The organism is Streptomyces sp. NPDC057616 (assembly GCF_042800575.1).
In the GTDB taxonomy this organism is placed as follows: domain Bacteria; phylum Actinomycetota; class Actinomycetes; order Streptomycetales; family Streptomycetaceae; genus Streptomyces.
This window is the reverse complement of the sequence record NZ_JBHVGU010000007.1, coordinates 54,819-108,779: the sequence shown is the minus strand read 5'-3', so window position 1 is coordinate 108,779 and position 53,961 is coordinate 54,819. Positions and strand designations below refer to the sequence as shown.

The 53,961-nt window shown below is 72.4% G+C and carries 58 protein-coding genes and 1 pseudogene (2 of these 59 running past the window's edge); 41 read left to right on the top strand and 18 right to left on the bottom strand.

The features are described from left to right. On the bottom strand, positions 1 to 1,261 hold the 5' portion of the coding sequence (locus ACFU97_RS10740; RefSeq protein WP_384253732.1) for a glyceraldehyde-3-phosphate dehydrogenase. Its footprint begins 185 nt before the window's first position; the window shows 1,261 of its 1,446 coding nt (coding positions 1–1,261); the start codon lies at positions 1,259 to 1,261; its stop codon lies beyond the left edge, outside the window. Positions 1,262 to 1,439: 178 nt separating this feature from the next. Here ACFU97_RS10740 and gndA point away from each other — a divergent pair, with 178 nt between their 5' ends. The 11 genes from gndA to ACFU97_RS10685 all read left to right on the top strand — a co-directional run bounded on the left by gndA (position 1,440) and on the right by ACFU97_RS10685 (position 11,491). After that, positions 1,440 to 2,879, top strand: a complete 1,440-nt coding sequence (gndA, locus tag ACFU97_RS10735) for an NADP-dependent phosphogluconate dehydrogenase (protein WP_384253729.1) — start codon at positions 1,440 to 1,442, stop codon at positions 2,877 to 2,879. A 95-nt stretch (positions 2,880 to 2,974) separates the two neighbouring features. Further along, a complete protein-coding gene (locus ACFU97_RS10730; RefSeq protein ID WP_384253727.1) occupies positions 2,975 to 3,457 on the top strand; it encodes a hypothetical protein in 483 nt (160 codons plus the stop codon). 230 nt (positions 3,458 to 3,687) lie between these two features. After that, on the top strand, positions 3,688 to 5,187 hold the full coding sequence (locus tag ACFU97_RS10725; protein WP_384253724.1) for a purine-cytosine permease family protein: 1,500 nt from the start codon (positions 3,688 to 3,690) through the stop codon (positions 5,185 to 5,187). Between the two features lie 8 nt (positions 5,188 to 5,195). Then, a complete protein-coding gene (locus ACFU97_RS10720) occupies positions 5,196 to 5,744 on the top strand; it encodes a cysteine hydrolase family protein (protein ID WP_384254141.1) in 549 nt (182 codons plus the stop codon). Beyond that, positions 5,741 to 6,460 carry a Type 1 glutamine amidotransferase-like domain-containing protein gene (locus ACFU97_RS10715; RefSeq protein WP_384253722.1) on the top strand — a complete coding sequence of 240 codons (720 nt, stop codon included), beginning with the start codon at positions 5,741 to 5,743 and terminating at the stop codon, positions 6,458 to 6,460. The genes ACFU97_RS10720 and ACFU97_RS10715 overlap by 4 nt, the downstream gene beginning before the upstream one ends. Positions 6,461 to 6,558: 98 nt before the next feature. Beyond that, a complete protein-coding gene (locus tag ACFU97_RS10710) occupies positions 6,559 to 7,800 on the top strand; it encodes an acyl-CoA dehydrogenase family protein (protein ID WP_384253719.1) in 1,242 nt (413 codons plus the stop codon). Positions 7,801 to 8,004: 204 nt separating this feature from the next. Further along, on the top strand, positions 8,005 to 8,406 hold the full coding sequence (locus tag ACFU97_RS10705; RefSeq protein WP_384253716.1) for an SseB family protein: 402 nt from the start codon (positions 8,005 to 8,007) through the stop codon (positions 8,404 to 8,406). Positions 8,407 to 8,686: 280 nt separating this feature from the next. Continuing rightward, positions 8,687 to 9,121 (top strand): VOC family protein, encoded by a 435-nt coding sequence (locus tag ACFU97_RS10700; RefSeq protein WP_384253713.1) that lies wholly within the window; start codon positions 8,687 to 8,689, stop codon positions 9,119 to 9,121. A 123-nt stretch (positions 9,122 to 9,244) separates the two neighbouring features. Further along, positions 9,245 to 9,706, top strand: coding sequence for an SRPBCC family protein (locus ACFU97_RS10695; protein ID WP_384253710.1), 462 nt, complete (start codon positions 9,245 to 9,247; stop codon positions 9,704 to 9,706). Between the two features lie 187 nt (positions 9,707 to 9,893). After that, positions 9,894 to 10,307: a nitroreductase family deazaflavin-dependent oxidoreductase gene (locus tag ACFU97_RS10690; RefSeq protein ID WP_384253707.1), complete on the top strand. Its 414-nt coding sequence runs from the start codon at positions 9,894 to 9,896 to the stop codon at positions 10,305 to 10,307. Between the two features lie 71 nt (positions 10,308 to 10,378). Next, entirely contained in the window at positions 10,379 to 11,491 is a 1,113-nt protein-coding gene (locus ACFU97_RS10685; RefSeq protein ID WP_384253704.1) for a hypothetical protein, read from the top strand. Between the two features lie 11 nt (positions 11,492 to 11,502). On the opposite strand, the gene ACFU97_RS10680 is transcribed toward ACFU97_RS10685, so the two are convergent. Then, on the bottom strand, positions 11,503 to 12,420 hold the full coding sequence (locus tag ACFU97_RS10680; protein WP_384253702.1) for an oxidoreductase: 918 nt from the start codon (positions 12,418 to 12,420) through the stop codon (positions 11,503 to 11,505). A gap of 100 nt (positions 12,421 to 12,520) precedes the next feature. Here ACFU97_RS10680 and ACFU97_RS10675 point away from each other — a divergent pair, with 100 nt between their 5' ends. After that, positions 12,521 to 13,117, top strand: a complete 597-nt coding sequence (locus tag ACFU97_RS10675) for a TetR/AcrR family transcriptional regulator (protein ID WP_384253700.1) — start codon at positions 12,521 to 12,523, stop codon at positions 13,115 to 13,117. Between the two features lie 213 nt (positions 13,118 to 13,330). After that, complete coding sequence (locus tag ACFU97_RS10670; RefSeq protein WP_384253697.1) at positions 13,331 to 14,095, top strand: alpha/beta hydrolase; 765 nt, start codon at positions 13,331 to 13,333, stop codon at positions 14,093 to 14,095. Positions 14,096 to 14,148: 53 nt separating this feature from the next. Here the strand turns inward: ACFU97_RS10670 and ACFU97_RS10665 are convergent, their stop codons facing one another. From ACFU97_RS10665 to ACFU97_RS10650, 4 genes are all read right to left on the bottom strand, one after another. Further along, complete coding sequence (locus tag ACFU97_RS10665) at positions 14,149 to 14,562, bottom strand: MarR family winged helix-turn-helix transcriptional regulator (RefSeq protein ID WP_384253695.1); 414 nt, start codon at positions 14,560 to 14,562, stop codon at positions 14,149 to 14,151. 76 nt (positions 14,563 to 14,638) lie between these two features. Continuing rightward, positions 14,639 to 14,989 carry a VOC family protein gene (locus tag ACFU97_RS10660; RefSeq protein ID WP_384253692.1) on the bottom strand — a complete coding sequence of 117 codons (351 nt, stop codon included), beginning with the start codon at positions 14,987 to 14,989 and terminating at the stop codon, positions 14,639 to 14,641. Between the two features lie 106 nt (positions 14,990 to 15,095). Next, the gene (locus ACFU97_RS10655; RefSeq protein WP_384253690.1) at positions 15,096 to 15,839 is read right to left on the bottom strand and encodes a class I SAM-dependent methyltransferase; all 744 of its coding nucleotides are present in this window, start codon (positions 15,837 to 15,839) and stop codon (positions 15,096 to 15,098) included. A 473-nt stretch (positions 15,840 to 16,312) separates the two neighbouring features. Next, positions 16,313 to 17,206, bottom strand: a complete 894-nt coding sequence (locus ACFU97_RS10650; protein ID WP_384253687.1) for a ribonuclease BN — start codon at positions 17,204 to 17,206, stop codon at positions 16,313 to 16,315. Between the two features lie 155 nt (positions 17,207 to 17,361). On the opposite strand from ACFU97_RS10650, the gene ACFU97_RS10645 reads away from it, so the two are divergent. The 10 genes from ACFU97_RS10645 to ACFU97_RS10600 all read left to right on the top strand — a co-directional run bounded on the left by ACFU97_RS10645 (position 17,362) and on the right by ACFU97_RS10600 (position 26,527). Beyond that, the gene (locus tag ACFU97_RS10645) at positions 17,362 to 18,324 is read left to right on the top strand and encodes an SMP-30/gluconolactonase/LRE family protein (RefSeq protein WP_384254138.1); all 963 of its coding nucleotides are present in this window, start codon (positions 17,362 to 17,364) and stop codon (positions 18,322 to 18,324) included. Positions 18,325 to 18,494: 170 nt separating this feature from the next. Further along, on the top strand, positions 18,495 to 18,956 hold the full coding sequence (crcB, locus tag ACFU97_RS10640) for a fluoride efflux transporter CrcB (protein WP_384253685.1): 462 nt from the start codon (positions 18,495 to 18,497) through the stop codon (positions 18,954 to 18,956). Continuing rightward, positions 18,953 to 19,333 (top strand): DUF190 domain-containing protein, encoded by a 381-nt coding sequence (locus ACFU97_RS10635; protein ID WP_384253683.1) that lies wholly within the window; start codon positions 18,953 to 18,955, stop codon positions 19,331 to 19,333. The genes crcB (ACFU97_RS10640) and ACFU97_RS10635 overlap by 4 nt, the downstream gene beginning before the upstream one ends. After that, a complete protein-coding gene (gene crcB, locus ACFU97_RS10630) occupies positions 19,330 to 19,704 on the top strand; it encodes a fluoride efflux transporter CrcB (protein WP_384253680.1) in 375 nt (124 codons plus the stop codon). The genes ACFU97_RS10635 and crcB (ACFU97_RS10630) overlap by 4 nt, the downstream gene beginning before the upstream one ends. Positions 19,705 to 19,778: 74 nt before the next feature. Next, positions 19,779 to 20,615 carry an undecaprenyl-diphosphate phosphatase gene (locus tag ACFU97_RS10625; RefSeq protein WP_384253678.1) on the top strand — a complete coding sequence of 279 codons (837 nt, stop codon included), beginning with the start codon at positions 19,779 to 19,781 and terminating at the stop codon, positions 20,613 to 20,615. A 180-nt stretch (positions 20,616 to 20,795) separates the two neighbouring features. Next, complete coding sequence (locus ACFU97_RS10620) at positions 20,796 to 21,473, top strand: FadR/GntR family transcriptional regulator (protein ID WP_384254135.1); 678 nt, start codon at positions 20,796 to 20,798, stop codon at positions 21,471 to 21,473. After that, on the top strand, positions 21,470 to 22,927 hold the full coding sequence (locus tag ACFU97_RS10615) for an amino acid permease (protein WP_384253675.1): 1,458 nt from the start codon (positions 21,470 to 21,472) through the stop codon (positions 22,925 to 22,927). Before ACFU97_RS10620 ends, ACFU97_RS10615 begins: the two co-directional genes overlap by 4 nt. 31 nt (positions 22,928 to 22,958) lie before the next feature. Further along, positions 22,959 to 23,975: an asparaginase gene (locus tag ACFU97_RS10610; protein WP_384253673.1), complete on the top strand. Its 1,017-nt coding sequence runs from the start codon at positions 22,959 to 22,961 to the stop codon at positions 23,973 to 23,975. 132 nt (positions 23,976 to 24,107) lie between these two features. Continuing rightward, positions 24,108 to 25,520, top strand: a complete 1,413-nt coding sequence (gene aspA, locus ACFU97_RS10605) for an aspartate ammonia-lyase (protein WP_384253671.1) — start codon at positions 24,108 to 24,110, stop codon at positions 25,518 to 25,520. Between the two features lie 68 nt (positions 25,521 to 25,588). After that, entirely contained in the window at positions 25,589 to 26,527 is a 939-nt protein-coding gene (locus tag ACFU97_RS10600; protein ID WP_384253668.1) for a glutaminase, read from the top strand. Here ACFU97_RS10600 and ACFU97_RS10595 read toward each other — a convergent pair. Further along, positions 26,496 to 27,311, bottom strand: a complete 816-nt coding sequence (locus ACFU97_RS10595) for an alpha/beta fold hydrolase (protein ID WP_384254132.1) — start codon at positions 27,309 to 27,311, stop codon at positions 26,496 to 26,498. The genes ACFU97_RS10600 and ACFU97_RS10595 overlap by 32 nt on opposite strands. Before the next feature lie 193 nt (positions 27,312 to 27,504). Here ACFU97_RS10595 and mptB point away from each other — a divergent pair, with 193 nt between their 5' ends. Beyond that, the gene (gene mptB / locus ACFU97_RS10590; protein ID WP_384253666.1) at positions 27,505 to 28,899 is read left to right on the top strand and encodes a polyprenol phosphomannose-dependent alpha 1,6 mannosyltransferase MptB; all 1,395 of its coding nucleotides are present in this window, start codon (positions 27,505 to 27,507) and stop codon (positions 28,897 to 28,899) included. Further along, on the top strand, positions 28,896 to 30,251 hold the full coding sequence (locus ACFU97_RS10585; protein WP_384253664.1) for a glycosyltransferase 87 family protein: 1,356 nt from the start codon (positions 28,896 to 28,898) through the stop codon (positions 30,249 to 30,251). Before mptB ends, ACFU97_RS10585 begins: the two co-directional genes overlap by 4 nt. A gap of 50 nt (positions 30,252 to 30,301) precedes the next feature. Here ACFU97_RS10585 and ACFU97_RS10580 read toward each other — a convergent pair. Both ACFU97_RS10580 and ACFU97_RS10575 read right to left on the bottom strand, forming a co-directional pair. Further along, positions 30,302 to 31,117 (bottom strand): annotated as a pseudogene (locus ACFU97_RS10580) (D-alanyl-D-alanine carboxypeptidase family protein); the annotation flags it as partial. A 67-nt stretch (positions 31,118 to 31,184) separates the two neighbouring features. Then, the gene (locus ACFU97_RS10575) at positions 31,185 to 31,574 is read right to left on the bottom strand and encodes a helix-turn-helix transcriptional regulator (protein ID WP_384253662.1); all 390 of its coding nucleotides are present in this window, start codon (positions 31,572 to 31,574) and stop codon (positions 31,185 to 31,187) included. On the opposite strand from ACFU97_RS10575, the gene ACFU97_RS10570 reads away from it, so the two are divergent. The 3 genes from ACFU97_RS10570 (at position 31,563) to ACFU97_RS10560 (ending at position 34,495) form a co-directional block, all read left to right on the top strand. After that, positions 31,563 to 32,273: a DUF427 domain-containing protein gene (locus ACFU97_RS10570; protein WP_384253659.1), complete on the top strand. Its 711-nt coding sequence runs from the start codon at positions 31,563 to 31,565 to the stop codon at positions 32,271 to 32,273. The two genes, ACFU97_RS10575 and ACFU97_RS10570, sit on opposite strands and share 12 nt — an antisense overlap. Before the next feature lie 67 nt (positions 32,274 to 32,340). Further along, positions 32,341 to 34,101, top strand: a complete 1,761-nt coding sequence (locus tag ACFU97_RS10565) for an MOSC domain-containing protein (RefSeq protein WP_384253657.1) — start codon at positions 32,341 to 32,343, stop codon at positions 34,099 to 34,101. A gap of 10 nt (positions 34,102 to 34,111) precedes the next feature. Further along, the gene (locus ACFU97_RS10560) at positions 34,112 to 34,495 is read left to right on the top strand and encodes a VOC family protein (RefSeq protein WP_384253655.1); all 384 of its coding nucleotides are present in this window, start codon (positions 34,112 to 34,114) and stop codon (positions 34,493 to 34,495) included. A 17-nt stretch (positions 34,496 to 34,512) separates the two neighbouring features. Here the strand turns inward: ACFU97_RS10560 and ACFU97_RS10555 are convergent, their stop codons facing one another. Genes ACFU97_RS10555 through ACFU97_RS10545 form a run of 3 tightly spaced genes read right to left on the bottom strand, consistent with a single transcriptional unit; the run spans position 34,513 to position 38,250 of the window. Beyond that, on the bottom strand, positions 34,513 to 35,373 hold the full coding sequence (locus tag ACFU97_RS10555) for a DUF427 domain-containing protein (RefSeq protein WP_384253652.1): 861 nt from the start codon (positions 35,371 to 35,373) through the stop codon (positions 34,513 to 34,515). 29 nt (positions 35,374 to 35,402) lie between these two features. Next, on the bottom strand, positions 35,403 to 36,275 hold the full coding sequence (locus ACFU97_RS10550; RefSeq protein WP_384253650.1) for an alpha/beta fold hydrolase: 873 nt from the start codon (positions 36,273 to 36,275) through the stop codon (positions 35,403 to 35,405). A 58-nt stretch (positions 36,276 to 36,333) separates the two neighbouring features. Continuing rightward, positions 36,334 to 38,250, bottom strand: a complete 1,917-nt coding sequence (locus ACFU97_RS10545; RefSeq protein WP_384253648.1) for a Na+/H+ antiporter NhaA — start codon at positions 38,248 to 38,250, stop codon at positions 36,334 to 36,336. A gap of 99 nt (positions 38,251 to 38,349) precedes the next feature. Here ACFU97_RS10545 and ACFU97_RS10540 point away from each other — a divergent pair, with 99 nt between their 5' ends. Continuing rightward, a complete protein-coding gene (locus ACFU97_RS10540; RefSeq protein WP_384253646.1) occupies positions 38,350 to 38,826 on the top strand; it encodes a CGNR zinc finger domain-containing protein in 477 nt (158 codons plus the stop codon). A gap of 55 nt (positions 38,827 to 38,881) precedes the next feature. On the opposite strand, the gene ACFU97_RS10535 is transcribed toward ACFU97_RS10540, so the two are convergent. Further along, complete coding sequence (locus tag ACFU97_RS10535) at positions 38,882 to 39,736, bottom strand: LysR family transcriptional regulator (protein WP_384253644.1); 855 nt, start codon at positions 39,734 to 39,736, stop codon at positions 38,882 to 38,884. 100 nt (positions 39,737 to 39,836) lie between these two features. On the opposite strand from ACFU97_RS10535, the gene ACFU97_RS10530 reads away from it, so the two are divergent. Continuing rightward, a complete protein-coding gene (locus ACFU97_RS10530) occupies positions 39,837 to 40,739 on the top strand; it encodes a DMT family transporter (RefSeq protein ID WP_384253641.1) in 903 nt (300 codons plus the stop codon). 18 nt (positions 40,740 to 40,757) lie between these two features. Here the strand turns inward: ACFU97_RS10530 and ACFU97_RS10525 are convergent, their stop codons facing one another. The 3 genes from ACFU97_RS10525 to ACFU97_RS10515 form a co-directional block, all read right to left on the bottom strand. Further along, positions 40,758 to 41,192 (bottom strand): PaaI family thioesterase, encoded by a 435-nt coding sequence (locus ACFU97_RS10525; RefSeq protein ID WP_384253639.1) that lies wholly within the window; start codon positions 41,190 to 41,192, stop codon positions 40,758 to 40,760. 103 nt (positions 41,193 to 41,295) lie between these two features. Then, positions 41,296 to 42,438, bottom strand: a complete 1,143-nt coding sequence (gene rho, locus ACFU97_RS10520) for a transcription termination factor Rho (protein ID WP_384253636.1) — start codon at positions 42,436 to 42,438, stop codon at positions 41,296 to 41,298. Between the two features lie 274 nt (positions 42,439 to 42,712). After that, positions 42,713 to 43,540, bottom strand: coding sequence for a class I SAM-dependent methyltransferase (locus ACFU97_RS10515; protein WP_384253633.1), 828 nt, complete (start codon positions 43,538 to 43,540; stop codon positions 42,713 to 42,715). A gap of 99 nt (positions 43,541 to 43,639) precedes the next feature. Between ACFU97_RS10515 and ACFU97_RS10510 the strand changes: the two genes are divergently transcribed. From ACFU97_RS10510 to ACFU97_RS10500, 3 genes are all read left to right on the top strand, one after another. Beyond that, positions 43,640 to 44,560, top strand: coding sequence for a zinc-binding dehydrogenase (locus ACFU97_RS10510; protein ID WP_384253631.1), 921 nt, complete (start codon positions 43,640 to 43,642; stop codon positions 44,558 to 44,560). Between the two features lie 277 nt (positions 44,561 to 44,837). Then, a complete protein-coding gene (locus tag ACFU97_RS10505; protein WP_384253629.1) occupies positions 44,838 to 45,734 on the top strand; it encodes an AfsA-related hotdog domain-containing protein in 897 nt (298 codons plus the stop codon). Positions 45,735 to 45,876: 142 nt separating this feature from the next. Next, positions 45,877 to 46,455, top strand: coding sequence for a DUF4383 domain-containing protein (locus tag ACFU97_RS10500; protein WP_384253626.1), 579 nt, complete (start codon positions 45,877 to 45,879; stop codon positions 46,453 to 46,455). A 117-nt stretch (positions 46,456 to 46,572) separates the two neighbouring features. Here ACFU97_RS10500 and ACFU97_RS10495 read toward each other — a convergent pair whose 3' ends face one another. Both ACFU97_RS10495 and ACFU97_RS10490 read right to left on the bottom strand, forming a co-directional pair. Next, on the bottom strand, positions 46,573 to 47,655 hold the full coding sequence (locus tag ACFU97_RS10495; RefSeq protein ID WP_384254129.1) for a MerR family transcriptional regulator: 1,083 nt from the start codon (positions 47,653 to 47,655) through the stop codon (positions 46,573 to 46,575). A gap of 154 nt (positions 47,656 to 47,809) precedes the next feature. Continuing rightward, positions 47,810 to 48,439: an SRPBCC family protein gene (locus ACFU97_RS10490; protein WP_384253623.1), complete on the bottom strand. Its 630-nt coding sequence runs from the start codon at positions 48,437 to 48,439 to the stop codon at positions 47,810 to 47,812. A gap of 71 nt (positions 48,440 to 48,510) precedes the next feature. Between ACFU97_RS10490 and ACFU97_RS10485 the strand changes: the two genes are divergently transcribed. The 8 genes from ACFU97_RS10485 to ACFU97_RS10450 all read left to right on the top strand — a co-directional run. Further along, the gene (locus tag ACFU97_RS10485) at positions 48,511 to 49,098 is read left to right on the top strand and encodes an RNA polymerase sigma factor (protein ID WP_384253621.1); all 588 of its coding nucleotides are present in this window, start codon (positions 48,511 to 48,513) and stop codon (positions 49,096 to 49,098) included. 31 nt (positions 49,099 to 49,129) lie between these two features. After that, the gene (locus ACFU97_RS10480) at positions 49,130 to 49,630 is read left to right on the top strand and encodes a winged helix-turn-helix transcriptional regulator (protein WP_384253619.1); all 501 of its coding nucleotides are present in this window, start codon (positions 49,130 to 49,132) and stop codon (positions 49,628 to 49,630) included. Positions 49,631 to 49,723: 93 nt separating this feature from the next. After that, on the top strand, positions 49,724 to 50,233 hold the full coding sequence (locus tag ACFU97_RS10475; RefSeq protein ID WP_384253616.1) for an SRPBCC family protein: 510 nt from the start codon (positions 49,724 to 49,726) through the stop codon (positions 50,231 to 50,233). Beyond that, positions 50,233 to 51,291 carry an LLM class flavin-dependent oxidoreductase gene (locus tag ACFU97_RS10470; RefSeq protein WP_384253614.1) on the top strand — a complete coding sequence of 353 codons (1,059 nt, stop codon included), beginning with the start codon at positions 50,233 to 50,235 and terminating at the stop codon, positions 51,289 to 51,291. Before ACFU97_RS10475 ends, ACFU97_RS10470 begins: the two co-directional genes overlap by 1 nt. Positions 51,292 to 51,384: 93 nt before the next feature. Beyond that, positions 51,385 to 52,107 carry a YciI family protein gene (locus tag ACFU97_RS10465; protein ID WP_384253611.1) on the top strand — a complete coding sequence of 241 codons (723 nt, stop codon included), beginning with the start codon at positions 51,385 to 51,387 and terminating at the stop codon, positions 52,105 to 52,107. After that, positions 52,107 to 52,445 (top strand): YciI family protein, encoded by a 339-nt coding sequence (locus ACFU97_RS10460; RefSeq protein ID WP_384253609.1) that lies wholly within the window; start codon positions 52,107 to 52,109, stop codon positions 52,443 to 52,445. The genes ACFU97_RS10465 and ACFU97_RS10460 overlap by 1 nt, the downstream gene beginning before the upstream one ends. Next, a complete protein-coding gene (locus ACFU97_RS10455) occupies positions 52,442 to 53,701 on the top strand; it encodes an RNA polymerase sigma factor (RefSeq protein ID WP_384253607.1) in 1,260 nt (419 codons plus the stop codon). The genes ACFU97_RS10460 and ACFU97_RS10455 overlap by 4 nt, the downstream gene beginning before the upstream one ends. A gap of 178 nt (positions 53,702 to 53,879) precedes the next feature. Beyond that, positions 53,880 to 53,961, top strand: the beginning of a protein-coding gene (locus ACFU97_RS10450; RefSeq protein ID WP_384253605.1) for an MFS transporter. Its footprint extends 1,370 nt past the window's final position; the window shows 82 of its 1,452 coding nt (coding positions 1–82); it begins with the start codon at positions 53,880 to 53,882; its stop codon lies beyond the right edge, outside the window.

Below are 53,961 nucleotides of genomic sequence, written 5' to 3'. Positions count from 1 at the left end.
AGACGGCGTCGGGGGCCGTGGTGAAGTCGATCTGGCGCCTGAGCGGGGAGGTCAGCGAGACGTCGCGCAGGTGGTCGAGGACCTCCTCACGGGACGTCTCGCGCGAGAGCTGCAGATTGAGGATCGCGATCGAGACGTCCGGCACGGGGACGCGGATCGAGCTGCCCGTGATCCGCGCCTTGAGGTCCGGCAGCGCCTTGGCGACGGCGGACGCGGCGCCGGTCTCGGTGATGACCATGTTGAGCGGCGCGGAACGGCCCCGGCGCTCGGCCTTGTGGTAATTGTCCAGCAGGTTCTGGTCGTTGGTGAAGGAGTGCACGGTCTCCACGTGGCCGCGCTCGACACCGAACGCGTCGTCCATCGCCTTCAGCGGCGGCACGATCGCGTTGGTGGTGCAGGAGGCGCAGGACAGGATCTGCTCGTCCGGCTTGATCGTGTCGTGGTTGACGCCGTGCACGATGTTCGGGACGTCGCCCTTGCCCGGCGCGGTCAGCACGACCTTGTCGATGCCGGGGCGCAGGTGCTGCGAAAGCCCCTCGCGGTCACGCCACTTGCCCGTGTTGTCGACCAGGATGGCGTTGTTGATGCCGTACGCGGTGTAGTCGACCTCGGACGGGTCGTTCGCGTAGATCACCTTGATCGCGTTGCCGTTGGCGAAGATGGTGCTGCTCGCCTCGTCGACCGTGATCGTGCCCTGGAACTGGCCGTGGATGGAGTCGCGCCGCAGCAGCGAGGCCCGCTTGACGATGTCCTGCTCGCCGCCGCCCCGCACGACGATGGCGCGCAGCCGCAGGCCGTTGCCGGAGCCGGCCTTCTCGACCAGCAGGCGGGCCACCAGGCGGCCGATGCGGCCGAAGCCGTAGAGGACGACGTCCCGGCCCTCGCCGCGCTCGATCTTGTTCGCGCCCGTGGCACCCGCGACGGCCTCGGCGGTGAACTCCTCCACCGACAGCCCGCGGTCGTCGCTCTTGTACGTCGCCGCGAGCATGCCCAGGTCGATCTGCGAGGGACCGAGGTCGAGCGCGGTGAGCGCCTGCAGGAACGGCAGGGTCTCGGTGACCGAGAGCTCCTCGCCGGCTATCTGGCGGGCGAAGCGGTGGGTCTTGAGGATGCTGACCACCGACTTGTTCACCAGGGAGCGGCTGTGCAGCAGGACGGTGACGTCCCGCTCGCGGTGCAGCTTCCCGATGATCGGGATCATCGACTCCGCGATCTCCTCGCGGGTCTTCCAGTTGGTGAACGAGTCGTCGTTGACAGTCACAGATCCATCTTTCGAGCTAGGCAGCGCTCATATGTTAAACCCTGTTTGATCGATCGTTCGGGCGGGGTTCGTCACACTCCGCTCCGTAGTCATCGAGACGATCCGGCCGCCCGTCCGTACCTGACGGGCATGGGGCCCCGCACAGGGACCGCCGCCGGACGGATCGAGGACGTACACCATGAACGCAACCGCAGCCATCGGCGTGACCGGCCTGGGCGTGATGGGCCGCAACCTGGCGCGCAACTTCGCCCGCAACGGCTACACGGTCGCGGTCCACAACCGCACGGTGGGCCGCACGCGCGCGCTGATGGAGGTGTACGGCGACGAGGGCACGTTCGTCGCCGCGGAGACGGCCGAGGAGTTCGTGGCGGCGCTCGAGCGCCCCCGCCGCCTGATGATCATGGTGCAGGCGGGTCCGGCCACCGACGCGGTCATCGAGGAGTTCGCCGCGCTGCTCGAACCCGGCGACATGATCATCGACGGCGGCAACGCCCACTTCGCCGACACCCGCCGCCGCGAGGCCGCCCTGCGTGAACTGGGCATCCACTTCGTCGGCACCGGTGTCTCCGGCGGCGAGGAGGGCGCGCTCGAAGGACCGTCGATCATGGTCGGCGGTTCGGCGGAGTCGTACGACGTCCTCGGCCCGATGTTCGAGCGGATCAGCGCCAAGGTCGGCGGCGAGCCGTGCGCCGCCCACATCGCCGGCGACGGCGCCGGGCACTTCGTGAAGATGGTCCACAACGGCATCGAGTACGCCGACATGCAGCTCATCGCCGAGGCCTACGATCTGCTGCGCCAGGTCGCCGGCTACACCCCGGCCGAGATCGCGGACGTCTTCCGCCGCTGGAACCGGGGCCGGCTCGGCTCCTACCTGGTCGAGATCACCGCCGAGGTGCTGGCCCACACCGATCCGGACACCGGCGCCCCCTTCGTCGACATCGTCGAGGACGCCGCCGGGCAGAAGGGCACCGGCCGGTGGACCGTGCAGACCGCCCTGGACCTCGCCTCCCCGGTCACCGCCATCGCCCAGGCCACCTTCGCCCGCGCCGCCTCCGGCCAGCGCGACCTGCGCGCCGCCTACGCGGGCCTGCCCGGCGGCACCCGCCCCCTGCTCAGCCGCACCGAGGCCGAACGCTTCACCTCGCAGGTCGAGCACGCCCTGTACGCGTCGAAGGTGATCGCCTACGACCAGGGCTGGAAGATGATCCAGGACGCGGCCGCCGAGTACGGCTGGAAGATCGACCTCGGCACGGTCGCCCGGATCTGGCGCGGCGGCTGCATCATCCGTGCCTCCTTCCTGGACCGCATCCGCGCCGCGTACGACGCCGACCACGACCTGGTGAGCCTGCTCGGCGAGATGGAGTTCGCCATGGAGATCACCGACGCGCAGGTGCCCTGGCGCGAGACGGTCGCCTCCGCCGCCCGCCGCGGCATCCCCGTCCCGGCCTTCTCCGCCGCCCTCGCGCACTACGACACCCTGCGCGCCGGCCGGCTGCCCGCCGCCCTGCTGCAGGGCCAGCGCGACTACTTCGGCGCCCACACCTACCGCCGTACCGACCGCCCCGGCGTCTACCACACCCAGTGGGCCGCGCCGGAGCGCCACGAGACCAGCGCCTGATCGCGGTTCGGCCGGCGCCTGGCGAGTGCCCGATCGGCGCCGTCCGGACGGACGCGGTGGCGTGACCATCTCCGGAACCCCTCGTTGCCGAGAGCATGATCCACATCAAGCGCGGACTCGTCGCGGCCGCCGCCGCACTCGCCGGACTCGCGGGCCTCGTCGCCCCCGCCGCCCACGCCACCGACAACGTCCCCTGCCACAGCCCCGTCAAGCGCGACCTGACCGACCCCGGCTCCGGTCACGCGTGGCCGGGGACGGAGGTGAGGTTCTGCAACCTCACCCGCGGCCACGTGCCGGTCTACGCCACCCGCTCGCCCGGCGCCGCCGTCGTCGGCCACCTCGAACAGGGCGGCGCCGCCAACTGGTTCGTCACCGAGATGAAGGGCCAGACCTTCCGCGACGGCTTTGCCGAGAACTACTGGTGGGCCAGCACCAAGGCGGACAACGGGCGCTGGGGCTGGGTCCCCGAGGTCTACTTCGCGGGCGGCGGCGACAACGAGGACGACGCAGGCCTGCTGATGCCCGGCAACTACACCTGCGCCAACGCCTGCCCGCCGCTGCCGTTCTGGGCGCGTTGAGGGCGCGCTGAGCGAAGTCCGCGCGCGGCGCGCCGTCCGGGGGCGGCGGCGCGCCTGTCCCGGGGCCCTCGCGACTCCTGTGGCTCTTGACGCTCCGACCAGCGCAGACCAGGCTTCAGACCTCGGACTTCAAGCCTCGTGCTTCAAGCCTCTGGTTTGAAGCCTCCGGTTTGAAGCTTCGGACTTCAGGCGCGGCTTCGGCGGAGCACACCCGGACAGGCAGGTCGACGATGGCAGAGTCTTCGGACACCCCCGACAACAGAGCCACGGGGCGTCAGCTCCAGGTCGAGACGCACGGCCTCGACGTCATCGCCGACGCCGAGCGCAAGGGCAGTCCGCGGACGCTGTTCTGGCCGTGGTTCGGCGCCAACGTGTCGGTTCTCGGCCTGAGTTACGGCTCCTTCGCGCTCGGCTTCGGCACCTCCTTCTGGCAGTCGCTGACGGCGGGCGTCATCGGCATCGTCTTCTCGTTCCTGCTCTGCGGCTTCGTCGCGGTGGCCGGCAAGCGCGGCTCGGCGCCGACGATGGTCCTCAGCCGCGCCGCGTACGGCGTGCGCGGCAACCGGCTGCCCTCGGTCATCTCCTGGGTGCTGACCGTCGGCTGGGAGACCGTGCTGTGCGCGCTCGCCACCATGGCCACCGCGACCGTCTTCGGGCGGCTCGGCTGGGGCGGCGGCACCGAGACCAAGGTGGTGGCCCTGATCCTGGTCGGCGCACTGACCGTCGTCGGCGGGGTGATGGGCTTCGACCTGATCATGCGGCTGCAGACCGTGATCACGGTCGTCACCGGCGTGCTCACCGTCGTCTACATCGCGCTGGTCGCCGACCACATCCACTGGGGCACCGTCAGCGCCCTCCCGTCGGGCTCGGCCCAGGAGTTCATCGGCGCCCTGGTCTTCATGATGACCGGCTTCGGCCTCGGCTGGGTGAACGCCGCCGCGGACTACTCCCGTTATCTGCCGCGCGGCTCGTCCAGCCGGGGTGTGATCGGCTGGACCACGTTCGGTGCGTCCCTGGCCCCGCTGCTCCTGCTCGTCTTCGGCCTGCTGCTGGCGGGCTCCTCGACCAAGCTCAGCTCGGCGATCGCCGCCGACCCGATCGGCGCCCTCACCATCATCCTGCCGACGTGGTTCCTGGTCCCGTTCGCCGTGGTCGCCGTCCTCGGGCTGGTCGGCGGCGCGGTCCTCGACATCTACTCCTCCGGCCTCGCCCTGCTGTCGGCGGGGATCAGGATTCCGCGCTACGTCGCCGCCTTCGTCGACGGTGTGCTGATGATCGCCGGGTCGATCTACATCGTCTTCTTCGCGGACGACTTCCTCGGCCAGTTCATGGGCTTCCTGACCACGCTGGGCGTCCCCATCGCGGCCTGGTGCGGCATCATGCTCGCCGACCTGGCGCTGCGCCGCCGCGACTACGACGAGGTCGACCTCTACCGCCCGGCCGGCCGCTACGGCGACGTGCCGGCCACGCCGCTGCTGCTCACCCTCGCCGCCACCGCGCTCGGCTGGGGCCTCGTCACCAACTCCGCCGCGGGCTGGCTGGACTGGCAGGGCTACCTCCTCGACCCGTTCGGCCTGGGCGGCAAGTCCGGCGCCTGGGCCTACGCCAACCTCGGCGTCCTCGCCGCCCTCGCCCTGGGCTTCCTCGGCACGCTGGTCCTGACCCGGACCCGGGTCCGCGCGCAGGAGGCGCAGGCGCCGAGCCCCAGGGACGCGGGGGCGGCCGTATGACCAGCCGTATGACCACGGGCCTGCTCGCGGTCATCGACATGCAGCACGTCTTCGCCGACCCCTCCAGCCCCTGGGCGGCCCCGCGCTTCCCCGAAGCGGCGGCAGGGGTACGGCGCCTGCTGCCGGCCTTCGGCGACCGGGTCGTCTTCACCCGCTTCCTGGCCCCGGCGAAACCGGAGGGTGCCTGGCGCGCGTACTACGACGAGTGGCCGTTCGCCCTCCAGCCACCGGATGCCCAACTCTGGTCCCTGACCCCCGATTTCGCACCGCACGCGCGGCAGGTGGTCGACGCCCCGACCTTCGGCAAATGGATCCCGGAACTCGCCCGCCTCCTGGCTCCCGACAACCGCCTGATCCTGACGGGCGTCAGCACCGACTGCTGCGTCCTCTCCACGGCACTGGCCGCCGCGGACGCGGGAGCGGAGGTCCTGATCCCCGCGGACGCCTGCGCGGGAGCGGACGACGACTCCCACACGAGGGCACTCCAGATCATGGACCTGTACCGCCCGCTGATCCGGGTCACGTCGGTGGCGGAGGTACTGGGGGAGGCGGGGTGAGCGCGGGTCCGCCGCAACGCCGCCTGGCCCTGCTCGGAGGAGGCTTCAGCACCGACACCGACGGCGTTCTGGACAGCTGGGTCCTGAGCAGAGCCAGGTCCGCCCGGCCCCGTGTGTGCTTCCTGCCCACCGCCAGTAGCGATGCCGCGGCGTACGTCGAGCGCTTCTACGACGCGTTCCGGTCACGCCATGACTGCGAGCCCTCCGTACTGCCCTTGTTCCGGCGGGAGTTGGACGACCAGGCGATGCGCGCCCATCTGCTCGCGCAGGACGTGGTGTACGTGGGGGGCGGGAACACGGCGAACATGCTGGCCGTTTGGCGCGTCCACGGCGTCGACAGGCTGCTCGGCGAGGCCTACGCGCAAGGCGGCCTGCTGTGCGGCATCAGCGCGGGCGCGAACTGCTGGGCCGAGGCCTCGCACACCGACTCCTTCGGCCCGTTGACCCACCTCCGCGACGGCCTGGGGGTGCTGGCCGGCTCGGTCTGCCCGCACTACGACAGTGAACCGGGGCGGCGCCCCGCGTACCGCGCGGCCGTGGCCGAAGGCGCACTGCCCGGTGGATGGGCGCTGGACGACGGGGTGGGGGCGCTGTTCGACGACGGGCAGTTGGCGGAGGTGGTCGCGCGGGTGCCGGGCGCCGCCGTGCATCGCGTGGACGCCGACGGGTGCGGCGGAGTGCGGGAGCGGGCCACGCCGGGACGGCCCCCGCGCTGAGACCTTGGCGGTTTCCGGTCGGTACCCGGGGCTGCTTGACGTGTTCAATCACCTGTATCGCGTCACGCATCGGACGGCCCCACCCGTCAGGAGGCACCGTGCTCGCCGCTCCCGAACCCGCCCTCACCGAACGCGAGATCATCGAGCGCGCGGTGGCGCTCAGGCCCGCGCTGCTCGAACGTCAGCCGGAGACCGAGCGGTTGACGCACTACCCCAAGGAAACCCACGACGACTTCCTCCGGGCCGGCTTCTACCGGATCCTCCAGCCGCGCCGCTACGGCGGCTACGAGTTCGGCCTGCCCGTCTTCTACCGCGTGGTCACCGAGATCGCCCGCGGCTGCCCCTCCACCGGCTGGGCGCTCTCGCTCACCGCCGCCCACGTGCTCCAGGTCGCCACGCTCTTCGACGAGCAGGCGCAGGACGAACTCTTCGGTACCGACGGTGACTTCAGGGCCGCGTCCACCGTCGTACCCATCGGGATCGCCCAGCCCGACGGCACCGGCGGCGTCGTCCTCGACGGCACCTGGCCGTACTCGTCGGGCGCCCCCTACTCCACCCACTACGTCGGCCAGACCCTGCGCGCCCCCGCCACGCCGGGCGACCCACCCGGACCGCCCGTCCTGTTCGTCGCACCCCGCTCGGTGTGGGCGGTGCTCGACGACTGGCACGGCGTGCTCGGCCTGCGCGGCAGCGGCTCCAACAGCATCCACATGGAACAGGCCCGTATCCCCGAGCACTTCACCCGCGAGGCGTTCCTGCTCGACCTGCCGGTCGAGGGCGGCAGCGCGGGCTCAGCCCTGCACGGCAACCCCATGTACGCCGGCCGGGCACCGAGCTTCTTCCACGGCGAGCTCGCCGCCATCGTGATCGGCACCGCGTACGCCGCCGCCGACGAGTACGCCCGGATCGTCGCCGCCCGCCCCCTCACCCTCGAACCCCACCGCACCCGCGCCGACCTGCACGACTACCAGCGGCACCTCGGCCAGGCGCTCGGCATGATCGACATGGCCGAGGCCGCGCTGCGGCAGACGGCCGCGGACTGGATGGAGACCTGCCGCCGCAACGTCGCCGGAGAAGGCCCGTTCACCGTCGTCGAGGACAACCGGCTCGCGCTGATGTTCCTGAACGCCGGCCGCATCGCCTGGGACGTCCTCCAGGGCACCCTCTTCCGCACGGCCGGCTCACGCCACGCCCGCGACGGCGAGCGGATGCAGCGCTACTTCCGGGACGCGGCGACGTACTGGACCCATGTCGGCGCGAGCATGGCCGAGCCGCTGACCCGCCGGGTCGGCCGCGACCGCCTGGGCCTGCCCTCGCAGGACATTCCGCTGATCCCTTGAAGACACGTCCGGTGATCCCCTGAGGGGATTTCCGGCAGGTTCTGTCACGTTCTGTCACGGCGTCCGCCCCGGACGTGTGGCCACTGTGAAGCTACGGAGACGGAGGAATGGGCCCGTCCGGATCGGGTACGCGAGCAGAACCGCACCCGGGAGTGATCTTGTCCCGGGGTGGCCTGTACCACCGCCGCTACCAGGGGATCTGTCATGGAGACACCTGCCAACGACCACAACGCCACACCGGCCCGGCAGGCGCTGGACGCGCTGGCCGTGAACACCGAGGACTCGACGGCGCTGGACACGCTCGCCGGCAGCGAGGTGCTCGTCCCCGTCCCCGACGACGCGAACCAGGAGGACGCCGTGGACCCGGGCGCGGTGGCGCTGCCGGTCCTGGAGCAGCCGGGCGGCGACCCGGTGGTGCCCGTGTTCACCTCCGAGGTCGAGATGGCCGGGCTGCTGCCGTACGTCTCCCGCTACCGCCTGGTGCCACTGGGCGCGCTCGCCTCGCAGTGGCCGGCCGACGACCTGTCGCTGACCATAGACGCCGGGTCCGAGCACCCGCTGACGCTCACGTCCGAGGGCGTGCGGACGCTGCTGGCCCGGCCCTGACGACCCCCTGACGGGAGGTGCCGTCAGGAGCCCGGGAGGGGGCGGGTGTCTCTCCCGCTCCCGCCCGCTCCCCGGCTCTCGCGCGTCAGGATCATGAACGGCGCCGACCCCGCTCATCCCGGGCGCCCACGGTCGCCGCGCCCGACGATACGACCGCCGCGGTCCCCGCGTCGCTCCCCGGCGCATGGCGGATCGTGGCATTCCCGCGGAGCGCGCTTGCGCAGTTGCAGGGCCGTCCGTGTCCCCGGCCCGCGCCCTGCCGGCGGCGTACCGTGAGCGCATGGAACAGCGCATCACACTGATCACGCTGGGAGTCTCCGATCTCGCGCGCGCCAGGAGCTTCTACGAGGCGCTGGGCTGGCGGGGCCAGGAGGTCGAGGAGACCGTCTTCTTCCAGGCAGGAGGTCTCGGGCTGGTCCTGTGGGGCCGGGACAAGCTCGCCCGGGACTGCGGCCTGGAGCCCGGGCCGGCCGGCGGCTTCGGCGGGATCGCCCTCGCGCACAACGTCCGCAGCGACGCCGAGGTCGACGCGCTGCTCGTGGCCGTGGAGCGGGCCGGCGGCACCATCACCAAGCCCGCGGCCGTCAACGCCGTCGGTTTCTACTCCAGTGCCTTCACCGATCCGGACGGCTACGCCTGGGAGGTCGCCTGCAACCCCGGCTTCCCGCTCGCCGAGGACGGCTCGGTCACGATCCCCGACTTCGGCGGCGCCTGAGCTCCGCCGTAGGGGAGGGGCGTCCTCACCTGGTCGGACGAGCGCACGGCCGCCGTACGGATGCCGGCGGTCCACCGCGCGGCTACGGTCGGGTTCCCGGCGTTCTGAGGAGGCGTGGTCGAGGTGTCCCGGAATCGCCGGCTCATCCTGAGCCCGCCGTCCACGGTCTGGCGCCTGCTGTCCGACGGCCGCCGCTACGGGGAGTGGGTCTCAGGAACCCAGCAGGTCACCGACGCGGACCCGCGCTGGCCGGACGTGGGCGCCCGGCTGCTGGTCAGGGTCGGCCTCGGCCCCCTCGCCGTCGAGGACACCTGCGTCGTCCGCATCTGCGAGCCGCAACGCCGCCTGGAGCTGGAGGCGAAGGCGCACCCCTTCGGCGCGGCCCGCATCGCCATGAACCTGGTCCCCTGGGGCGAGAACACCCTTTGCGTCCTCGACTGGCATCCCCTGCGCGGCCCGGGCATCCGGATGCACGGGCCTCCCGTCGACCACCTCGTCTCGATCCGCAACGGCATGATGCTGACGAAGCTGGCCCGGATCGCGGTGCGCGAACATCGCGGCGCGGCGGCGGCGCTGCGCCCGTAAGCCGTGGCAACACCATGAATTCGTCCGTTTTCTTGGGCAGTACGTCCGCTCGCGCGGCCCCGCGGGGCTGGTGAACGGCGCCCGCGCGGAGCAGGATTCACAGGGTGCCCGCCCGTGGCGCCGCGGTGGCCGCGGTGCACCCGGACCGGAGCGTTCCGCCGGAAGGCCGGAAGGGAAGTGGTCACCGATGGCAGACCGCACCTACCTCAAGCCGCCCTGGATGCAGCGGCACGTGGGCAACCGGCTCGCGCCGTTGTTCGGACGGTCCATGGTGTCCAAGCTGGCGGTGCGCGGCCGCACCAGCGGGCGCTGGCGGACGGTGCCCGTCGCCGTCCTGGACCACGAGGGCGAGCGCTATCTGGTCTCCTACCGCGGCGTGAGCGACTGGGCGCTGAACCTGCGCGCCTCGCCCGAGTGCCGGCTGACCGTGCGCGGCCGTACCGAGGACCTCACCACGGAGGAGGTGCCCGAGGCCGAGCGCCCGCCGATCATGGCGGCGTACCGCGAGAAGTACGGCGGCATGCCCACGGTCTCCTCGGTCCTGACCGCGCTCCCCGACCCGGCCGACCACCCGGTCTTCCGGCTGCGCGGCCGCACCTGATCCGCGCGCCCGGTCACGGCCTGATCCCGGCACCTGATCGCCGTGCCCGGCGGCGGTCCACAATGGGCCGCATGGAATGGATCTCCGGCGTGGCCGGCGGGCTGCTGCTGGCGGTCCTGTTCGTCAACGTCCTGCGCACCCTGGTGGTGCCCCGGGGCCTCTACTCGGCGCTGGTGTTCCGGCTGTGGTGGATGCTGCGCCGCCTGCTGCGGCTCGGCGCACCCCGCGGCGGCTACGAGGCCATCGACCGCGCGCAGACCTGGCTCGCCCCGCTGATCCTGATCGGCATGCTCGCGACCTGGCTGGGCGGCGCCCTGGTGGGTTACGGCCTGCTGCTGCACGCGCTGTCCGGGCTGAAGTGGGGCGACTCCTTCCGGGAGGCGGGTTCCAGCCTGCTCACCCTCGGCTTCGCCAGCGGTGACCGGCTGCGCCTGTCCGCGCTCGACTTCATCGCGGCCGCCACCGGCCCGGTCCTGATCGCCCTGCAGATCGCGTACCTGCCCACCCTGTACGCCGCCTACAACCGGCGCGAGCTCGAGGTGACCCTGCTCCAGTCGCGGGCCGGCGAACCCGCCTGGGGTCCGGAGATCCTGGCCCGGCAGTGGCTGGTCGACACCGAGACCGCGCTGCCCGAGCTGTACCGGGCCTGGGAGCGGCTGGCCTCCGACATGGGCGAGAGCCACTCGACCTACCCGGTCCTGATCGCGTTCCGCTCGCCCCGCCCGTACCGCCACTGGCTGGTCGGGCTGATCGCCGTCATGGACGCGGCGGCGATGCAGCTCGCCCTCACCCCGCACAGCGCCCCGCCGGAGGCGCGCCTCGTGCTGCGTGCCGGGTTCACCGCCCTGCGCGACATCGCACGCGGTCTGCGTCTGCCCTTCGACCCCGATCCGCCGCCGGATGCCCGGATCCAGCTCGGCTACGCCGAGTTCGAGGCGGCGGCCGACATGCTGGAGGCGGCGGGCTTCGCCGCCGAGCGCACCACGTCCGAGGCATGGCCGCACTTCCACGGCTGGCGGGTCAACTACGAGCAGATCGCCTACGCGTTGTGCCGACGCTGCGACGCGGTGCCCGCGCTGTGGACCGGCCCGCGGGACTTCGCCTCGACGCCGGTTCCGCCGCGCCGGCCGGCCGACCGGAAACCGGGCGAGGTGGAGCCGCCGACGGGGGGACAGGGGGCCTGACGGAGGGGTCCTCACGCCGCCGAGAGCGGAGCCGGGTGCGGGAAGGCGATGCCGGTCAGCTCCTCGGAGGCCGTCCACAGACGGCGGGCGGCGACCGGGTCGCCGGCCGCCCGCGAGCGGCCGACCAGGGTCGGGGCGCCGCGCATCTCGCCGAGGCCGTCCGGGCCGACGTAGCTCGCGCCGGGCAGGTCCGCGATCGCGGCGTAGAGGGTCGGCAGGGCGCCGGCCTTGTTGTCCTGCGCCACGAAGCGGTTGCCCAGCCGCATGAAGGCGCGCCGCAGCGCGCTGCCGTCGTGGCTCTGGAGGTTGGTGGCGGCCCAGCCCGGGTGCGCGGCCAGCGCGCGTACGGGCGAGCCCGACTCTGCGAGCCTGCGCTGGAGTTCGAGGGTGAAGAGCAGGTTGGCGAGCTTGGACTGGCTGTAGGCCTTCATGGGCGCGTACTCGCCGGAGAGGTTGAGGTTGTCGAAGTGGATGCGGGGGCTGCCCGGCATCCGGTGCGCGCCGGACGACACGGTCACCACCCGGTCGGTGATGTGGGGGAGCAGCAGGTTCGTCAGGGCGAAGTGCCCCAGGTGGTTGGTGCCGAACTGCGTCTCGAAGCCGTCCTTGGTGGCGGACTCCGGGATGTTCATGACGCCGGCGTTGTTGACGAGCAGGTCCAGGCCGCCCTGCCAGCCGGCGGCGAACTCGCGCACCGAGGCGAGATCGGCGAGATCGAGGCGGCGCACCTCCACGCTGCCCCGCACGCCCGAGGCGGCGGCCTCGCCGCGCCGGGGGTCGCGGACGGCGAGCACCACGTGCGCGCCCGCGCCGGCCAGCGCCTCGACGGTGGCGATGCCGAGCCCGCTGTTGGCGCCGGTCACCACGGCGGTGCGGCCGGTCTGGTCGGGGATGTCGGTGATGTTCCAGGTGCTGGTTCGAGTAGTCATGCCAGCAAATGTAGGCGGTGACTACAATGCTGTCAATGACAACAATGGTGACGGTGCCAACAATGTAGTCGGCACAAACATGACCGATACACTGATGCGTATGCACACCCGCACCCGCAGCTACCACCACGGAGACCTGCGCGCCGCCCTGCTGGCCCGGGCCGAGGAGACGCTCCGCGAGAAGGGGCCGGGCGCCCTGTCGCTGCGCGAACTCGCCCGCGACCTCGGCGTCAGCCATGCCGCGCCGAGCCGTCACTTCAAGGACAAGCAGGCCCTGCTGGACGCGCTGGCGCTGAACGGATTCGAGCGGCTGACGGCCGTCCTCGGGGCCTCGCAGGACGGCGTCCCGGACAAGATCGCGGAGCAGGTCGACGCGGTGGTCCGCGCCTATGTGGGCTTCGCCCGGGACAATGCCGCGCTCCTCGACCTCATGTACTCCATCAAGCACGACCCGTCGGCGTCCGACGCGCTGCTGGAGGCGACGCAGCGCTGGTCCGACCTGGTGCTGAAGATCGTCGCCGAGGGGCAGGCCAGGGGAGAGGTGCGGCCCGGATCCCTGGAGCAGGTCGCCCTCCCCGTCTTCGCGACCCTGCACGGCTACGCCGACCTCGCGGTGTCCGGGATGCTGCCCCAGGAGATGGACGAGCGCGGGCTGGACGACGTGGTCGCGTTCATCCTGCGCGGCGTGCGGCCGTGACCATGGCACGTGAAGCCGGGCGCGGTGCGAAAAGGAGTTGGGCGGGGCGGCGGCCGGCCGGTAGTCTGCGCCATGCCGTGACACCGACCGAGGAGGTGAGACCCATGAACGCTGAAGCTGTGTGGGTGCTCCCCCCGGGGATCACGGTCGGCGACTGACGCAGGAGTCGCCGGGAGCGCCTCGACAGAAGGTCCTCCCGAAAGGCAACTCCCCATGGATGTAGTGCACTTCACCGCCGGGACGACGAAGAACGGCGTCCTCGAACGCGACTTCACCCTCGGCGAGATCACCGGCGTCCTCTGGTCGCCCGCACCCGGCACCGACCGCGCGCCCCTGGTGCTGATGGGCCACGGCGGCGGCACCCACAAGAGGTGGCCCGCCATGGTGGGCCGCGCCGAACGCCTGGTCCACGACGGTGGGTTCCACGTCGCCGTCATCGACGCACCCGGCCACGGCGGCCGGCCGCGCACGCCGTACGACGAGCAGGAGATCGCCGCGCTGTTCGCGGCCAGGGCGGCGGGCGAGCCGGAGGGCCCGGTCGTCGTCCGCTACAACGCCCAGCTCGCCGAGCGCGCCGTACCCGAGTGGCGGGCCACCCTGGACGCCCTCCAGGAACTGCCGGAGATCGGCACCGGCGGGGCGGTCGGCTACTACGGCCTGAACATGGCCACCGCGATCGGGGTGCCGTTCGTGGCGGACGAACCGCGGGTCACGGCCGCCGTGTTCGGGCTCCACTGGCCGGACGTCCTGGCCGCGACGGCGAAGCGGATCACCGTCCCGATCGAGTTCGACATGCAGTGGGACGACGAGCACATCCCGCGCGACTCCGCTCTCGCGCTGTTCGACGCCTTCGCCTCGGCGGAGAAGTCGCTGCACGTCAATGCGGGCAGGCACAAGGAACTGCCCAGGTTCGAGGCCGACAGCGCGGTCCGGTTCTTCGTCCGCCACCTCGGCCGGACGGTCACGTCACAGGACTGACGGAACAGATGTCGGGGCCCGGTCGCCGACCGGGCCCCGACATCACTCGATGCTCAGTGTTCAGGAGAGTCCGCGGCGCGGTCGCCCAGCAGCCGGGCCAGCACCTCGCGCTGCAGCGGCTGCACCTCCGCGTGCAGGGCGCGCCCCTTGTCGGTCAGCACCACCCACACCCCGCGCCGGTCCTCCACGCAGACGGAGCGCTCCACCAGCCCGTCCTTCTCCAGGCGGCCGATGAGCCGGGACAGCGCGCTCTGACTGAGATGGACCCGTCCGACGAGGTTCTGCACCCGGCAGTGCTCGCCCTCGCCGAGGGACTCGGACGCGAGGATGTCGAGCACCTCGAAGTCGCTCGCGCCCAGGCCGCGGGGGTGCAGGACGCGATCGATCTCGCACATGGTGCGCGCATGCACGGAGAGGATGTCCCGCCACTGATCCTCGAGCCGGGCGTCGGCCGTCTTCACTGCCATACCCGCACGGTAACACCGAATCAGCCATTTGTTGACGGCGCAACCAATGCGGGTGCATACAGCTTGGCCGGTGGTGTCAGGAGGCGGGGTCCTGGAGCAGTCCGACGAGGTTGCCGTCCGCGTCCTTGACGAAGGCGATCAGCCGGCCGCCGCCGACGTCCTGCACGTCCTGCATCAGCTCGGCGCCCGCGTCCACCAGCGCGGCCAGCCGCGCCCGGATGTCGGAGACGTGCCAGTAGGGCACCGGGCCGGTCATGCCCTTCGCGTGCCCGTTGGGGTCGAGCCCGACGTCCTGCCCGGCGTCCTTGAAGCCGACGTAGTACGGCTCGTCCGCATACGGCTCCACCTCCAGCAGCGCGCTGAACAGCGCCTTCGCCTTGGCGAGGTCCTTGACGGGGTAGATGACGGTCTTGAGTCCGGCGGTCATGGCGTACTCCTCGACGGAAGGGGGGACCGACGGATTTCGTCGGTGCACTCACGCTAAGCCGGGGGAGGGCGGTGCGGCTTCTCGGATCCTGACCGGTTGGGTGCGTTCACACCTCGGCGACCAGCAGGCGGTAGCCGACATCGATGCTGCCGAGTCCGAGCAGGCCGGCGTGACGGGTGTGCCAGCGGCCGTCCGCGAGGTCGCCGGCGAGCCGCGCCAGCCCCGGGGCGACCACCTCCTCGCCTGCCTGGGCGAACAGGGAGATGCCGGCCCGCACCCGCGGGTCGAGATAGGCGTGGGGGCGGCGCCAGAAGGCGGCGCCGAACCCGTCGATGCAGTCGTGCGGCACCGGCACGGGCTGCTGCCGCACTCCGCCGAGCAGGTCGGCCAGCCGGTCGATCGCCACTGCGCGTGCGTCGTCGAGGGCGGCCGCCTGCGGAAGGTACTCCCGCACCAGCCAGAACCGCTCACGGAAGACCGTCTGGTCCCAGGTCAGGACGACGACCCGGCGGCGGGCGACCCGGCGCAGCTCCGCGATCCCGGCCGGGAGATCCGTCCAGTGATGGACGGTCAGCAGCGCCAGGACCGCGTCGGCGGCGTCGTCGCGCAGCGGCAGCCGTTCGGCGACCGCGCACACGGACGGCGCCGAACCCGGCGGCCGCTGCGCCAGCATGACCCGGCTGGGCTCGACGGCGAGCACCGTGTGCGGCGGCTCGTAGGAGCCGGTGCCCGCGCCTACGTTGACCACGTCCGCGACGTCCCCGAGCGCGGCGTGGATCTGCGCGGCGATCCGAGGATCGGGCCGCCGGGTCAGGCCGTACGTCGTGCCGAGCGTGTCATAGAGGGCCATGCCGCTCAGTATCGAACCGAACCGCGGCCGGCCCCAGGGGCGAATCCCGCTTCACCAGCTCCGTCGGCAGGATCACCGCCGCGTCCTCGCCCCCGGTCTGCGCCGGCGGCACCCGGACCATCTCGGCGCTGACGCGGTCGCAGGGCTGAGGGATCGTGGACGACAGGGCGCTCCCGGCGATGGCGTGGTTCGGCCACCGCTGAGCCACGACGGCGAGGGCCCGGCCGCGGGGGAGCGGAGGGCCCTCGCCCGTTCTCCGGACGGGGCAAGCGCCTCGCGGCGCCGGGATCGGTTCGTACGTTCCCGGTCAAGGCCGGTGGAACGCCCTGCGCGGCGGCCCGGAGTGCGGCAGAGTGTGGGGACGCGGAGTGCGGCGGTCCGGCCGGCGGAGGGGACGAGACGGTGAGGTCTTCGCTCGGCGCGCCACCTCCGGGCAGCGAACGCGGGCGCCCGTGAACGGCGATCCCTCCCGGCTAGGTGCGCGTGGCAGTCGGCCCCGGGCCGCGCTCCGTGGGGCGCGGGGCCGTGTCCTCGTCCGGCGGCGGCCGGCCACCGCGGTCCGGCGGTTCCCCCGTCTTCCGCTTCGGCGCGTCCCCGGGAACGTCGACGTGCCCGAGCCACTCGCACACCAGCCGGCCCAGCAGCGGACCCCCGTAGACGACGAATCCGACGCCGACGAGCCAGGACTCCACCACCAGGACCGTGCCGACCGGCCCGTAGCTGATCGCGTTGGTGACCAGGAGCGGGGTGAACACCAGATAGGAGAAGCCGCGCAGGCCGACCAGGCCCGCCATCGTCGCGATCGCGCCCGGCAGCAGATACCGCCAGGGCACCTGGCGGCAGAGCAGGAAGTGCGGTCCCCACCAGAAGAACAGCACGCCGACGCCCATGCTGAGCAGGATGCGCGGGGTGCCCGCCAGCACATGGCGGGTCTGTACCTGGGCGTACAGGTAGACCATGAGCATGAAGAGCCAGACCACCTGCCGCCAGATGCGGTGCCAGGGGACGGAGGCGGCCTGCCAGATCCGCTCGTAGCCGTTCTGCACGCTGGAGGCGAAGGAGATGCCGAACAGCGCGAGCAGGGCCATGCTCAGCGCGCTGGTGGTGCTGATGACCTGGCGGGTCGGGCCGAAGACATGGGCGAGGGCGGCGGCGGACCTGCCGGACAGCGCCATGCCGTCCACCAGCCACAAGGCGAACCCGCCGTGCCCGAACGGATCCGCGGCGGCGACCACGATCAGCAGCGGCGCCAGGGTGACCAGGGCGAGCGTCGCGAACCCCATCGCCCGGTGCAGCAACTCCAGCTCGGTCCCGCGGCGGTGCAGCTCGGCGACTCCCAACCGGTGCCACGAGGCCCACCGTGACATGGGGACCACCCCTTCCTCCGGCCCGGGGCCACCCGTGGTGGTGTGCTGAGTGGCCAGGAATGCCGCCAGGTAAACCTGAACGAGTGACGCGGCACCCGGCGGCAGTGCCCCTCCATGCCAGCATGAACCGTCCCGACCTCGACGAGGAGGTTTTCATGGACCGTCCCAGTGAACTCGTCCCGCTCCGGTACGTGGCCATCGGCGGCCGCGGCCCCGAGGATGTCGTCGCGGACTCCCGCGGCCGCGTGCTGACCGGCGTGGAGGACGGCCGCATCCTGCGCATCGACGGCCTGGCGGACCCCGCGGCCGCCCGCGTCGAGGTGCTCGCCGAGACCGGCGGCCGCCCGCTCGGCCTCGAACTCCTCGCCGACGACGCCCTGTTGGTGTGCGACGCCGAGCTCGGTCTGATGCGCGTCGACCTGCGCGAGGGCATCGTCCGCATCCTCGCCGACTCGGTGGCGGGGGAGCGGCTGCGGTTCTGCAGCAACGTCGTCGCCCTGGCCGACGGGAGCTTCTGCTTCACCGTCTCCAGCCAGGTCTACCCCCTGGACCAGTGGATCGGCGACATCGTCGAGCACACCGGAACCGGCCGGCTGCTGCGCCTGGCTCCCGGCAGTGAGCGTCCGGAAGTCCTGCTGGAGGGGCTCCAGTTCGCCAACGGCCTCGCGCTCAGCGCCGACGAGTCCTTCCTGGTCGTCGCCGAGACGGGCGCCTGCCGCCTCACCCGGTACTGGCTCACCGGCCCGGAGGCCGGCAGGAGCGAGCCCTTCGTCGAGGATCTCCCCGGCATGCCGGACAACATCTGGCGCGGCACACCGGACGGCCCGATCTGGGTGTCCCTGGCCGGCCCCCACGTCCCCCCGCTCGACCTGCTGCACCGCGCCGCCCCGGCCGTACGCCGTGCCGCGGCCCGGATCGCCGTCCGCGCCCCCTATCGCCCCACCGGCATGGCCGGCGTCGTCGCGGTCGACGACCTGGGCGGGATCGTCCACCACCTCGCCCGCCGCCGCTCCGGCTACCGCATGGTGACCAGCGTCTGCGAGGCCGCCGGCCACCTGATCCTGGGCAGCGTGTGGGAGCGGGGCATCGCGGTGTGCGAGCCACCGGTCCCGAAGTGACCGCGGCGCGGCCCGGGCGCTACCCTGTTGCCCGGCCGTGAGCACCCCTCGCGGCGCGGCGGTGGGGCCCGCCGTACCCGAACCGCGGCAGTGGTGCCGCCAACGGTCCCTACTTGCTGAGCTACGGCGCCCGCACGTCCAGGGCCCCGGCGAGTAGGAGAGGTACGACCATGACAGCCCCGGAGGCCGAGAGCATCCGCACCCGGACCCGTACCCCGAGGCCGCCCGTCTGGCGGGGCCAGGCGCCCGTCGTCGCGGTGGTGGCGCTCGGCGGAGCCCTCGGCGCCACCGCCCGCTACGCCCTCACCCTGTGGTGGCCCACCGCGCCCGGCGGATTCCCCTGGGCGACCTTCTGGACCAACGTCGTCGGCTGCGCCGTGATCGGCGTGTTCATGGTGGTCATCACCGACGTCTGGGCAGCCCACCGCCTGGTGCGCCCGTTCTTCGGCACCGGCGTGCTCGGTGGCTTCACCACCTTCTCCACCTACGCCGTCGACATCCAGCGGCTCGTCGACGGCGGCCACCCCGGCACCGGGCTGGCCTACCTCGCCGCGACCCTGCTCGCGGCCCTCACGGCGGTGTGGCTCGCGATGACCACGGCCCGCCGCGTCCTGAAGTGGAGGCAGCCATGACGAGGCTCACCGGCAGCGCCCTGCGCGTGACCGTCTTCATCGGCGAGAACGACACCTGGCACCACAAGCCGCTCTACTCCGAGATCGTGCACCGCGCGCACGCAACCGGACTGGCCGGCGCCAGCGTCTTCCGCGGCATCGAGGGCTTCGGCGCCTCGTCGCTGATCCACACCTCCCGACTGCTGTCCATGAGCGAGGACCTGCCGGTGGCGATCGTGATCGTCGACACCGAGGAGCGCGTCCGTGCCTTCCTCCCGCAGCTCGACGAACTCGTCGGCTCGGGTCTCGTCATCCTGGACGACTGCGAGGTCATCCGGTACGTCGGCCGTGAAGCGGACCCCGACCGCGCGGACACGAAGGGTAAGAAGTCGTTGTGAACTGGCTGCTGGTCGTGGGGGGCGCCGTCGTCGGTGCCCCGCTGCGCTACCTCACCGACCGCGCGGTGCAGTTCCGGCACGACTCGGTCTTCCCCTGGGGCACCTTCGCGGTGAACGTCTGCGGCTGCCTGATCCTGGGTCTGCTGACCGGCGCGGTGTCCGCCGGAGCGGCCGGCCCCCACCTCCAGCTGCTGCTCGGCACCGGTCTGTGCGGGGCCCTGACCACGTACTCGACCTTCTCCTACGAGACCCTGCGGCTGACCGAGACCGGTGCCGGGCTCTACGCTGCCGCCAACGTCGTCGGGAGTCTGGCGGCGGGCCTCGGCGCGGCATTCGCCGGGGCGTCGATCGCCGAGGCCCTGTGGGGGTAGGCGGCCGGCCGTCCGCACGCCCGTAGTAAGACTGTCCACAACACTGTCGACCCAACTCCTCAGAACTGGATCACATGAGCGTCATTAGCGTCGGTCAGGCCGTCGTCCTCGGAGCCGTCGAGGGGGTGACCGAGTTCCTCCCGGTCTCCTCGACCGGGCATCTGAAGATCACCGAGGGGCTGATGGGCATCCCCGTGGACGACGACGCGGTCGTCGGGTTCTCCGCCGTCATCCAGGTCGGCGCGATCGCCGCCGTGCTCGTGTACTTCTTCAAGGACATCGTGCGGATCGTCTCCGCCTGGGGGCGTGGCATCGCCAACAAGGAGGAGCGCCACCACCACGACTACAAGTTCGCCTGGTGGGTCATCTACGCCACGATCCCGATCGTGCTCGTGGGCCTCGCCGCCAAGCCGCTGATCGAGGGGCCGCTGGCCTCGCTGTGGGTGGTGGCGGCCTCGCTGATCGTCGGGTCGGGCGTGATGTGGGCGGCCGACCAGATGGGCCGGCACAAGCGCGGTGAGGACGACACCACCTTCAAGGACGCGATGCTGGTGGGCAGTTCGCAGATCCTGGCGCTGCTGTTCCCGGGCTTCTCCCGCTCGGGCGCCACGATGTCGACCGCGCTGATCCTGGACCTGGACCGGGTGGCGGCCACCCGGCTGTCGTTCTTCCTCGGCATCCCGGCGCTTACCGGCGCCGGCCTGTACGAGCTCAAGGACGCCCTGGGGGCGGGGGTGGGTGCCGCGCCGCTGATCGCCGGCACGGTCGTGTCCTTCGTGGTCGCCTACGCCTCGATCGCCTGGCTGCTGAAGTTCGTCGCCAAGCACTCCTTCAACGCCTTCGTGGTCTACCGGATCATCGTCGGCGTGCTGCTGCTGGGCCTGCTGGGCACGGGCGCGCTCAGCAGCTGACGCCCGCCGTCCGCCCGTCTCGGGGCGTGGAGTCCACTGCCGGACTTCACGCCCTTCGTCGTTCCCGGCCCGTTCCCGGCCCGGAACGCTTGACAGCCGCCGCCCGTCACCCGCAGGATCACTCCCGTGAACCTGTCAGACAGCCAGACAGCCAGTCAGGGCCCGCGACGCGTCAGCGCCATGGAAGCGGTGCTCGGGTACCTGCGTGCCGCCATCGAACGCGGCGACTACGCGGTGGGGGACAAGCTGCCCTCGGAGGCGGAGCTGTGCCGCACCCTCGAGGTGAGCCGCCCCGTCCTGCGGGAGGCCCTCAGGGCCCTGCAGACGATGGGCCTGACCGTCTCACGGACGGGCAAGGGCACGTTCGTCGTCGCCAGCACCGTGGAGGACCCCACGTTCGGCGACTACGCGGCCAGCGACCTGCTGGAGGTCCGCCGCCACGTCGAGATCCCGGTGGCGGGCTACGCGGCCGTGCGTCGCACCCCCGAGGACCTCGACCACCTGGCGCACCTGCTGGAGCGCATGGAGCGGGAGACCGACACCACCTCGTGGGTCGCCCTCGACACGCTGTTCCACCTGGCCGTCGCCCAGGCCTCCCAGAACCCGGTCTTCCGCCGCGTGATCGAGGAGATCCGGGACGCGCTGGCGCGCCAGTCGGCCTTCCTCACCGAGCTGGGCGGGCGGCGCGAGCAGTCCAACCGCGAGCACCGGGCGATCGTCGAGGCGCTGACCGACGGTTCCGGAGCGGACGCCGAGGAGGCCATGGCCCACCACCTCGACCGCGTCAGGACGACCCTCACCGACATCGTGCGCCCCGCGCGTGCGGACAGCCCCACGGAAGGCGGACCCGAGGCGTGAGCGAGCAGCACCTCAAGGACGAGACGCGCACCCCCGCCACCCACGTCGACGCCGGCGACGCCGGTTACAGCAAGTCCCTTAAGTCCCGGCACGTCAACATGATCGCCATCGGCGGCGCCATCGGCACCGGCCTGTTCCTCGGCGCCGGCGGGCGCCTCGCCGACGCGGGACCCTCCCTGTTCATCGCCTACGCGGTCTGCGGCCTCTTCGCCTTCCTGGTGGTGCGCGCCCTAGGCGAGCTGGTGCTCTACCGGCCCTCCTCCGGCGCCTTCGTCTCCTACGCCCGCGAGTTCCTGGGCGAGAAGGGCGCCTACACCGCGGGCTGGATGTACTTCCTGAACTGGGCCACCACCGGCATCGCCGACATCACCGCGGTCGCCACCTACACCCACTACTGGGGCATGTTCTCCGACATCCCTCAATGGTTGATCGCATTGATCGCCCTGGCCGTGGTCCTCACCGTCAACCTGATCTCGGTGAAGATCTTCGGCGAGATGGAGTTCTGGTTCGCCATCGTCAAGGTCAGCGCGCTGGTCATCTTCATGTGCATCGGCATCTACCTGCTGGTCACCCAGCATCCCGTCGACGGCACGGAACCCGGCCCGGCCCTGATCACCGGCCACGGCGGCATCTTCCCCAACGGCCTGCTGCCCATGCTCCTGATCATCCAGGGCGTCGTCTTCGCCTACGCCTCCGTCGAACTGGTCGGCGTCGCGGCCGGCGAGACCAGCAACCCCGAGAAGATCATGCCGAAGGCGATCAACTCGATCATGTGGCGCGTCGGCCTCTTCTACGTGGGCTCCGTGGTCCTGCTGTCGATGCTGCTGCCGTGGAACAAGTACAGCGCCGCCCAGAGCCCCTTCGTGACGGTGCTGTCCCACGTCGGCATCCCCGCGGCCGGCGGCGTGATGAACCTCGTCGTCCTCACCGCGGCCATGTCCTCGCTCAACTCCGGCCTGTACTCCACCGGCCGCATCCTGCGCTCCATGGCGATGTCCGGCTCCGCCCCCAAGTTCACCTCGGTGATGAGCCGCAGCCAGGTACCGTACGGCGGAATCCTGCTGACCAGCGGTATCTGTGTGCTGGGCGTGGGCCTCAACTTCGTGGTCCCCGCCGACGCGTTCGAGATCGTCCTGAACTTCGCGGCGCTCGGCATCCTCTCCACCTGGGGCATGATCATGATCTGTCACCTCCTCTTCTGGCATAAGACCCAGAGGGGCGAGCTGACCCGCCCGGGCTACCGGCTCCCGGGATCCCCCTGGACCGAACTCGTGACGCTGGCCTTCCTCGCCTCCGTCCTGGTCCTCATGTACGCCGACGGAGGCGCCGGCCGCACCACCGTGCTGTGCCTGCCGTTGATCGTCGGAGCGCTCGTCGGCGGCTGGTTCGCCATCCGCCGCCGCGTCGCACGGCCGTCCACCGAGAACCCATCCACGACCGGAGCGGGCGCGTGACCCTCGCGCCCCTCCTCGACAAGAGGCAGTGATGTTCAGCAGCACCGTCGCGGACGCACCCCTGATCCGCGAGCCCCTCCACGCCCCCGTCGCCCACCTGATACGCGGCGGGGTCGTCGAGGGCCTCCACCACGGCTCCGTCGTCGTCCTCGACGCCGACGGCTCGGTCCAGCTCCAGATCGGAGACATCGAGGCCGCCTTCTACCCCCGCTCCGCCCTCAAGCCCGTCCAGGCGGTCGCCATGGTGCGGGCGGGGCTCCCGCTCGACGGAGAGCTCCTCTCCCTCGCCGCGGCCAGCCACTCCGGCGAGGAACGCCACCTCGCCGGCGCCCGGCGCATCCTTGAACTCGCCGGCCTCACCGAGGACCACCTGGGCAACGTGCCGGACATGCCGTTCGACCCGGCCGTCCGCGACACCTGGGTGCGGGACGGGCGCACGCCCTCCCGGCTCGCCCAGAACTGCTCCGGCAAGCACGCGGCGATGCTCTACACCTGCCGGCTCAACGGCTGGTCCCTGGACAACTACCTCGACCCCGGGCATCCGCTCCAGCAGGCGATCGCGGAGATCGTCGAGGACCTCACCGGGCAGGGCATCGCGCGGGTGACCGTCGACGGGTGCGGGGCCCCGCTGTTCTCCGTGTCGCTGCACGGGCTCGCGCGGGCGGCCGCCCGCATCACCACCGCGGCGGCCGGTACGCCCGAGGCGCGCGTCGCCGACGCCATGCGCGACCACGCCGAGATGGCGTCCGGCGCCGGCCGGGACGTGGCCGAGCTCATGCGCGCCGTGCCGGGACTGCTGGCGAAGGACGGCTTCGAGGGCGTCCAGGTCGCCGCGCTGCCCGACGGGCGGGCCGTCGCCGTGAAGATCGCGGACGGGGCCGCCCGGGCGCGGATCCCCGTCGCCGCGGCGGCACTCGCGCGCGCGGGCGTGGACCCCTCGCTGCTCGTGGACTTCGCGGGAGAGCCCCTGCTCGGTGGCGGTGAGCCGGTGGGGTGCGTGCGTGCGGTGCGCGCCCTGGACCCGGTGCCGCTGTCCGCCTGCGCGTAGCACTTCGCGTTCTGCCGGGGACTGCGGGCCGGTTGCGGTCCACGGGCCGTTCGCGGCCGGTCGCGCAGTTCCCCGCGCCCCCAGGACGGGGGCGCTCACCCCCAGCCCCTTGAAAGAGGAAACAGCTCCCTCATGACTACCGCCGCCCTTCGCAGCGAGCACGACCTCCTCGGCGACCGGGACATACCCGCCGACGCGTACTGGGGTGTGCACACGCTGCGCGCCACGGAGAACTTCCCCATCACCGGCACGCCGATCTCCGCCTATCCGCATCTGATCGACGCCCTCGCCGCCGTCAAGGAGGCCGCCGCGCTCGCGAACGAGGAGCTGGGGCTGCTGGAGCCGAGGAAGGCGGCCGCCATCGTCGCGGCATGCCGCGAGATCCGGGACGGCAGGCTGCACGACCAGTTCGTCGTCGACGTCGTCCAGGGCGGCGCCGGCACGTCGACCAACATGAACGCCAACGAGGTCGTCGCCAACCGGGCGCTGGAACGGCTGGGGTTCGAGAAGGGCCAGTACCAGCACCTGCATCCCAACGAGGACGTCAACCTCTGCCAGTCCACCAACGACGTCTACCCGACGGCCGTCAAGGTGGCGACGGTGTTCGCGGTGCGCGGGTTGCTCGACGCGATGTCCGTACTGCAGGACGCCTTCGCGGACAAGGCCGTCGAGTTCCGCGACGTGCTCAAGATGGGTCGTACGCAGTTGCAGGACGCGGTGCCCATGACGCTCGGTCAAGAGTTCTCCGCCTATGCCGTCATGCTGGACGAGGACCGCAACCGTCTTGACGAGGCGGTCCAGTTGATCCATGAGATCAACCTCGGCGCCACGGCCATCGGCACCGGACTCAACGCCCCCGCCGGCTACGCCGAGGCGACCCGCCGCCACCTCGCCGACATCACCGGACTGCCGCTGGTCACCGCCGCCAACCTGGTCGAGGCCACCCAGGACTGCGGCGCGTTCGTCCAGATGTCGGGGGTGCTCAAGCGGATCGCCGTCAAGCTCTCCAAGAGCTGCAACGACCTGCGCCTGCTGTCGTCCGGGCCGCGTGCGGGCCTCGGGGAGATCAACCTGCCTCCGGTGCAGGCCGGTTCGAGCATCATGCCCGGCAAGGTCAACCCGGTGATCCCGGAAGTCGTCAACCAGGTCGCCTTCGAGGTGATCGGCAACGACGTCACCATCACGATGGCCGCGGAGGCCGGGCAGCTCCAGCTCAACGCCTTCGAGCCGATCATCCTGCACTCCCTGTCGGAGTCCATCACGCACCTGCGCGCCGCCTGCCTCACCCTCGCCGAGCGCTGCGTGTCCGGCATCACCGCCAACACCGAGGCGCTGCGCGCCAGCGTGGAGAACTCCATCGGCCTGGTCACCGCGCTCAACCCGTACATCGGGTACACGGCCGCGACCGACATCGCCAAGGAGGCCCTCGTCACCGGCCGGGGTGTGGCCGAACTCGTCCTGGAGAAGGGTCTGTTGCCCGCCGACAAGCTCGCCGGCCTGCTGCGCCCCGAGGTCCTCGCGGGCAGTGGATCGCCGATCGGCTGACCCTCCACACCTCCCGCCGGGCTCCCCGCCGTACCGCGAGGACGCGCCAGGACCGGGGCGGCGGCACAATGGTGATCATGACAGTGACGTCGTCCCCCACCTTCGAACCGGTCCTGGCGCGCATCGCCGAGGAGATCGGGCGGACGCCCGGACGCGGCCGGCCCGCCGACTACATCCCGGCGCTCGCGGCCTGCGACCCGCGCAGCTTCGGCATGGCCGTCGCGGAGCCGGACGGCACGGTGTACGGCGTCGGGGACTGGCGCGAGCCGTTCTCGACGCAGTCCATCACCAAGGTCTTCACCCTCGCCCTCGACCTGGCCCGCGAGGGCGACCAGTTGTGGGAGCACGTGGGCCGCGAGCCCTCCGGCAACCCCTTCAACTCGCTGATCCAGCTGGAGTACGAGAACGGCATCCCGCGCAACCCGTTCATCAACGCGGGTGCCCTCGTGGTCACCGACCGCCTGCAGACCCGTACCGGAGACGCCTCGGGCGAGCTGCTCGGCTTCCTGCGCGCCGAGAGCGGCAACCCGGACCTGGACTTCGACCTGGACGTCGCCGCCTCCGAGACCGCGCACGGCGACCGCAACGCCGCCCTCGCCCACTTCATGGCGTCGTACGGCAACATCGACAACCCGGTGCCGGTGCTGCTCGACCAGTACTTCCGCCAGTGCTCGGTCACGGCGTCCTGCGCCGACCTCGCCCTGGCCACCGGCTTCCTGGCCCGCCACGGCGTACGCGCCGACGGCACCCGCCTGCTCAGCCAGAGCGAGGCCAAGCAGGTCAACGCCGTGATGCTGACGTGCGGGACGTACGACGCGGCCGGTGACTTCGCCTACCGCGTCGGGCTGCCCGGCAAGAGCGGTGTCGGCGGCGGCATCATCGCGGTCGTGCCCGGACACTGCACGCTGTGCGTGTGGAGTCCGGGGCTCGACGAGCGCGGCAACTCGGTGGCCGGCGTCGCGGCCCTCGACCGCTTCACGACCCTGACCGGTCTGTCGGTGTTCTGACCCGGCAGGGCGCGGGAGTTCGGTCCAGGAACTCCGTCAGCAGCGGCAGCAGCACCGAGGTGCGCCGCATCAGCGCCACGTGCGTGGCGGCCGGCACGACCGCCAGCCGCGCGTCGGGGATCAGCTCCCGCATCTCCGCCGCGTGCTCGACGCGTACGAAGTCGGTGTCACCGACGACGAGGAGCGTGGGCGCGGTCAGGCTGCGCAGATCGTCGTCGGTCCACTCCAGCGGGGCGTGGGCGGCGCCGGTGACCTTGCCGAGGAAGTCCTGGAAGTGCTCGGGATGCGGCGCGACGGCCGCGTAGGCCTCGGCCCATTCCTGGAAGTCCGCCTGGCTGGGCAGCCGCGGCGAGCTGTAGTCCGGGGTGCGGACCTCGTCGTGGTAGCCGTCCTGCCGGAACTGCGTGGAGGCGAGCACCAGCCGGCCGACGCGCTCGGGATGCCGTACCGCGATCTCCAGTGCGGTCAGGCCGCCGAGGCTGAAGCCGATGAAGTCGGCCTGCCGGATGCCGAGTTCGTCCAGGAGCGCGACGACGTCGGAAGCGAGGTTCGCCACCGACATCTCGCGCTCGGTGTCGGCCGTGTGGCCGTGGCCCTGCAACTCGGGCGCCACGACGCGGCGGCCCTCGGCGAGGGTGGGCAGCACGGCCCCGAAGGAGAGGCCGACGGTGTGCACCCCGCCGTGCAGCAGGACGAGGGGCCGCTGCCCGGTCCGGTCGGCGCCGTGGGTCTCGTAGTACATCTCCAGGCCGTTGACCTTGGCGTAGGCGGAGCTGTTCGGCATGGTCGTCACGTCCGTTCCGTGGTGGTGGGGCCGGGGCGGGAAGCAGGGTCCGTACACAGGGGAGACCGGCAGGTCACGGGAAATTCATCGCCGCGCGGCGGGATCACACGCCGGTCACACGCAGGCCCCCGTCCGGCAGGCGGCGCGTCAGGCTACGGCCATCCGGCGTTGACACGCTTTCCGAGTGTTGGCCATGGCTTCTCCCGTCGATCTCCGCCGCTGCCAGGTGCTGGGCCTGGCCGGCACCGCCTTCCTCGCCCTGGGCGGTGAGACGGCCGGCGCCCTTCCCGTACGGGATCTGCTGGCTCCGGCCAACGTCCACGCCGCGCTCGGCCTGGTCGGCGCGTACTTCGGCCTGGTGCTGCTGATAGCGGCCTGGGTGCTGCTCGGCCGGCTGGTGCGCGGCGCCGAGCCGCCCACCCCGCGCGACCTGCTGCTCGTGTTCGCCGTCTGGGCGGCCCCGCTGCTGCTCGCCCCGCCGCTGTTCAGCCGCGACGTCTACAGCTACCTCGCCCAGGGCGCGATGGTCGACGCCCACATGGACGTCTACGCCCACGGGCCCGCCCAGCTCGGCGGCCCGCTCGCCGACGAGGTGGCCCCGCTGTGGCAGCACACCGGTGCCCCCTACGGCCCGGTGTTCCTCGCGGTCGCCTCCGGGCTGTCCGGCCTGACCCGCGGTGAGATCCCGGCCGGCCTCTTCGGGATGCGGGTGGTCGCCCTGCTCGGCGTGGCGCTGATGGCCGCCGCGCTGCCGCGCCTGGCCCGGCACAGTGGCGCCGACCCGGCCGCCGCGCTCTGGCTCGGCGCCCTCAACCCGCTGGTCCTGCTCCACCTGGTGGCGGGCGCCCACAACGACGCGATCATGCTCGGCCTGCTCGGTGCCGGGCTGGTCGCGGCACTCGGCCGGTGGCCCGTCCTGGGCGCCGTCCTCGTCACGCTCGCCGCGCTGGTGAAGGCGCCCGCCGTGCTCGGACTCGCCGCGGTCGTCGTCCTCCAGGTCCGAGCCGGGCGGCATCCGGCGCAGGCCGTCTGCACGACCGTCCTCGCGACCGCGGCCACCACGGTCGCCGCGACCGCCGTCGCCGGCACGGGATACGGCTGGATCGGCGCCCTCGACACCCCCGTCTCCCCGCACAACTGGGCGCTCTCCAGCCTCCTCGGCCGCGCCACCGGCGCCGTGCTGGCGCGCTTCGGCAGCGACCTGGCGCCCCTGGCCCTCCCGGCCTGGCACGTGTTCGGCCTCGCGATCACCGCCGTCGTCGTGGCGGCCATATGGTCGCGGCTGCGCCCCAGGCCGGTCTACGCGCTCGGGCTGAGCCTCGCCGCGGTGGCCGCGTTCGGCCCGGCGATCCGCCCCTGGTACGCCCTGTGGGGCCTGTTCCTCATCGCCGCCGCGGCACCCACCACGTCGGTACGGCAGCGGGTGGCGGCCGTCACGGGAGTGCTCGCGCTCGCCACCCTGCCCAGCGGCGGCCCCGCCGACAGCGGGCAGTTGATGCTGGCGGTCTCCGGCGGCGCGCTCGCCGTCGTCGTCCTGTGGCAGGCCCATCAGGCGGCCCAGGCACCCGCTCTGGAAAGGACGGCATGAACCCGCCCCGCACCGACCGCGGCCGGCTGCTGCTGGTCCTCGCCCTCGCCGCGGCCGTCGCCGCCTTCACCGCGACGGTCCCGCTCCTGCGCGACTGGTTCGACCTGCGCGTCTACTACGGCGCGGTCAACACCTGGATCCACCACGGCGGCCGGCTCTACGACTACCAGGTGCCGGGGACGGCGTACGGCTTCACCTACCCGCCGTTCGCGGCCGTCAGCATGCTGCCGATGACCCTCGTCGGCCTGCGCACCGCGATCGCGGGCTCCGTCCTGCTCAACCTCGCGGCCCTGGCGCTGATCCTGCACTTCCTCACCGACGGGGCATGGCGCCGCTACGGCTGGTTCGGCTGCGCTCTGGGCGCCTGTCTGCTCGCCCTGTACGAACCGCTGCGCGACACCTTCAGCTTCGGGCAGGTCAACCTCCTGCTGCTGGCGCTGGTCCTCACCGACGCGTGGCTGCTGTCCTCCGGCCGGGAGCGCCTGGCGGGCGTCGGCATCGGCCTGGCGGCCGCCGTCAAGCTGATGCCCGCAGTCTTCATCGGCCTGCTGCTGCTCGCCGGGCGCCGGCGGGCCGCCGCCGTCGCGGGCGCGGTCACCGTCGCGGCGACCGGCTTCGCCGCGGTGGTGGCCCCGGACGCCTCCCGCTTCTACTGGACCGAGGCCCTGTGGGACACGAACCGGGTGGGCCGGCTCGACTACGTCTCCAACCAGTCGCTCCAGGGCATCCTCGCCCGGCTCGGCGACACCGACCGCACGGCCTGGGCCGCGGCGGTCCTGGTGGTCCTCGGCGTCTGGGCGTGGCGCACCCGCCGCGCCCTCGCGGCGGGCGACTGGCCGGCCGCGTTCGCCCTGACCGGCCTGACGGCCTGTCTCGTCAGCCCGATCACGTGGGTGCACCACCTGGTGTGGCTGCTGCCGGCCTTCTCCGTGCTGGTGCGCGCCGGGCACCCGCGCGTGGCGGGCGCCCTGTACGCCGTGATGTGCACCAGCGTGGTGTGGCTGTGGTTCCACGACGCGTCCGGCGTCGACGGCTTCCTCGGCAGCAACCTCTACACATGGATCACCCTGGGCCTGCTGCTGTGGCTGCCGGCCGGTCAACTCCGCGCGGACAGCCTGCCCTTGCGGCGCAGCAGCAGCGCCACGGCGCCCGCGCCGATCAGGGCGGCACCCGAGATGATGCCCGCCGCCGGCCACCCCGGCCCGCCGTCCGGGGCGACGGCCACGGGGGTGGGGCGCGGTGCCGCCACGGGTGTGGCGTGCGGTCCGGGCCGGGGCTTGAACCGCAGCGCGTCCAGCGAGCCCACCGGTTCGACCCGCCCGGCGGCCTCGAACCCCCAGTCGAGCAGCTGACGGGCCTCCTCGTAGACGGCGAACCCGCCGCCCTCCTGGGGGTTCATCACGGTGACCACGAGCGTGCGCCCGTCCCGGCGGGCCGCGGCGACGAGCGTGTTGCCGGCGTTGCTGGTGTAGCCGTTCTTGACGCCGATCAGCCCGGGGTAGGGCTGCACGCCGTTCGCGCCGGTCAGCAGCCGGTTGGTGTTCTGGATGCCGTACGACCAGCCGCTGCCGCCCGGGAACATCGCCTCGGCCGTGCCGCAGTACCGCGCGAAGTCCGCGTTGCGCAGGCCCTCCCGGCCGAACACCGCCAGGTCGTACGCGGAGGAGACCTGGCCCGGCATGTCGTACCCGTCGGGCGAGCGCACGTGCGTGTCGAGGGCGCCCAGGGTGCGGGCCTTGGCCTGCATCTGCTCGGCGGTCCGCTGCCAGCCGCCGTTCATCGAGGCCAGCACGTCCACGGCGTCGTTGCCGGAGTTCAGGAAGACCCCGCGCCACAGGTCGGAGACCTGGTAGGTGTGCCCGTCGGCGACCCCGACCATGCTGCTGCCCGGCCCGATGTCCGACATCTCCTGCTGGCTGACGGTGTGCCGGAGGTCTCCCGGCAGCGTCGGCAGCACGGTCAGCGCGAACAGGGTCTTGAGCGTGCTGGCGGGCGGGAGCCGGCGGTGCGCGTCGTGGGCGGCCAGCACCTCGCCGGTACGGGCGTCGGCCACCAGCCAGGACAGCGCGGAGACGTCGGGCAGCCCCGGCGCCGCGCGATGCGGCCGGACCTGGGTGCCCTCGCGATACAGGTACGACGACTGCGGCACGGCCGCCCGCAGCGGCGCGGGCGGCGTGGGCTCCGCCCCGGCCGCGACCGCGACGGGCGTGAACGACATGACCGCCGCGGCGCAGAACGCGCAGGTGGTGACGGCCGCCCGGGAGGGGAAATCGGTGATCATATGATCAACCTAGGAATTGCCCGCTCGTCCGCGGCGATGACCGGGCCGGGGGAGGGGCGCTAGCACCCGGATGCCACAGTCCGGGCCGCGGTCCGCAGCGGCTCATGGCGCACACCGTGCCGGAAAGCGCGTCGGTGGCCGAGCCGCCCGGCAGCACGCGGTCGAGCCGGCTGCGCGAGGTGATGCCGAGCCTGGTGAACACCTTGCGCAGGTGGTACCGGACGGTGCGGGCGCTGATGAACAGCCGCGTGCCGATCTCGGGATTCGACAGGCCGTCCCGCGCGAGACGGGCGATCCGCGCCTCGCGGTCCCGGGCGCACGCCGGCCGGTAGGCATGCGCGTCCGTCTCGGCGACGCGTGGATCGCCGACAGCGAGGACGTCGTGCTCCTGCACGAGCCCGGCCGCTATCCGGTGGCGTACTTCCCGATCGTCGGCATCCCCTCCGGCGTACTGGAGCCGGGCGAGCACACCACCCGGCACCGAGACCTGGGGCCGACCTCCTGGTACACGGTGCGCTCCGGGGAGCAGAGCAGGCAGCGTGCGGCCTGGCAGCACACCGAACTGCCCGACCACGCCGCGGAGTTGAAGGGGCGTGTCGCGTTCGCCTGGCGTGCGATGGACGCCTTCTACGAGGAGGACGAGCGGATCGTCGGGCACGCCGCCGACAACTACCACCGCATCGGCATCCGCCGGACCGGCCGCCACCTCGTCGTCCGCGCCGGCGACCGGACCGTCGCCGACTCCGGGCGCCCGCTGGTCCTCCACGAGTCCGGATGCGCGCCCCGCTGGTACGTGCCGCGCGCCGACATCGACGAGACCGCGCTCACGCCCGTCGAAGGTCAGACCTTCTGCCCGTACAAGGGCCTGTGCGACTACTACGACATCGGAGAGGCGAGGCGCGCCGCGCGGTCGTACCGTAACGCCTACCGGGAGGTCGACCGGATCGGCGATCCGGTGTCCTTCGAGCCGGGCGAGGTCGACGTGCACCTCGACGGTGTCCGGCTGCGGCTGGAGCCCGGCCAGAAGGTCGCCTCGCCCGGCGTCGACCGCAACCTCGACCTCGACGAGACGCACCCGGTCGGGCAGCCATGACCGGTGCCCCGCACCCGTCCGTCACCACCAGGGCCGGCGTCGCGGGGCGGCGAGGAAGGAGCGAGCCATGCCGTCCCTGCTGTCGGTGAACGTCGGGATGCCCAAGGATGTGCCGTGGCAGGGCCGCACCGTCCACACCGGCGTGTGGAAGTACCCGGTGTCCGGGCCCGCGATGGTGCGGCGGCTCAACATCGACGGCGACGGCCAGGGCGACACCCAGGGACACGGCGGCGAGCAGCGGGCCGTCCTCGTCTACCAGATCGGCTCCTACCGCCACTGGGAGCGGCACTTCGGGCGGGACGACTTCGAGTTCGGCCAGTTCGGGGAGAACCTCACCGTCGACGGACTGCCCGACGACGAGGTCTGCGTCGGCGACCGCTACCGCATCGGCGAGGCCGAGTTCGAGGTCACCCAGCCCCGGGTCACCTGCTACCGCGTGGGTCTGCGCCTCGGCGAACCGGAGCTGCCCGCCCTGCTGGTCGCCCACCACCGGCCCGGCTTCTACATGCGGGTCCTGCACGAGGGGCACATCGAGGCGGGCGACGAGATCGTCAAGACCGGCACCGGTCCCGGCGCGCTCACCGTGGCCGACATCGACGCGCTGCTCTACCTCCCCGGCCGCGACCAGGCCAAGCTGCGCCTCGCCCTGAACATCCCCGCGCTGAGCCCCGGTTGGCAGGGCTCGTTCCGCGATCTGCTCGCCGAGGCGGAGGCCGGGGCCGACGCGGGGACCGGAGCCGGCGCCGACCGCGCACGCCTCGCCGAACACCCCGCCTGGGACGGTTTCCGTGCGCTGCGCGTGGCCGACGTGACCGCCGAGAACACGTCGGTCACCTCGATCCGCCTGGCCGCCCCCGACGGAAGCCGGCTCCCCGCCGCCCGGGCGGGCCAGTACCTGACGCTGCGGCTGCCCGCGTCCGACGGCTCCGCCCCGGTGCGCAGCTACTCGCTGTCCGACGCGCCCGACAGCGGCAGCTACCGCATCAGCGTCAAGCACGAGCCGCACGGTGTCGCCAGCGGCTACCTCAGCACCGAGCTGCGGGCGGGCGCGGAGCTCGAAGTCGCCGCGCCCCGGGGCGAGTTCGTCCTCACCGAAGGAACGGGGCCCGTCCTCCTCGTGTCGGCCGGCATCGGGCTGACCCCCGTGCTGTCGATGCTGCACGAGCTCGCCGCCGTCCGGAGCCGGCGCGAGGTGTGGTGGGTCCACGGGGCGCGCAGCCCCCGGGAGCACCCTCTGGTCGCCGAGGCGCACGCCCTTCTCGAGGCGCTGCCGCGCTCCCGCGAGCACATCTTCTACAGCGCGGCCACTGCGGAGGAGCTCCGCGCCGCCCACGCCACCGCCGGGCGCGTGACCGCGGAAGAGCTGATCGCGCTGGACGTGCCGGCCGACGCGACCGCCTACATCTGCGGTCCGGAGTCGTTCATGGCGGACATGACGGCCGCCCTGGCCGCGGCGGGCATCGACGCCGGCCGCATCCACACCGAGCTCTTCGGAGCCCTGCCCGCCATCAACCCCGGCCTCACCGAGCGAGCCGCCGTGCCGCCGCACCAGCCACCCGGGCCGCCCGGAACCGGGCCCATGGTGACCTTCGCCCGCAGCGGCATCTCCACGCGTTACCCCGACGGCGGCGGCAGCGTGCTCGAACTCGCCGACGCCTGCGACGTGCCCGCCCGCTGGAGCTGCCGTACCGGCGTCTGCCACACCTGCGTCACCCCGCTGCTGACGGGGACCGTCACCTACCGGCCGACCCCGCTGGAACCGCCGCCCGACGGGGAGGTCCTCATCTGCTGCGCCCGGCCCGGCGGCGACATCGTTCTGGACATGTGAGGTGTGCCCGATGGACTACCGGCCGGAGGTCGTGACCCTCTCGGTGAGCGACGTCGAGAAGGCCACGGCGTTCCACACGCAGCAGGTCGGCCTCCACCTCGACGTCGACTTCGGTCCCACCGACGCCTTCCGCGTGGTGCCGCTGACGCCGCCGGGATCGGCAGGCGCCCTGCACCTGGCCGTCGCCGGCATCGAGGCCGCCGATCGCGAACTCACCGAACGCGGCGTCGCGGTGGGCGGTATCCGGCACAAGTCGCCGGTCGGCGACCGGAAGGGCGGCTGGACCGCGGGCCCCGATCCCGAGCGGCGGAACCACGCCGGCTTCGCCGACTTCAGCGATCCGGACGGCAGCACCTGGACGATCCAGGAGATCGGGTACCGCCCACCGGCGTGACGCTGCGGGTGCCCGCGTCAGTGGGCGTGGACCTCGGCGGCGTCCAGGCCGCGGTCGACGCCGTGCGGGACGACCTTCTGGCCGGGCTCCAGCCGCAGCCGGACACCGTCGAGGTAGACCTCGACCTGGTCCGGCTCGAAGGAGACCAGGTCCGTGATGCGGTCGACCTCCCGGTATGCGTCCCGGTACGTCCAGGCGGCGCGCCCCGCCTCTCCGATGTCGTAGTAGTCGCACAGGCCCTTGTAGGGGCAGAAGGTCTGGCCTTCGACGGGCCTGAGGGCGGTCTCGTCGATGTCGGCGCGCGGGACGTACCAGCGGGGCGCGAACCCGGACTCGTAGAGCACGACGGGGTGTTCGGAGCGGGCGATCACGGTGTCGCCGAGGCGGACTTCGAGGGTGCGGGACGTGGTGCGGATGTCGATGCGGTGGTAGTTGTCGGCGGCGTGCCCGAGGATCCGCTCGTCCTCCTCGTAGAAGCCGTCCATCGCGCGCCAGGCGAAGGCGATGCGCCCCTGGAGTTCGGTGGCGTGGCCGGGCAGGGCGGTGAACTCCCAGGCGGCGCGTTCGGTCGTGCGCCCGCCGGCGCGCACCGCGAACCAGCTGGTGTCGCCGAGGTCCTTGTGCCGGGTGACCTTGCCGCTCGGGACGAGGGCCCGTGTGTCGACGTCGGCGCGGGGGAAGTAGGCGACGGGGTAGCGGCCGGGTTCGTGCAGCAGGACGACGTCCTCGCTGTCGGCGATCCAGCCGTCACCGAACCTCACCCGCATACGGCGGCGCAGGCGCTCGGCGAACAGGAGGCGCTCGGGGAGGGGTTCAGGGGTGAGGAAGTGGCCGATCGCGCCGGCGGCGAGCGGGCCTTGCTGCCAGGACAGACCCATGACGGTTTCCTTTCGTGGATGCTCGCCCGTCAGGCGAGGACGCGGCCGAGGAAGTCGCGGATGTGGCCGGTGATGGTCTCGAGGTGGCTCTCCAGGGCGAAGTGGCCGGACTCCAGCAGGTGGATCTCGGCGTCGGGCAGGTCCTGGCGGAACGCCTCGGCGCCCGCCGGGCCGAAGATCTCGTCACCGGCTCCCCACACCGCGAGCAGCGGGACCTGGGAGTCGCGGAAGTACTGGTGGACCTGCGGGTAGAGCTCCACGTTGGTGGGGTAGTCCCGGAAGAGCTTGAGCTGGATCTCGGCGTTTCCGGGGCGGTCGAGGAGCGCCTGGTCGTGGACCCAGTTGTCGGGGCTGACCAGGCTGGGGTCCGCCACGCCGTTCAGGTACTGCCAGCGGGTGCTCTCCAGGGTCAGGGCGCCGCGCATGGGGGCTTCGGTCTCCGGACCCGGGTTGCCGGTGTAGGCGAAGACGGCGTCCCAGAAGGGCTTGACGAAGCCCTCCTCGTAGCCGTTGCCGTTCTGCGTGATGATCGCGGTGACGCTCTGCGGGTCCTGGAGGGCGAGACGCCAGCCGATGGGGGCGCCGTAGTCCTGCACGTACATCGCGAAGCGCTCGACGCCCAGCTGCTTCAGCAGCCCCGCGGTGACCTCGGTCAGCGCGTCGAAGGTGTACGGGAACTCCCGCAGCGAGGGCATCGCGGACTGGCCGAAGCCGATGTGGTCGGGGGCGATCACGTGGTACCGGTCGGCGAGCGCCGGGATCAGCCCGCGGAACATGTGCGAGCTGGTCGGGAAGCCGTGCAGCAGCACGACGGCGGGGGCCTGGGGGTTGCCGGCCTCCCGGTAGAAGACCTCGAGACCGTTGACGGTGGCGGTGCGGTGATGGACGGCGGAGAGGTTCATGTCGCCTAACCCTTCAAGATGTCTTTGATGGTTGCAGGCTCAGTCGAGCACAGTCTGGCTAACCTGTCAATGCGTGTTCAGTGGTTAGGTGTCGGCTCTGGGGCGACAGTGGCGCAAGGGCGTGCTCGGCCACCTCGCGCGTCGCGTCGATGGCCCGCGTGAGCGCGGCGAGGTCGTGCGTGCCCTGGTGGCGCCGGCCGTTGAAGAAGAAGGTGGGTGTCCCGGAGACGCCGCTGCGATCGGCCGAGGCGATGTCGCGTTCGACGCGGCCGGCGTGCGCCCGGCGGTCGAGGTCCCGGCGGAACGTGCCGACGTCCAGGCCGAGTTCGGCGGCGTAGGCGAGCAGGTCGCTCATCTCCAGCCGGTCCTGGCGTGCGAGGAGCAGGGAGTGCATCGGCCAGAACGCGCCCTGCGCCCCTGCCGCCTCCGCCGCCTCCGCGGCCAGGCGGGCGTGTGGATGGATGTCGCTCAGCGGCAGGTGCCGCCAGACGTAGCGCACGTCGGGGCGCGAGAGGAGCAGGTCGCGGGTGACGGGGTCGGCCTCGCTGCAGAACGGGCACTCGTAGTCGCCGTACTCGACGACGGTGACCGGGGCGTTCTGCGGCCCGCGCACGTGGTCGAGCGCCGGATCGACGCGCCCCGTCAGGTCCGTGAGGGGCGGCGCCGTCCCGAGCAGGGCGTGGTGGCGGGCGGCGCGGGGCAGGAGCGCGGCGAGACGGAAGACCGCCCACCCGAGCGCGCTGGACGCGACGACCGCCGCCACTATGCCGACCTTCGCCTCCTGCAGGGGGTGCCCGGTGAAGGCGAGGTTCGCGATCAGCAGCGACACGGTGAAGCCGATGCCGGCCAGGGCGCCGCTGCCGGCGATGGCGGCCCAGCCGACGGGCGGCCGCAACCGGCCGCCGCTGAGGCGCCCGACGGCCCACGAGGTGGCGATGACCGCGAGCGGCTTGCCGGCCACGTAGGCGAGGAAGACACCGAGGGTCACCGGGGCGGTGACCGCGCCCCCGAGCAGCCCGGAGTCGAGCGGGATGCCCGCGTTGGCCAGGGCGAACAACGGGATGATCGCGTACGTCGTCCAGGGGCGGAAGCGGTGCTGCAGCCGGGCGTTCTCCGACAGGGTGGACGCCAGTCCCGCCACGGCGGAGTGAGCACGACGCGCGCTCGGCTGCTCGCGGAAGAGCCGCACCAGACCGGTGGCCCGCTCCAGGTCGCCGCGCACGGGCCGGTAGGCGGAGGTGACCAGGCCGATCGCGAGCCCCGCGACGACCGGATCGACCCCGCCGGCCATCAGGCCCGCCCACATCACGACACCCAGCACGGCGACGGGGGCGCAGCGCCGGCGCATCCGTACTCGCCCGAGAGCGACGAGGGCCGCGAACGACGCCGCGGCGACGGCCAGCGGGACGGGCCGTACGTCGTGGCTGTAGAACGCGGCGATCACCAGCAGGGCGACCAGGTCGTCGACGACGAAGAGCGTGAGCAGGAAGGCGCGGATCCGCACCGGCAGTGACCTGCCCATGATGCTGAACACGCCCAGCGCGAGGGCGCTGTCGGTGGACATGGCCACGCCCCAGCCGTGGGTCGCGGGACCCGAGTGGTTGACCGCGAGGTAGATGCCGACCGGTACGGCCATGGCCACCACCCCGGCTCCGGCGGGCAGCAGGAGGCGGCGCCGCTCGCGCAGCTCGCCGAGGTCGAGCTCCCTGCGCGCCTCCAGGCCGACCAGCAGGAAGAAGAAGCTCATCAGCCCGCTGTCGATCCAGGTGCGCAGGTCCAGTCCCAGCCGGCCGTCCCCCAGCCCGAGGCTCAGCTGGGTCCGCCAGGCCGCCTCGTACGTCGCGGGGAACGCGTTGGACCAGATCAGTGCCGCCAGCAGCGCGCCCACGAGCGCGACGGCCCCGCCGGTCTCTCCGGCCCACAGCCTTGCGCGCGTCTGTGTCCGCGGGGCTTCGGAGTCGTAGTGCGCGATCACGACGCGATCCTCTCTAACCGGTGAACAATGTTTCTATGGTTAGAGTGACGGCCTTGGTGTAACCTGTCAAGGGAGTCAATGAGGTTAGAAGGTGTGAAGATGGCCGACCGGGAACAGCAGGACGCCCTGCTGGCACTTCTGAACAGCACGCCGGTGGTCGACGGCGTCGTGACGGATCAGCTGGCCGACGCGGGCGGCGCCGCAGACGAGATGAGCAGCCTGGTACAGGCGCGCGACGCACTCCAGGACGTGGTGCGCGGTGACCGGACCGCCGCGTCCCTGGCGCCGCTCCTCGACGGCGTCACCTCGCACCCGGACGTCTCGTCGACGGGGGTGGCGTGGCAGGTGGAGGCTCCCGCGGGACGCCGGAAGGCGGTCGAGGCCGTACTCACGTGGAGCGCGGTGCAGCAGACGCTCCCCGGGCGGCTACGGCCGTGCGCCAACCCGGAGTGCCGCCTGTTCCTCCTCGACCGCAGCAAGGCCAACAAGGCCCGCTGGTGCTCCATGGCGGTCTGCGGCAACCGCATGAAGGCACGGCGGCACCATCAGCGGGTGCGCGAGGCCGCTGGGGAGTGATGCCGCGCCACCGCCTGCGGTGACGCGATGGTCGTGCTCCACCGCCCTCTCGTCCTCAGTCGCCCCGGTACAGGCCCGTGAGCAGTTCGACCGCCGTCTGGGTGGCGGGGTGCGGATCGTCGCGCCACCACGCCAGTCGTACGGCGATGGGCTCGGCGTCGCGGACCGGCCGGTAGACGATGCCGGGCCTGCGGTACTGGTGGGCGGTGGACTCCGCCGTCATGCCGACGCACCGCCCGCCGGCGATCACGTTCAGCCAGTCGTCGATGTCGTGGCTCTCCTCGGTCGCCGGGCGGGAGCCGGTCGGCCAGAGGTCGGGCGTGGTCGTGCCGGTGCGCCGGTCGATCAGCAGGGTGCGTTCGCCCAGGTCGGCGAGGCGCAGCGTGCGACGCGAGGCGAGAGCGTCGTCGGCGGACAGCGCGGCCAGGCGGCGCTCCAGGCCCACGATGGCCGAGTCGAACCGGCGGTCGTCCAGCGGTCGGCGTACCACCGAGAGGTCGCAGGCCCCTTCCACCAGGCCGGCGGTGGCGGAGTTGACGCGGACCAGATGCAGGTCGATCCCGGGGTGGGCGCGGGCCCAGCGGCGCTGGAACGCGGGTGTGTGGCGGCCCACCGCCGACCAGGCGTAGCCGATGCGCAGGCTGGTGTGACCCGAGGTCGCCTCCCGGACCAGGTCGTCCACGTCGCCGAGCACCCGCCTGGCCTGGGCGACTACCCGCAATCCGGTCGCGGTCGGCGTCACCGAGCGCGAGGTGCGCCGCAGCAGCCTCACCTCCAGCGCGCGTTCGAGCGACGCCAGGGTCCGGGACACCGCCGCCTGCGAGACGCCGAGCGCGATGGCGGCATCGGTGAACGTGCCCTCGTCGACGATGGCGACGAGACAGCGCAACTGCCGCAGCTCCACATCCATGACCCCAGCATGCATGCTCTCCCGCCATCCATGACTCAGGCGTATGGATCGAGTCGAGGGTGCATTTTGTGCAAGCGTCGAGGCGGCGCACGATCGGGCCATGCCGAATCCCACCGCTACGCCGTCGGACTCCTGCACGGGGCCGGTGCGCCCGCCGGCCCCGGCGCCCTCGGCCGCGCCCCTGGCCGGCGTGGCGACGATGGCCGCCAGCGGCCTGTCGAACCAGGTAGGCGCGGCGATCGGTTCGCTCGCCTTCCCCGTGATCGGTCCGGCGGGCGTCGTCGCGGTCCGCCAGTACGTCGCCGCGCTCGTCCTGCTCGCCGTCGGCCGCCCCCGCCCGCGGGACTTCACCTGGGCGCAGTGGCAGCCGATCCTGGGCCTGGCCGTGGTGTTCGGCACGATGAACCTGTCCCTCTACACGGCCATCGACCGCATCGGCCTCGGCCTCGCGGTCACCCTGGAGTTCCTCGGCCCGCTCACGATCGCCCTCGCCACCGCCCGCCGCCGTGTCGACGCCTTCTGCGCGGTGATCGCCGCGGCCGGCGTCGTCACCCTGATGCGCCCCCAGCCCTCGACCGACTACCTGGGCCTGGGACTTGGGCTGCTGGCCGCGTGCTGCTGGGCGTCGTACATCCTGCTCAACCGCAGCGTCGGGCGGCGTGTCCCGGGCGCACAGGGCTCGGCCACGGCGGCCGCGCTGTCCGCGCTCATGTTCCTGCCGGTCGGCGTCGCCGTGGTCCTCAGGCAGCCGCCCACCGCCGCGGCCGTCGGCTGCGCGGTGGCGGCCGGTGTCCTCTCCTCGGCGGTGCCGTACCTCGCCGACCTGTTCACACTGCGCCGGGTACCCGCCCAGGCGTTCGGGCTCTTCATGAGCGTCAATCCGCTCCTGGCCGCCCTGGTCGGCCGGATCGGCCTCGGGCAGCACCTCGGCTGGACGCAGTGGGCGAGCATCGCGGCCGTCGTCGCCGCCAACACGCTCAGCATCCTCGTACGACGTGGCTGACGGCGGGGCCGGGCGCGATCAGATTCCGCCGGTGCCGTTCGCGCCGAGCACGATCTGGGTCTGGGTGGTCTGTCCCACGAGCCGGCCGTCGTCGTCCCGCAGATCGGTCTGTACGACGACCAGGGTGAAGCCGACGTGCAGCGTGCGGGCGGTGGCGTGGACCCGGCCGGAGGTCACTCCGCGCAGGAAGTTGGTCTTGGACTCGACCGTCGAAGTCCCGGCGCCGGGCGGGATGTTGAGGTAGGCGCAGACGGCGCCGACGGAGTCGGCCAGCGCCATCAGCGCGCCGCCGTGCAGCACACCACCGGCCGTGCAGGCCTCGGGGGACCAGGCCAGGCTGCCCACGACCCGCTCGGGCGCGGCCTCGTGGAGTTCGATGCCGAGACCTGCCGCGAAGGGCATGGCCGCCAGGAGCGCGGCCGGGCCGGGGGACGTCGTGTCGGAAGGAGCCATGGTGCTGCCTTTCGGGGAGCGGGAGCGCGGCCGTTGGGTTCCGCTGGCCCGAAGGGTCTCATCACCGGTGCGACGGCACAGGGCGAATGGGTGGCTCGGCCTGTCATTCGGCGGGCAGCGTCGGCTGGATGCGGCGGACGAACGTCGCGTTGTCGGGGGTCGCCCGCAGGCGCTCCAGCAGGGTCTCCAGGCCGGCTTGGCCGTCCCGGTTCTGCAGGGCCTTGCGCAGGCCGCGCACCGCGGTCAACTCGGCCGGGGAGAGCAGGAGTTCCTCGCGGCGGGTGCCGGAGGGGTTGATGTCGACGGCGGGGAAGACACGGCGGGCGGCCGTCTCGCGGTTGAGACGCAGTTCCATGTTGCCGGTGCTCTTCAGCTCCTCGAAGAAGTAGTCGTCGGCGCGGGAGCCGGTCTCCACCAGCGCGGTCGCGAGGATGGTGAGCGAGCCGCCCTCCTCGGCGAGGCGGGCCGCGCCGAAGAACCGCTTGGGGCCGAGCAGCGCGGTCGCGTCGACGCCGCCGCTCAGGGTGCGGCCACCGGAGGCGGCCGCGTTGTTGTGGGCCCGGCACAGCCGGGTCAGCGAGTCGAGCAGGATGACGACGTCCTCGCCCGCCTCCACGAGCCGCTTGGCCCGCTCGATGACGAGTTCGGCGAGCGCGATGTGCTGCTTGGCGGGCCGGTCGAAGGTGGAGGCGTACACCTCGCCGCGCACGGAGCGCCGCATGTCGGTGACCTCCTCGGGCCGTTCGTCGAGCAGCACCACCATCAGGCGGCACTCGGGGTGGTTGCCGGCCACGGCGGCGGCGATCTGCTGCAGCAGCACGGTTTTTCCGGTCTTGGGCGGGGCCACGAGCAGACCGCGCTGGCCCTTGCCGACGGGCGCGATCAGGTCGACGACGCGTCCGGTCAGGCCCGCCGCCGGGTGCTCGACGCGGAGCCGGTCGCGCGGGTGCAGCGGTGTCAGATCGCGGAAGTCGCGGCGGCCGCGCAGCTCTTGGGGCGGGCGCCCGTCGATCCGCACGACCTCGGTCAGGGCGCGCCGGCCGTCGCGTACGCCCTCGACGAGGTCGCCCTTGCGCAGGCCGTGACGGCGGATCAGCGCGGGGGAGACGGAGGGGTCGGAGGACGAGGGCAGCAGGCTCTCGGCGCGCAGGTGCCCCTTCCCGCTCGTGTCGATGTCGAGGACACCGGTGACGACCTGGGTCTGGGGTTCTTGCTTGACAGGGGGGTGTTCGAGAGTGGTGGTCATGGTGGTCGGTCCTTTCGAGGACGGATGGCATGGAACATGCACGGGGGAGGGGACGCCGCGGACGGAAGGCGGTCGGAGCACGCCTTCGGCGGCAGGAACAGCACCTCGGGTACGGCAGCGCGCCGGTCACGAGGCGGTGCTGGAAAGCCGGTGTGCCGACCGGGAAGCGGCGGCGATACGGCGAACTGATGAGGAACTGGCACCGGCGCCCTCAAAGGGGGGCGTACACAAGTGCTAAGGGGACGGTACCACAGCGACTGCGGTGTCAAACCGGTCAGCGGGTGGCGAGCAGGCCGTACAGCAGCGGGATCCGCGGCTGCGGCAGACACCACCAGCCGGACGGTGCCGGCACCATCTGCGGCCAGCGCCGCCAGGGCAGCTCGTCGCTCTCCCGGAGGCGCCTGATCGTCAGTCCTGCTGTCACCAACGCGTTGACGACCTCGCTTATTCCGTGCATCCACTCGTAACTGTCCGTGGCGCCCTCGACGGCCGGGCCGTCGGTGTAGGTGTGCGTGGCGTTCCGGCGCACGGCGCCGCCGCCGGCCAGGTAGTCGTGGCGCAGCAGCAGCTCGGGTCCCTCGCCGGGACCGGGCTTCGGGCCCAGCGAGTTGAGCAGGGGGTGGAACTCGACGATGTACAACTGCCCTCCCGGCCGCAGCAGTCGGGCGACGACCGCCGCCCAGCGGTCCAGGTCCGGCAGGTAGCACAGCGCGCCCTTGCCGGTGTAGACGACGTCGAACCGCCGCTCGTCCAGGGCCTGTTCGGCGTCGTACACGTTCGCCTGCACATAGTCGACGTCCAGGCCCGCGCGGGCCGCGATCTCCCGTGCCGCGGCCACCGACGCCGCCGAGAAGTCCAGCCCGGTGACCCGCGCCCCGCGGCGGGCGAAGGCGAGGGTCTCGGTCCCGAGGTGGCACTGCAGGTGCAGCACGTCACGCCCGGCCGGATCCCCGAGGTCCTCCCACTCGAACGGCGCGAACCAGCGGGCCGGATCGAGGTCCTGGTCGAGCCCGTAGAAGCTGCTGGCGAGGTGGACGGGGGTCCGGGCGTCCCAGTTCGCCTGGTTGGCCCGCATGAGCCGCGCGTGCTCGTCGGTGGTCATGAGGCCATCCAACCGTGAACGCGCGCCCGATGGCGGGAAGAGCGGCGCATCGTCCACGGTTGGCGTGGCACGAGTGTCCGACACCGAGGAGGGCAAGGCATGCGCGCACTGATCGTGGACCCCGGGGCACCCGGACGGCTGCGCCTGGGGGAGGCCCCTGATCCGGAGCCCGGACCGGGCCAACTGCTCGTGGAGGTCCGGCACACCTCGCTGAACGCGGCCGAGCTGTGGTTCGCGCAGCAGGCCGCGCCGGGCGAGGTCATCGGCTTCGACGCGGCCGGCGTCGTCGTGGCCGCCGCGGCGGACGGCACCGGCCCGGCGGTGGGCAGCAGGGTCGTCGGCTTCGCCGAGGGCGGCGGCTTCGGCGCGCTCCGCGCCATGGACGTGGCCGACGTGGCGGTGGTCCCGGAGGCCGTCGACCTCGGCGAGGCTGCCACGCTGCCGGTGGCCGCAGGGACCGCGCTCAGGGCGCTCGACCAGGCGGGGCCGCTGCTCGGACGCCGGGTGCTGGTGACCGGCGCGTCCGGCGGCGTGGGCGGGTTCGCCGTACAGCTCGCGCGGCTCGGCGGGGCGCACGTCGTCGCGGTGGCCGGCTCCGCGGACGGGCGCGGGTGGGTCGCGGACCTCGGTGCCCACGAGACGGTGGGCGCGGTCGACCGGGTGACGGACCCCGTCGACGTGGTGGTCGACACCGTGGGCGGCGACCAACTGTCCGCGGCCTACGCCCTGTTGGCCGCGGGCGGCACGCTGCAGTCCATCGGCTGGGCGAGCGGGCGGGAGGCCGTGCTGCCCGTCGGCTCCACCCTGGGCGCCAGGTCGCCCAAGGCGATCGTGTCGGTCTACAACGGCGGCGGACTCACCGACCGGCAGGCGCAGTTGGGACGGCTGCTCCTCCTGGTCGCGGACGGGAGGCTGCGCGTCCCCGTCGGCTGGCGCGGCCCCTGGGGCAAGATCGCGGACGCGGTGGAGGCCCTGGCCGGGCGCAGCCTGCGCGGGAAGGCGATCCTCGACGTCGACTGACGAACTCGCGCCCCGTCGGCCGGCGACCTCGCCCCCGGTCGGCCGGCGGCCTCGTACCGGCCACACGAACGCCCGATCGATCGATTTCTTGTTCCGGCCGAACCCCCTCACGTGCGCGGCCGGCGCCCCGCACCGCATCCGCGTCAACACCATCGCCCCGAGGCGACCGTACAGCCGGCGTCGGCGTAGCCGGCCGTGCATCCAAGGGCGGGGCCCGACGCGAACGGCGGGTACAGGGGCGCTCGACATTCGCCTCTGCGTACCCGGAGGAGGCTTCATGCCCGGCAGCGCAGTGTACGAGCCGACCTTGGCCGAGGACCCCGCCACCGCGGACGGCCCGCTGTCCTGGCGCAACCTGGGGCTCGAGGCGATGGCGTCGATGCTGGTGGTGTCGCTGCGACGGCTGGGAAACCGCTCCTTCGAGGCGCAGTGCCAGTGGCCACGGATGCACCCGCTCAACGAACGCACTCCGACCGTGGCGCACCACCCGCTGATCATCGTCGAGTCCACCCGCCAGATCGCCGCCGCGCTGCAGCACCGCCACCTGCCCGCCGCCGGACGCACGGCGTGCGAGGCGGTGTCGGTGAGCCTCGGGCTGCGCCCCGGCGCGCAGCCGGCGGAGAGCGGAAGCGCCACCCATGTGCCGGTGCGGGTGACCCTGAGCGACCTCGTGCCGGGCCCCGGCAGGCTCGCCGCCTTCCGCGTCACGGCCGAGTACCTGCACGCGGGGGAGCAGTTCGCGACGTGCACGATGACGTGCGCGCCGCCGGCTCCGGGCGCGTCGGGAGCGGCCGTAGCCGCGCCTGATCCCGGGGTGCTGCACCCTGCCGCCGCGGCGGTGGGCGCGGTCGCCGACTCGGACGTGCTCCTCGCCCGTGCCCCGCAGGGCCGGCTGGTGATCGTCCCCCGCGATCCGGCCCACCCCGTTCTGCTGCCGGGCCGTCCGAGCCTGCTGCCCGCCGTGGCCGTGCTCGAGGCGGGCCGGCAGGCCGTACTGCTCTCCTCCGGCATGACCGCCGCCGCGGTGGTGGGTCTGCGGACGGAACTCCGGTCGCCTGTGCCGGGCCGGGGGGCGGCCGTCGACGTGGCGGCGGACCACATGGGAGCGCGCTTCGCCGTCACGGCGGCGGGCGGCGTGGCCGCCACGGGCGCGGTGAGCCTGCTACGGAGCTGAGGGCTCGGACCCGCGCCGGTGAGGAACCGAACCGACTGCAACCGTATGACGGATTTGTCCCGAAGGGTGGCGTAAGCGGCTGACGCACAGTGCCGCTCCGCAGGACGCGGCCACGCGTTCGCGGACCGGGAAAGGAACCGCCATGAAACTGAGCGACGAACTCCCCGTCGACCACAAGCTGGCCAAGGTCTATCGCTACGGTGCCGCCTTCTGCGGGCTGACCCTGCTCGTCTTCGGCGTCCTCGGGTTCGCCGACGAGCTGAGCCCGTTCAGCACCGACGGGCAGAGCATCGCGGGCATGTCCACCAACGGCGTGCTGAGCCTGATCTCGGTCCTCGTGGGCCTGGCTCTCATCGGCGGCGCCGTGGTCGGCGGGAACTTCGCCTCGACGCTCAACATGGTCGTCGGCGTGCTGTTCCTGCTGAGCGGCTTCGCGCACATCTTCATCCTCGACCGTGGTGCGAACGTCCTCGACTTCGGCATGACCAACGTGATGTTCAGCTTCGTCATGGGGCTGATCATTCTGACCTTCGGCATGTACGGGCGCGTCTCCAGCAAGCTGTCGCACGACAACCCGTACTGGCGCCGGCGGCACGCGCGCGAGGCGGCCCACGAGTCCCTCGCGGCCCGGCGCCGGGCGCGGAACGGGGGGCTTCCGGCCGCGGGTGGCTCCACCCCGGGGCGAGCGCTCACCGCGACCGACGTACAGCGCAAGGGATGAGGTAGCCGGAGACCGAGTCGTCCCCGCCCGATCGCCGCATCGGGCGAGGACGACGTCTGCGTGCGCCGGCTGACCTCCTGAGCCGCCGACCTCCCGAGCCGCCGACCTCCCGAGCCCTCAGGCCTTCAGGGGTGTTCTGGATTCGAGCGGGTCCAGCATCAGCAGCGCCTCGTGCAGGCCGTGCGGGCGCAGCAGCCCCGGGTACTGGGTGCGCCGCCAGCCGGGTCCGCCGAGGAGCACGCGGCTTCGGGTGCGCGCGCCGCGGATGCCCCAGCGGGTCTCGGCGACGTGCTGCGCCAGGGGCGTGCTGGCCGTGGCGCGCGACTGCGACCAGAGGACCACGGCACTCGGGCCGACACGCTGCACCGCGGCGAGCAGGGCCTCCGCCGGGACGGCGCTGCCCAGCATCAGCGTGGGCACACCCCGCTCGGCCAGGGCCGCGTTGAGCGCTTCGAGCGCGAGGGTGTGCTGCTCCTCCGGCAGGCACGCAAGGATGACGGGGGAGGAGGCCGACGCCGTCCGGGTCAGCGTGGCCGACACGTAGATGTGCCGGATCGTCGCCGAGATGTGCCACGACAGGAGGTGCTCCACCTCCACGTAACGATCGCCCGCCGCCTGCCACTTGCGCCCCACGGCCTGGAGCGCCGGGCCCAGGATCTCCTCCCAGGTGACGACCAGCCCGTGCACGCGGACGGACGCGGTGAGCTGTTCCTGGACGGCGACGGAGTCCAGCCGGACGGCGGCGCGCGCGAGCCCCTTGCACTCCTGCCGCACGTTGCCCAGCGGCAGACCGCTGCCGGACCGTGACCGTGAGGCTTTCGTGCGCGGTGCGGCGGTCGTCGCGGCGAGGGCGGCACCGGCAGGGGGCGGCGGGGGGAGTGCCGTCACGATGCCCTGCGCGCCCGACCCGTCGGATCGTTCCTTCACCGCCTTCACCGCCTTCACCGCCTTCACCGCCTTCACGGCGACGGCCTTCGCCGCTCGCGCCGCCTCCGCGGGCGGAATGCCCGCGGCCGTCAGCCGGCACATCTCGACGACCATGGCGACATCGTCCGGCGTCCATCTGCGGTGGTGGCCCTTCGGCCGGGTCGCCGGGCCCAGTCCGTATCTGCGGTCCCAGGAGCGCAGGGTCGTGGGCGACACGCCCAGGCGCCTGGCGAGAAAGCCGGTGGTCACTCCGGCCTCCGGGGAGTCGTCCATTTCCGGCTCGTCCATTTCCGGCCCGGCTGCGTCCGGTTCGGCCGCGTCCCGTTGCGCCATGTCCCGTCCGTTCACGTCCACGGGAAGGTCCCCACGGCAAAGGCGTACCGGGCGCGGATCGCGCGGGAAGGCCCGCGCCTGCCGTTGCCCCCGCTCACCGGGGTCGCCCGCCCGCTGCCGGCGGAACGCCCAGGGCGTGAGCGACGGCCTTCGGCAGCTGTTCCGACACCTCGTCGCCGAGCCGCTCGAACTCACGCTTCAGCAGGGGAGCGGCCAGACGGGCCGGACCGTGGAAATCGATGCGCGCCCGGTAGATCAACCGGGTCCGCGCTCCGTCCTCCTCGAAGCGCATGTCGTCGGTGGAGGTGGCGGTCCTGTTGCGTCCCTCGAAGGTCAGGTGGTCGGGATCGAGACGGACCAGCCGGTAGCGCAGTTCTGTGCGGCGCCCCCGGAACTGCGACACGTTGTGCCACTCCGAACCGACGGACAGCTCTCCGCCGCCGATGCGGTCGCAGGAGACGGTTCCCGGATCCCACGACGTCGTGTGCGAGAAGTCCGCGAGATAGCCCACGACGTCGGGCAACGGATGGGCCAGCGTGATGACGCGTTCGACCTCGACCACAAGTGCCTCCGTTTGCGCGAATTCGGCCACAGCCCCCGGCACCTTCTGTTCCGGCGCCGCGCGCCGGACGGATGCACATGGGCGGGCAGTCGCCTCGGCGAGATCCACCGAAGCACCCGACGACCCGAAGGTATCGATGCACAGTCGATGCGAGTTGTCCATGTTGCATCGAATCTGCACAGTGAGAGTGCGGGACGCGCCCCGTGACCACCAGGCCCAGCTCAGGAGTTGCGATGATCACCGCACAGCACACCGAGGCGGACCTCGACGAGGCCGAGGTCGTGGCGGGATTCCTCGCCGGCGACGAGGCGTGCCTGGAGGCCGCCCACCGCCGCTGGCGACCGCTGGTCTACGCCCTCGCACGGCGCTCGCTGGGGGATGCGAAGGAGGCGGAGGACGTCACGCAGCTGGTGTTCCTCGCCGCGTGGCGGGGCCGCGCCGGGTTCAGGCCCGACCGCGGGACCCTGTCCGGATGGCTCGTGGGCATCACCCGCCGGAAGATCGCCGACGCGCTGTCCGCCCGTACCCGGCGGAACGAACTCGTCGCGGCCGCGGGCGCCAGAATGCTGCTCCAGCCCTCCGACGGGGGCGCGGGGACCGAGGCCAGCATCAACCGCGTCCTGCTCGCCGACGAACTGTCCCGCCTCCCCGCACCGCAGCGCCGCGTACTCAACCTCGCCTTCTACGACGACCTGACCCAGACCCAGATCGCCGAGTTCACCGGCTGGCCGCTGGGTACCGTCAAGAGCCACGCCCGCCGGGGACTGCATCGATTGGCGAGCCGGCTCAGGGAGAGCGGCGCCGTCGAGTACGCCATGTGAGTCTCATGTCGAGACTGACTAGCCTGGGGGCATGAAACGGACGTCGTTCTCGAACTGGCCGTGCTCCATCGCCAGGGCCATGGATCTCCTGGGTGACGCGTGGACCCCGCTCGTGCTGCGGGAGGCGTTCTACGGGATCCGCCGCTTCGACGAGTTCCAGCAGGAGCTGGGCATCGCCCGCAACACCCTGACCGACCGGCTGCGCCGCCTGGTCGACGAAGGTCTGCTGGAGAAGGAGCCGTACCAGGACGAACCCCGGCGCTACGACTACGTGTTGACCGAGAAGGGGCGCGACCTCTTCGGCGTGCTCGCCGCGATGTCCCGGTGGGGCGACCGCTGGCTGGCGGGGGACGAGGGCGCCCCCGTCGTCTTCCGTCACGACACCTGCGGCCACGACACCGAGGCCGAGGTGGTCTGCGCGGTCTGCCGGGAGCCGCTGCGGGCCGAGGACACCTCGATGCGGATGGGCCCCGGCTATCCGGAGCGGCTCAGGCGGCGGCCCGACGTGCAGCGCCGTTTCGGCGTGGCGTGAAGCCCCCCGCGGCGGGCCGGCAACCCTTGACAGGGTGAGTCTCATAAAGCAACTCTGGTGATCAAAACCCTTTCGTCGAGGAGGCCGACCAGGGTGAAATGGACCGGCGCACGCTACACGGACAAGCCCACCGTCGAGGTGCGGACCTGGATCGACGCCCCGCCCGACCGGGTGTGGCCGCTGGTCTCGGACGTCGCGCTGATGCCGAGCCTGAGTGACGAGCTCCAGTCGGTCGCCTGGCTCGACGGCGCCACCGGACCGTCGGTCGGCGCCCGCTTCCTCGGCCGCAGCAGGCACGAGGCGCTCGGCGAGTGGTCCACCACCTCGTACGTCATCGAGTACGAGCCCGGCCATGTCTTCGCCTGGGCGGTGGAGGACCCCGCCAACCCGACGGCGGTCTGGCGCTTCCGGCTCCACGCCGGCGACGGCGGCACCGACCTGTCGGAGTGGATGCAGATGGGCCCCGGCCGCTCCGGGCTGTCGTCGGCGATCGACCGCATGCCGGAGAAGGAGCAGAAGATCGTGTTCGTGCGGATGCGGGAGTTCGAGCGGAACATGACGGCCACCCTGGAGCAGATCAAGCGACTGGCGGAGGCCGGCTGATGCGCACCGCGACCACGATCGAGGCCTCCGGCGTCCAGCACTGGCCCGAATCGGCCGACTTCGTCGTGGAGGCCGAGAAACTGGGCCTCGACATCTGCTGGGTCGCGGAGGCCTGGGGCTCCGACGCCCCCTCCGCCCTCGGCTACTACGCGGCCCGCACCGACCGGATGCTGCTCGGATCCGGCATCATCCAGGTCGGCACCCGCACCCCGGTCGCCGTCGCCCAGACCGCGATCACGCTGTCCAACCTCTCCGGCGGACGCTTCCTGCTGGGCCTCGGGGCCTCCGGCCCGCAGGTGATGGAGGGCCTGCACGGCGTGCCGTTCGCCCGGCCGCTCGCCCGTATGAGGGAGACCGTGGAGATCGTGCGCCGGGTGCTCGACGGCGGCAAACTCTCGTACGCGGGACAGGAGTTCACCATCCCGCTGCCCGGCGGCGAGGCCGTCCCGATGCGGCTGTCGGCGAAGGCGGAGCACGCGGTCCCCGTCTATCTCGCCGCTCTGTCGCCCGCCATGCTGCGGCTGACCGGCGAGGTCGCCGACGGCTGGCTCGGCACCAGCTTCGTGCCGGAGGGGGCAGCAGGGGCCTACTTCGCCCACCTCGACGAGGGACTGGCCCGCAGCGGACGCGGCCGCGGCGACCTGGACGTCTGCCAGGGCGCCGAAGTCGCCTTCGCGGCCGACGAGGAGGCGCTCGCCGCGATGGTCGCGGGCCGCAAGAAGGAACTGGCCTTCAGCCTCGGCGGCATGGGCTCCGCGTCCACCAACTTCTACAACAACGCCTACAGCCGCCAGGGTTGGGCCGAGGTGGCCGCCGAGGTCCGCGAGCGCTGGCAGGCGGGCGACCGGGACGGCGCGGCCGGACTGGTCACCGACGAGATGGTGCTCGGGACGACGCTGATCGGCACGGAGCCCATGGTGCGGGAGCGGCTGCGGGTGTGGCGCGACGCCGGCGTGGACACCGTACGGCTGTATCCGGCCGGGCAGACCCTGGACGAGCGGCTCGCCACGCTCGGCCGGGCCATCGAGCTCGTACGGGAGGCCGGCAGCGCGTCGTAGGCCCGTCCCAAAGACTCGTCCGGCAGAGTGTCGATCGGGCGGGCCCCCGTTCGTCGGTGGGGTGTAGGAAGCTCATGACGACCGGGAGGACCCATGAAGTACATGCTGCTCGTCTGCGGTGACGACACCAACGACGCCTCGGGCATGGCGCCCGTCGAACCCTGGGTGGAGGAGCTCGGCGAGCGGAGCGTGCGGCTGCACGGGCACCGGCTGGCCCTGCCCTCCGAGGCGGTCACCGTGCGCGTCCGGGGCGGCGAAGTGCTGCGCACCGACGGCCCGTTCGCCGAGACCAAGGAGTACGTGGCCGGCTTCGACATCCTGGAGTGCGACAGCCTGGAGGAGGCCGTCGAGGCCGCCTCCCGGCACCCCGTCGCCACCATCGGCGCCATGGAGGTCCGCCCCTTCTGGCCCATGTGGGAGGGGGAGGACCCCGAAGCCGCTCTGCGGGCCGTCGACGCGGAACTCACCGAGGCCCACCGGGAACGCGACGCCGAGCGCGTGCTGGCCTGCTACGCGCCGGACGCGGAGATCTTCCACTTCGCCGACGGCCGCGAGCGGCAGGGCCTGGACGCCCACCGCACGGCCGTCCAGAACCTGTTCGCGCAGGTCACGGGCCCGGTCACACGCGAGGTGCGGGAGCTGAAGATCGAGGTCGACGAGGGGGTCGGCTTCGCCCGGTCCCTGGTCCGGCTGACCGCCACCCGCACCGACGGCACCCGGCTCGACGAGACCCTGCGCATCAGCACCGGCTACCGCGACATCGGCCTGCGCCGCGTGATCACCCACGAGCAGGCCGTGTCCCTGAAGGAGGCGTGATGAGGTACGCCCTGCTGTTCTGCACCCCGGTCGGAGCCGAGGAGCAGAGCCCGGCGGAGCATGCCGCCGACCCGCGCTTCGCCGCCTACCTCGCGGCGGCGCGGGAGGGCCGGGTCACCGGCGGGGCACGGCTGCGGCCGCCCGGCGACGCCACCACGGTGCGCGTCCGGGGCGACGAAGTCCTGCTCAGCGACGGGCCGTTCGCGGAGACGAAGGAGTACCTCGCCGGCATCTCCTTCATCGACGTCGCCGACCTCGACGAGGCCATCGCCCTCGCCGCCACGCATCCGGCCGCCCGCGACGGCGGCTCGGTCGAGGTGCGGCCGGTCTGGGAGTGAGCGCCACGGACGACGTCGAGGCCGCCGTCGCCGCCGCCTTCCGGGAGGAGTGGGGCCAGGTCGTCGCCACCCTGATCCGGGTGACCGGCGACTGGGACCTCGCCGAGGAGTGCGCGCAGGACGCCTTCGCGCAGGCCCTGGACCGGTGGCGGCGCGACGGCGTCCCACGCCGCCCCGGCGCCTGGCTGACCACGACCGCCCGCCACCGCGCTCTCGACGTGCTGCGCCGGGAGGCGGTGGGGGCGGCCAAACTGCGGGAGGCGGCCGTGCTGGCGCGCGACGAGGGACCGTACGACCCGGAGTACGACGGCGACGACAGCGGCGTCCAGGACGACCGGCTGCGGCTGATCTTCACTTGCTGCCATCCCGCCCTGCCCATCGAGGCCCGTGTCGCGCTCACCCTGCGCACCCTCGCGGGCCTGACCACCCCCGAGATCGCCCGCGCCTTCCTCGTCCCCGAGGCGACGATGGCGCAGCGCCTGGTGCGCGCCAAGAAGAAGATCCGCAACGCGGGCATCCCCTACCGGGTGCCGCCCGCGCACCTCCTGCCCGAACGCACCACGGGCGTGCTCGGCGTGCTCTACCTGCTGTTCAACGAGGGGTACGCCGCCTCGTCCGGCGCCGATCTCGTCCGCACCGACCTGTGCGCGGAGGCCGTCCGCCTCACCCGCCTGCTGGCCCGCCTGATGCCGGACGAGCCCGAGACGCTCGGCCTGCTCGCACTGCTCCTCCTGCACGACGCGCGCCGGCACACGCGCGTGGACGCGGCCGGTGAACTGATCACCCTGGAGGACCAGGACCGCACCGCGTGGGACCGCGCGGCGATCGACGAGGGCGCGGCGCTGCTGGAGACGGCACTGCGGCGCGGCCGGCCCGGCGCCTACCAGATCCAGGCCGCCATCGCCGCCTGCCACACCACCGCGGCGACCGCCGAGACCACCGACTGGGCCGACATCGCCGCGCTCTACGGCGAGTTGACCCGCTTCGTGCCCTCGCCGGTGGTCCGCCTCAACCGCGCGGTGGCCGTCGGCATGTCCGAGGGCCCGGAGGCGGGGCTGGCCCTGGTCGCGGAGCTCGAGCGGGAGGGCGACCTGGCCGGCTACCACCTGCTGCCCGCCACCCGCGCCGACCTGCTGCGCCGCGGCGGACGGACGAAGGAGGCGGCCGCGGCGTACGAACGGGCGCTGGAGCTGGTCGAGAACGACGCCGAGCGCAGATTCCTGCGGAAAAGGCTCGCGGAGTGTCGATCGGCGTAGGGGCCGTTCGTCGGTGGGGTGAAACCGCCCGTACGACACCGGAGGCTCCCATGACCACCCACCTGCCCACGCGTCCCGTCACCAGGCTCCGCAGGGCCCTCGCCGCGCTCCTGCGCGAACCCCGCACCCCCGGGACACCGGAAGTGTGGCCGGCCGGCCTTCGCCTGGGAGGCTGACCATGACCGCCACCGATCCCCGCCGCTGGTACGCCCTCGCCGTGCTCTGCGTCGCCGGGTTCATGGTGATCCTCGACGCGCAGA

Excerpts from the sequence above, each read along its gene's own strand:
- gndA (WP_384253729.1), top strand. The coding sequence starts at position 1,440 with ATGAACGCAACCGCAGCCATCGGCGTGACCGGCCTGGGCGTGATGGGC.
- ACFU97_RS10730 (WP_384253727.1), top strand. The coding sequence starts at position 2,975 with ATGATCCACATCAAGCGCGGACTCGTCGCGGCCGCCGCCGCACTCGCC.
- ACFU97_RS10725 (WP_384253724.1), top strand. The coding sequence starts at position 3,688 with ATGGCAGAGTCTTCGGACACCCCCGACAACAGAGCCACGGGGCGTCAG.
- ACFU97_RS10720 (WP_384254141.1), top strand. The coding sequence starts at position 5,196 with ATGACCACGGGCCTGCTCGCGGTCATCGACATGCAGCACGTCTTCGCC.
- ACFU97_RS10705 (WP_384253716.1), top strand. The coding sequence starts at position 8,005 with ATGGAGACACCTGCCAACGACCACAACGCCACACCGGCCCGGCAGGCG.
- ACFU97_RS10700 (WP_384253713.1), top strand. The coding sequence starts at position 8,687 with ATGGAACAGCGCATCACACTGATCACGCTGGGAGTCTCCGATCTCGCG.
- ACFU97_RS10690 (WP_384253707.1), top strand. The coding sequence starts at position 9,894 with ATGGCAGACCGCACCTACCTCAAGCCGCCCTGGATGCAGCGGCACGTG.
- ACFU97_RS10685 (WP_384253704.1), top strand. The coding sequence starts at position 10,379 with ATGGAATGGATCTCCGGCGTGGCCGGCGGGCTGCTGCTGGCGGTCCTG.
- ACFU97_RS10680 (WP_384253702.1), bottom strand. The coding sequence starts at position 12,420 with ATGACTACTCGAACCAGCACCTGGAACATCACCGACATCCCCGACCAG.
- ACFU97_RS10675 (WP_384253700.1), top strand. The coding sequence starts at position 12,521 with ATGCACACCCGCACCCGCAGCTACCACCACGGAGACCTGCGCGCCGCC.
- ACFU97_RS10670 (WP_384253697.1), top strand. The coding sequence starts at position 13,331 with ATGGATGTAGTGCACTTCACCGCCGGGACGACGAAGAACGGCGTCCTC.
- ACFU97_RS10665 (WP_384253695.1), bottom strand. The coding sequence starts at position 14,562 with ATGGCAGTGAAGACGGCCGACGCCCGGCTCGAGGATCAGTGGCGGGAC.
- ACFU97_RS10660 (WP_384253692.1), bottom strand. The coding sequence starts at position 14,989 with ATGACCGCCGGACTCAAGACCGTCATCTACCCCGTCAAGGACCTCGCC.
- ACFU97_RS10655 (WP_384253690.1), bottom strand. The coding sequence starts at position 15,839 with ATGGCCCTCTATGACACGCTCGGCACGACGTACGGCCTGACCCGGCGG.
- ACFU97_RS10650 (WP_384253687.1), bottom strand. The coding sequence starts at position 17,206 with ATGTCACGGTGGGCCTCGTGGCACCGGTTGGGAGTCGCCGAGCTGCAC.
- ACFU97_RS10645 (WP_384254138.1), top strand. The coding sequence starts at position 17,362 with ATGGACCGTCCCAGTGAACTCGTCCCGCTCCGGTACGTGGCCATCGGC.
- crcB (WP_384253685.1), top strand. The coding sequence starts at position 18,495 with ATGACAGCCCCGGAGGCCGAGAGCATCCGCACCCGGACCCGTACCCCG.
- ACFU97_RS10635 (WP_384253683.1), top strand. The coding sequence starts at position 18,953 with ATGACGAGGCTCACCGGCAGCGCCCTGCGCGTGACCGTCTTCATCGGC.
- ACFU97_RS10625 (WP_384253678.1), top strand. The coding sequence starts at position 19,779 with ATGAGCGTCATTAGCGTCGGTCAGGCCGTCGTCCTCGGAGCCGTCGAG.
- ACFU97_RS10620 (WP_384254135.1), top strand. The coding sequence starts at position 20,796 with ATGGAAGCGGTGCTCGGGTACCTGCGTGCCGCCATCGAACGCGGCGAC.
- ACFU97_RS10610 (WP_384253673.1), top strand. The coding sequence starts at position 22,959 with ATGTTCAGCAGCACCGTCGCGGACGCACCCCTGATCCGCGAGCCCCTC.
- aspA (WP_384253671.1), top strand. The coding sequence starts at position 24,108 with ATGACTACCGCCGCCCTTCGCAGCGAGCACGACCTCCTCGGCGACCGG.
- ACFU97_RS10600 (WP_384253668.1), top strand. The coding sequence starts at position 25,589 with ATGGTGATCATGACAGTGACGTCGTCCCCCACCTTCGAACCGGTCCTG.
- ACFU97_RS10595 (WP_384254132.1), bottom strand. The coding sequence starts at position 27,311 with ATGCCGAACAGCTCCGCCTACGCCAAGGTCAACGGCCTGGAGATGTAC.
- mptB (WP_384253666.1), top strand. The coding sequence starts at position 27,505 with ATGGCTTCTCCCGTCGATCTCCGCCGCTGCCAGGTGCTGGGCCTGGCC.
- ACFU97_RS10585 (WP_384253664.1), top strand. The coding sequence starts at position 28,896 with ATGAACCCGCCCCGCACCGACCGCGGCCGGCTGCTGCTGGTCCTCGCC.
- ACFU97_RS10565 (WP_384253657.1), top strand. The coding sequence starts at position 32,341 with ATGCCGTCCCTGCTGTCGGTGAACGTCGGGATGCCCAAGGATGTGCCG.
- ACFU97_RS10560 (WP_384253655.1), top strand. The coding sequence starts at position 34,112 with ATGGACTACCGGCCGGAGGTCGTGACCCTCTCGGTGAGCGACGTCGAG.
- ACFU97_RS10555 (WP_384253652.1), bottom strand. The coding sequence starts at position 35,373 with ATGGGTCTGTCCTGGCAGCAAGGCCCGCTCGCCGCCGGCGCGATCGGC.
- ACFU97_RS10550 (WP_384253650.1), bottom strand. The coding sequence starts at position 36,275 with ATGAACCTCTCCGCCGTCCATCACCGCACCGCCACCGTCAACGGTCTC.
- ACFU97_RS10540 (WP_384253646.1), top strand. The coding sequence starts at position 38,350 with ATGGCCGACCGGGAACAGCAGGACGCCCTGCTGGCACTTCTGAACAGC.
- ACFU97_RS10535 (WP_384253644.1), bottom strand. The coding sequence starts at position 39,736 with ATGGATGTGGAGCTGCGGCAGTTGCGCTGTCTCGTCGCCATCGTCGAC.
- ACFU97_RS10530 (WP_384253641.1), top strand. The coding sequence starts at position 39,837 with ATGCCGAATCCCACCGCTACGCCGTCGGACTCCTGCACGGGGCCGGTG.
- ACFU97_RS10525 (WP_384253639.1), bottom strand. The coding sequence starts at position 41,192 with ATGGCTCCTTCCGACACGACGTCCCCCGGCCCGGCCGCGCTCCTGGCG.
- rho (WP_384253636.1), bottom strand. The coding sequence starts at position 42,438 with ATGACCACCACTCTCGAACACCCCCCTGTCAAGCAAGAACCCCAGACC.
- ACFU97_RS10515 (WP_384253633.1), bottom strand. The coding sequence starts at position 43,540 with ATGACCACCGACGAGCACGCGCGGCTCATGCGGGCCAACCAGGCGAAC.
- ACFU97_RS10510 (WP_384253631.1), top strand. The coding sequence starts at position 43,640 with ATGCGCGCACTGATCGTGGACCCCGGGGCACCCGGACGGCTGCGCCTG.
- ACFU97_RS10505 (WP_384253629.1), top strand. The coding sequence starts at position 44,838 with ATGCCCGGCAGCGCAGTGTACGAGCCGACCTTGGCCGAGGACCCCGCC.
- ACFU97_RS10500 (WP_384253626.1), top strand. The coding sequence starts at position 45,877 with ATGAAACTGAGCGACGAACTCCCCGTCGACCACAAGCTGGCCAAGGTC.
- ACFU97_RS10495 (WP_384254129.1), bottom strand. The coding sequence starts at position 47,655 with ATGGACGACTCCCCGGAGGCCGGAGTGACCACCGGCTTTCTCGCCAGG.
- ACFU97_RS10490 (WP_384253623.1), bottom strand. The coding sequence starts at position 48,439 with ATGGACAACTCGCATCGACTGTGCATCGATACCTTCGGGTCGTCGGGT.
- ACFU97_RS10485 (WP_384253621.1), top strand. The coding sequence starts at position 48,511 with ATGATCACCGCACAGCACACCGAGGCGGACCTCGACGAGGCCGAGGTC.
- ACFU97_RS10480 (WP_384253619.1), top strand. The coding sequence starts at position 49,130 with ATGAAACGGACGTCGTTCTCGAACTGGCCGTGCTCCATCGCCAGGGCC.
- ACFU97_RS10470 (WP_384253614.1), top strand. The coding sequence starts at position 50,233 with ATGCGCACCGCGACCACGATCGAGGCCTCCGGCGTCCAGCACTGGCCC.
- ACFU97_RS10465 (WP_384253611.1), top strand. The coding sequence starts at position 51,385 with ATGAAGTACATGCTGCTCGTCTGCGGTGACGACACCAACGACGCCTCG.
- ACFU97_RS10460 (WP_384253609.1), top strand. The coding sequence starts at position 52,107 with ATGAGGTACGCCCTGCTGTTCTGCACCCCGGTCGGAGCCGAGGAGCAG.